Raw genomic sequence first — 55,294 nt, forward strand, 5'->3', positions numbered from 1 at the left:
TTAGCAAGGCTTGGGTTCCTCGCCCCCGCAAAAGCGGGGAGAGGTGGCCGCGAAGCGGTCGGAGAGGGGGCCTGCGACGCTGGTGAATTGTTTACGAGTCCAAGGAAAGTCGCGCCATTCCCCCTCTCCGTCTCGGCTTCGCCGAGCCACCTCTCCCCCACTCGCGTGGGGCGAGGAACCTAGATTCTGAAAGCCTCACATCGCCGTAAAACCATTGTCCACGAACAGATGCGCGCCGTTGACGAAGCTCGACTCGTCGCTGGCCAAATACAGTGCGGCCTTCGCCACCTCCTCCGGCTCACCGATGCGCCCCTGCTGCGCCGCCAGCGCCGCATCCGAAACATCGACGCCGAGCTTGCCGAGGTCGGCGACCTCGCGCAGGCCGTGCGGCGTCCTGATAAAGCCGGGGCAGACGGCATTGCAGCGGATGTTGCGGTCGCGGAACTCCACCGCGATGGCGCGCGCGAACATGTGGCAGGCGCCCTTGGTGGTGTCGTAGAGCACCTCCATCGGTGTGGCCGCTACCGCCGAGATCGACGAGGTGCAGACGATCGAGCCGCCGCCCGCCGCGATCATGCCGGGCAGCACGGCACGCGTCATCAGGAACATCGAACGCACATTGACGGCATGCAGCCAGTCCCATTCCTGCACGGTCGTCTCCAGGAACGGCTTTATCACGATGGTGCCGGCGTGATTGAACAGCACCGTAACCGGCCCGAGTTTTTCGGTCGCGCCCTTCACCGCCGCCTGAACCTGCGCCTCGTCGGACACATCGGCGACAAAATGCTCGGCGACATGGCCGCGCGCACGGATCGCCGCTGCCGTTGCGGCCGCTGCCTCGCCGTTGCGATCGATGATCGCGACCTTGGCGCCTTCGGCCGCGAACAACTCAGAAGCCGCGCCGCCCATTCCCGTCGCGCCGCCCGAAATGATGGCAACCTTGCCGGTTAGTCTTTCGCCCATTTTTTGTTCCCCTGTTCGACCCAGCTCGCATTTGTTTGTCGCGCGATGCTACCGCGCCCGCACAAGGCGGCCAATGGACGAATTGGGTGCAGCGCGAACAAGGCCATAGGTCCATTCGGACGCGTCCAGAGCAAGGCTCATGCCTGCCGATCAATCGCGCCGGCAAGCGATCCCAGCAACTCACAACCAACTTAACCCCTGGGGAGAGAAAAATATTCTGCCTACAGCCCAAAAATAGCAATCGACAAAGTCTACAAGTTTTATAGATTAACCGGCGAGACGGAGGTCGATATGTCCTATATCCAGAACGCTCAGACTGACAGCACCGGCCAGAGGCTGGCCAATGCCCAGACCTTTCGCCCGGCCTATGCCGGAGCTTTCGCCTATCTCGTCTTTGCCCTTGCGTTTGTGTTCACCGGGGCCGTCGTTCTGGGCCTTATTCCCTAGGGCACCGGATCGACAGGGGCCAGCCGCCCCGCTGTATCAGGCAATCGGAGTTGAATGAACCGGATCCCGGTGCGTTTGCGCGCGGCCGCGATTCGAATTTCAGCGCATCCATGATTCCAGCGATGGGGGAGATGACAATGCCGATCGAATTCACCCATGTCCCCGGCAAGGCCGCCGACGCCGCCATTCCGTTTTTCTATGATTTTGCCGAGACGGCGACCAAGCTCGGACTGATCGAGGATGGCGGCTTTCAGAAGATCGTCGTCGACGATTCGGCCGGGCTGCTGACCAATATGGATCTTGCCGCTCAGGTCCTCGACCGCACCGCCTCGCTCGAGGTCGTGCTGACCCACTGGGCAGGTGTCGTCGAGCCGACCGTGGCGGCGCGCCAATTGGCATCGATGGATCGAAAAAGCGGCGGTCGGCTGGCGCTCCGGATGATCAGCGAGCCGTTGAACGATGACGATGCCGAGTCGCGGCCGGCCGGGCATGGCGTCATCTGGCAGCGCATCGACGAATATCTCGTGCTTTTGAAACGGCTGTGGTCGAACGACCGGCCCTTCGATCATGAAGGCGCCTTCTACAGCATCAAGGGCGGCTACGTGCCGCGCAAAGGGCCGCACGGCGCCGACCTGACCATCCGCATGGGCGGGCAATCGGGAACGGCGCTGAAAGTGGCCGGCCGGCATGCCGATGTCTTCGAACTGGCGCCGGGCTCGATCGACGATGTCAGGCAGTTGATGGAGCGGGTGCGTGGCGCTGCCGCCGAACATGGCCGGGTCGGCAAGCTGCGCTTCGCGCTTCCGGTGCGGATCCACCAGGGCGCTTCCGCTACCGGCCACAAGGCGGTCGACCTGTCCGGGCCGCCCGCCCAGGTCGCGTTGTCGCTGCTGGCCTATGCCGGGCTCGGGATCGATGAGTTCATGATCGTCGGCGTCGACACGCCGCGCGAGATCGCGACGGCCGGCCGGGAAACGATCGCGCTGCTGCGCAACTCGCTGGCGCGCCGCGAACATGATGTTTTCCAGCCGGGGGCCTACGCGCCTCGCACGGGGCTGGAGACGCTTGCAGCACGGTGACGTCAATCGTCTGCGTGATGCCTGTTGCCAAGCCGCGACAGGCCATCGATGACGGCGGCTGAATCGGCCAGGACGCCGAACACGCCGTCCTCGACCGTCACCATGTGAAGCGCCGCCTCGTGAGCTCTCTGGTCGCCACTGGCGCAGGCATCGGAGATCGTCAGGCACTGAAGGTTGCGGTCGCAGGCCTCGCGCAGCGTGGTGTGCACGCAGACGTCGGTCGTGCAGCCGGAAAACATCAGGTGCGAGATGCCTTGCGCGCGCAGCACAAGCTCGAAATCCGTATAGGTGAAGGCGCTGTTGCAGGTCTTGTCGACGATGATGTCCTGCGGCGCGACATCGATCTCCGGAACGATCTGGAACCCCGCGCCCGAGCGCAGCAAGACGTCGGTGCCGTCGAGACCGGAGCGCTTGCGGCGCCATTTCTCATAGGGCGTCATGTCGGCCATGTCGGCGCGATAGCCCTGCCTGGTGTGGATGACCGTGACGCCGGCTTTGCGCGCGGCTGATATCAGCCGGTTCACCGTGGGCAGGATCGCCCGCAGCGGCGAAGGGTCATATCCTTTTCTGGCGAAATAGCCCGTGGTCGACAGGAAATCCTGCTGCAGGTCGATGACGACAAGTGCCGTGTTTTTGGCCACCAGCCTGCCGTCATACGGGAAGTCGAAGGGCGTTGCCTTGATCATCCGAGGGTGTCTCCTTGCCTATCGCGAGAGCCATCCTGACTGGCGAAGCTCAAGTCGTCCACTCAGGCCGCGGCTCTGACGCGAAGAAGCAGGATGTTGCGGGCATCGCGCTGCCGCTGGCGAACGTCATAGGCTGTCCCGGCGAATTGTTGACTGTTGCAGTCATCTTCAATGTTGACTTGCATAGTCATGTTTTATAATCAACCCAGACATCGGACTGCCGAGGCCAGAATGGGAAATCGGCGACCGCGTTGGAGAAAGCCAATGGAGCTGAACCTGCCGCACGATCTGTCGCCATGGGGCATGTTCATGGCCGCCGACATCATCGTGAAGGCGGTGATGATCGGATTGGCCTTCGCTTCTTTAGTCACCTGGACGATATGGCTGGCCAAATCGTTGGAGATTCTTGGCGGCAAACTGCGTATCCGCCGCGCCGTCCGCGCGATCGGTGATGCCGCGACGCTGAAGCAGGCGAGCCGCGCGCTCGACCGCAGTGGCGGCCCCGGCACGCTTCTGGTCAAGGCAGCGGAAGAAGAGACCGCGCTCTCGGCCGGCGCGCTCGACCATGCCGGCGGCGACGGGCTGAAGGAAAGGGTCGCCTCGCGCCTGTCGCGCATCGAGGCGGCGGCGTCGCGGCGCATGTCGCGCGGCACAGGCGTGCTGGCGACGATCGGGTCAACGGCGCCCTTCGTCGGCCTGTTCGGCACCGTCTGGGGCATCATGAACGCCTTCATCGGCATTTCGCAGGCGCAGACCACCAATCTGGCAGTGGTCGCGCCGGGCATCGCCGAAGCGCTGCTAGCCACGGCGATGGGCCTCGTCGCGGCAATTCCGGCAGTGGTGATCTACAATGTCTTCGCCCGCTCGATAGCCGGCTACCGGCAGATCCTCGCCGACGCCTCGGCGGGCGTCGAGAGGCTGGTCAGCCGCGACCTGGACTTCCGCACGGTCGCGCCGGCGACGGCGCCGACGGCGGAGTAGCGACGCCATGGGAAGCAGAATCCGCCAGACCCTGGACGACGATCTCGAGGAGAGCCACGAGATCAACGTCACGCCCTTCATCGACGTCATCCTGGTGCTGCTGATCATCTTCATGGTCGCCGCCCCGCTGGCGACGGTGGACGTCAATGTCGACCTGCCGGGCTCGACGGCGATGCCCGCGCCGCGACCCGAAACGCCGTTGTTCCTGACCTTGAAGGATGATCTTACGCTGGCTATCGACAACGACAGCGTGCCGCGCCCGGCCTTCGCGGCCACGTTGGACAGCAGGACCAGGGGCGACAAGCAGACGCGCATCTTCCTGCGCGCCGACAAGGCGGTCGCCTATGGCGACCTGATGGAGACCATGAACCTGCTGCGCGGCGCCGGCTATCTGAGGATCGCCCTGGTCGGCCTGGAGACGGCGCCCGCGACCAATGCGCCGGCACCCGCTCCCGCGGGAACGGCCGCGCCATGACGCAGGCGGCGGCCCCGCCCACGACTTACCTGTCGCGCTTCGGCTGGCGCGATCTTGGCTTGTGGACGGGTGCGGCGGTGCTGGTGCTTGGCGCCCATGTCGCAGTCGCCTATGCGGTGCAGAGCTTCAGTCCGATCGAGACGGATGGCGGGCCGCTGCGGGCTCCGATGATCGAAATGGTGCCGATGACGGTGATGCCGGCCGTGCCCGAACAGGCGGCGATGCTTGAAGCAGCGATGCCCGACCAGGCCGAACCAGTCGAGGAGGCCGAGAGGGTCGCCGAAGCCGAGCCCGAGAAGATGACCGAACAGACCGAGCCGACAGCCGAGCAACCGGAAATGGCGCCGCCCGACGAGACCGAGCTGACCACGACAGCCGAGCCCGAACCGGCCGATCAGCCGCCGTCGGACGAGGTCATTCCCGATGTCGTCGAGGCCGTCACGCCCGAGGTCGTCGTTCCGTTGCCGCAGCCGAAGCCGGTCGAAGAAGCCAAGGAAAAGAAGCTGGTCCAGGCCAAGGCGAAAAACCCGGCTGAGAAACCCAAGCCGCGGCCAAGGAAGGAAAAGGCCGAGCCGGCAAGGACGGTTGCCACCGCAAGCGCGCAGACAAGGCCGGCGGCAAGGGCGGCCGCGCCGAAAGCGGCGGCAGGGTTCTCGGGCATAAGCCCGGCCAAGTGGGAATCCCGGCTGGCGGCATGGATCAATCGGCACAAGCGTTATCCAAGTGCTGCGAAATCCAGGGGAGCGCAGGGCAATGTGAACGTGGCCTTCGCGGTGGACGCATCCGGCAGGGTGGTGTCGGCGCGCGTGGCGCGTTCTTCGGGCGATCCCGACCTCGACCGCGCCGCGCTCGCCGTGCTGCAGGGCGCAACGGTGCCGGCACCGCCGCCGGAGCTCGGTTCCCGCGTCAGCCGCACGGCGCCGTTCGTGTTCAATTTGCGGGATTAGAGCAGAGGCCCGACCCGTGCTGTCCGATCTTTGTGAGGACCGCAGTCAATGGCTCATCGACTGGCACAGCGCTTCGACCTGATCCAGGTAGAAGCGGCATTTCGTGCGCAGTGTCCTGAGGTTCGGATCGTCGGCGCCGTTGATCTCGATGGTCTGCATCATGAAGTCGAAATGGGCGTGGAAGGCGTCCGCCGCGCCCCACAGGCTGTCTGCCTGCCAGGTGTCGGCCATCGCCAGGGAAATCAGTTGCCGGGCCTCGGCGCGTGCGGCATCCGGCGATGCCGGCCGACTGGCGATCAGGGTCTGGAGCCGGCCGAAGATGCTGTTCCTGGCGTCGGCGCTCCTGATGGGTGCGATCATGTTCATTGGCGGGTCCCCCTCGAATCTCTATGCATGAAGTCCATTTGCGGGCCGCGGGCGATCAAGGCGGGGATCGCAGCGCCGGCGCGCACACGGCTGCGTGTTGCATCCGCTACGCTCTCCTTTGCTGAGCGTGGTTGTCCTTCGGCTTGGTATGCATCGGGTTGCCGCTGAGCTGCGCATGCCTTGCCGGCTGCGCGCCGCGCAGGACGTCGAAGGCCTCGGCATAGGCCATGCCGAGCAGGTAGGAGATCATGGGAAAACGGCTTGCTTCGGCCATCTGCACGAGCTCATTGCTCATTGTCGCGATATATTGAAGGCTATCGATCTCTGACTGACGTAGGGACTGATTGGCCACGTGCTTCTCCTGTCATCGGATGGAACTCAGGGAACGCGTATTGGCTACACGGACATACTAAGACGGCTAATTAACGGACTGACCCACCGAATGCGGGTTTGGTTCCGGGGTCGAAAGGGTCAACGCATAGATGGGTGCATCGGTGAGACGGTCGAGGCCGAGAAGACGCTTGATCGCCGAATGGCTGAGCGCTGCCGTGGGGCAGGCCGACAGACCATGCCTGGTCGCCGCCAGCATCATGTTCTGGCCGATATGGCCCGCCTCGATCAGCACGACGCGGTAGGCGTTGGCATCCTCATATTTCCACATGGTGCGGTCGAGCCTGGCGCAAAGCAGGATCAGGCAAGGCATGGCATCAGCCCATTCCTGACCGCCGACCAGTTCGGAAATCTTCGGCAGATGGTTGGCCGAGATCCTGCCGAGGTCGTGATCGGCGGCGGAATAGTGGTAGACGCCGGGCTCCAGGCCCTCGACGCCAAGCGCAACCACATAGGCCTCATAAGGGTTGCGTGCGCCGCCCGAAGGGGTCATGCCCAGCGGCAGGGGGCCGACGCAGTTGCTGGTCTCGCCGGTAATGCCCATGCCCGCGAACAGGCAGTCGGAAAGCTGCCGCGCGGTGATGGTGGGGGCGGCCGCGGTGCGGTTGGTGCGGCGCCGCGCCATCAGGGTCAGGAGTTCGTTGTCGTCGAGTGCGTTCGGCAGCCGAATGGCGCCGGCGGCATTCTTGAGCATGAGGTCGGGCTGTGCGACATGGCCGGCGCGTTCGATCTGGCGGGCCTCGGCATGCTCAATGGTCATGAACTCCGAGTCCTGGACGCAGAAGTGCATCAGCGCGGTCGGGATGCCCCAGTTCCACTGTCCGGAGAATCTTGTTTCCTGTTCGGCCAGCGGTGAGCCGGCGGTGACCAGGGCGGAAAAATCGAGCAATTGCGGGACGACGGCGCTCAGGTCGGACGTCGACCATCCGTGAGCGCGCGAGATTTCCGCGGGAGAGGCCCATTCGTCCCAGGATGCGAGGAGACCGATCACCTCGGGGCTGCATTCGAAGACGCTTCGGGTCAGGAAATTGCAGGCCGTGACCTTGTTGGTCCCGGGATAGAGGACGAGCGTTTTTGAAGAGCGCATTTTCATGATGCTGAATGCCGTTTTGTGAATGCGAGGCGCCGACAGGCGAACCGCCCATCGGCGCCGAACGGCTTCAGCGCTTGTTGTAGTGCATGCCCTGCGAGAAGAAGACGGTCTGCGTGCCCGCGGCGACCGTCAGCTTCGGGGCATTGTTCACTTTCTTGGCCATTTTTGTCCCTTTCCCGACCCCCAATGGGATCTGTTGAAAGACCCCGGCAGCGGGATCCGCGTGAAGAAAGGTAAGGTCGAAAGAGTTAATGGTTTGTTAAAATTGTAGTAAAGGCAGTGTTATCTAAAATATCTTTCTTGGCGATAAAGTCTAAAATATCGATTTTGCTCAGATATGGAGTAGGCAATCGTCACCATACGCTTTTTCGGGATATCCTTATTCTTATTTAGCGTAACCTGGCGACTAAGCCAGTCCGTCCCGGGCGAGGCTGGCGACGAGTTGATCGATGCCGGGATCGTCGAGCCTGACGACATGCGCCATGCGGACCGCATGCCGTGGCCGGATGCCGGACATATCCTGCCGCATGATGACCGATACGAATGCCGGCCCGGCCTCTGTCAGAAGCATGGCCTTGCCCGTCAGCACCGGTTCGGAGATGGGAGCCCACTGCACGGAAATCAGCGACGGTTCGCCGGTCTGGCGACGGTTGACGCCGCTGAAATAGATCCAGTTCAGGCGCGAGATGGCCACGCCATAGTGGTTGCCGCGCGCCCGCGCCCATGTCGAGCCACGGCGCTCCGACCACCCGGTGACCCTGCGGAATGTGACCAGTTCGGCCTCGCGACGCACGAAGGTCACCGACCGCATCAGGAGGTCGGGACGGGCGGGGATGGAAAAGTAGGTGAAATAGGTACCGCCCGCGATCGACGGGGCGGGCGGGCGGATCATCTGGTTGAACAGACTTTCGGAAATCGGCGGCAGACCGGGAGCCCTGTGCTCGGGGGTACCAGGGTCCTGGTAGAGTTCGGCCTCGTCGATGCGGAAGTAGTCGCAGATCAGCTTGGCGGTGGCTTTGTTTGGAACGGTCTGCCCTTGCAGGTATCGCTCAAACTGCGTGCGGTTGATGCCCAACTCACGGCATACCGCGCTAACGGAGGCATGGTCCTTGCAGAGTCGTCGGAGATTTGCAGCGAGGTTCTCGCGAATGGACACGTCTTTGCTTTCGCAGGCGAATTCTTCATTTCAAACTCGGAATCCCTGTAGCGCCTTCGGTCGCCCCCGCCGAAACGCCTTGTCACAACACACAGAAAAAACCGATTTGAGAACGCCACTCTAATGGGGCGGCTTCCAAAAAAAATAGCGGCGATCCGGCAACGGCCATCGCCATAAGTCCAATTGACAATTGCCTAGCCCCGGAGGTCGCGAAATTGCGTGCGGCTTTCTTTGGGGTGGAATTGGCACGCAGCGCCGCATGACGAGGCCTGGGACGACCATTCGCCCTGGCGGCGCGGCGGAAAAAGCAGAAAACCAATTATTCCGCTGGTGGAGCTGAGGAGGATCGAACTCCTGACCTCGTCATTGCGAACGACGCGCTCTCCCAGCTGAGCTACAGCCCCGTCCAACGGATGGCGCATTTATCTGGCACGGCGGATTTCTGTCAAGGCGGGGTTTTGCCGAAAATCCCTGTTGCCTGATGCTTCGGTTGCCGGCCCTTGCCGGTTTGGCGTGCAATGGCTACATGTCGGCAACAATTGGAGACCGGCATGCTCGCCCTCATTCAAACCATCGTCATGGCGCTTGACCTCTACTGGTGGATCATCATCGCCTCGGCGATCTTTTCCTGGCTCTATGCCTTCAACGTCGTCAATTCGCGCAACCAGTTCGTCGGCAGCATCGGCAACATGCTCTACCGGCTGACCGAGCCGGCGCTGCGGCCGATCCGCCGCTTCATGCCGGACCTTGGCGGCATCGACATCTCGCCGATCATCCTGCTCTTGATCCTGTTCTTCGTCAGGCAGTTCATTCTCACCACGGTAGCACCGCTGGTGCTTTGAGCCCGACGATCGCATGAGCGCGCCGTTCCGCATCCGTGAGAACGGCATCGACCTGTTCGTGCGGCTGACACCAAAATCTTCCATGGACAGGTTGGAAGGCGTCGAAACGGCGGCGGACGGGCGAAGCCATTTGAAGGCGCGGGTCCGCGCCGTGCCGGAAAACGGCGCCGCCAATCACGCGCTGGAGAGACTGGTCGCCAAGACGCTGGGCGTGCCGGCATCGGCCGTTTCGGTTGTCGCTGGCGGCACGAGCCGGCTGAAGACTGTGCGCATCGTGGGTGATCCGGAGGCGCTGGCGCAGCGCGTTGAGGCGCTCGGCCTATAGAGCCTAGTTCTGCTAGGCGGTGCCCCCTCATCCGGCCGCTTCGCGGCCACCTTCTCCCCCCAGGGGAGACGAGGAAAGCGCCGGCGGTGGCTACCTCCTCTCCGCTTGGGGAGAGGTCGGATTGCCCCGAATTGTCTTTTGCAATTCGGTTGGCAATCCCGGTGAGGGGCTTCGCCCGGCGCGATCAACCCGGGGACGCCTTCAATCCCCCAATGGCAGCCTTGGATCGTCGACCTTCAGCGTGTTCACGCTCTGCTTGATGCGGCGCAAATTCTCCAGCACTTTCGGACCGCGCGTCTCGGCAACCGATGTCACGATCATGTCGACGATCGCCAGCAGCGCATAGCGTGACGATGTCGGCTTGTAGATGTTGCCGTCCTCGAGCGGCTGCAAATGGATGACCGTGTCGGCGGCCTTGGCCAGCGCCGAATCGGGCGCGGTGATGGCGACCGTGGTGGCGCCATATTGCTGGGCGACCTGCACCGCCTCGATGACCGAGCGCGCATAGCCGGACACCGAAAAAGCGACCAGTGTGGTTTCCGGCGTGGCTACGGCGGCGTACATGCGCTGCAACTGCCCATCGATCTGCGCCAGCACCGGCAGGCCAAGCCGGAACAGCCGATTCTGCATCTCGGTCGCCATCATCGAGGAGATGCCGCCAGAGCCGATGCACAGCACATTGCCTGACGTCGCAAGCCGCTCGGCGACGGCGACCAGCGTCGTCATGTCCAGGTTCTCGCTGGCGCGCTGGATGGCCGAGATCGCCGCTTCGGTGATGGCCGAGGCGATGCGCTGCTCACGCGCGTCGCGGCTCAACGGTTCGGGCGACAGATACTGGCCGCCAATGGCGATGGCCTGCGCCAGGTAGAATTTGAAGTCGCGCAGGCCCTCGCAGCCGAGATTGCGGCAAAAGCGCGTCACCGTCGGTTCGCTGACGCCAACGCGCGCGGCGATCTCGGAGATGGCCGCCTTGGAAGCGAAATCGAGATCGGACAGCACAAGGCCGGCCAGCCGGCGATCCGACTTGGTGCCGTCCTGCGACATCAGCTGCAGCCGCGTGATGATGTCGGCCGGCGTCTTCATGTCTGTTGTTTCGTCTTCATGCCGTTGCCCTCGGGGCAGGCCTTATAGCGGCAGGCCCGTCGCCTTGTCGAACAGATGGATGTTGGCGGGATCGACCGAGACCGGCAGCAGGTCACCCGGCTTGACCGGCACCCTGTCGCGGAACACGGCGCGCACAGTATCGGTGCCGATGGCGCCATAGACATGGGTCTCGGAGCCTGTCGGCTCGACGACATCCACCTTGAGCGCCATGGCATCGGCGGCCTCACCGATGATGAAGTGCTCGGGCCGGATGCCGGCCTCCACCGCATTGCCAGCCGGTGCCGCCTTGCCGGCAAGCGCAAGCCGTCCGCCGCCGGCCGATTCGAACCAGCTTTTCTCGGGCGTCGCCTTGAGGGCGCCGGAGACAAAGCTCATCGACGGCGAGCCAAGAAAGCCGGCGACGAACTTGTTGGCCGGCCGGTCATAGAGTTCGAGCGGGGCGCCGACCTGCTGGATCCGGCCGCGGTCCATCACGACGATGCGGTCGGCCATGGTCATGGCTTCGATCTGGTCGTGGGTGACATAAACGATGGTCGATTTCAGCCGCTGGTGCAGCGCCTTGATCTCGGTGCGCATCTGGACGCGCAACTGCGCGTCGAGATTGCTGAGCGGCTCGTCGAACAGGAACACCGAGGGTTCGCGCACGATGGCGCGGCCCATGGCGACACGCTGACGCTGGCCGCCCGAGAGCTGGCGGGGGTAGCGGTCGAGATAGGAGAAGAGGTTGAGCACCCCGGAGGCCTTCTTGACCTTGTCGTCGATGGCGGCACGGCTCTCGCCACGGATCTTCGGGCCGAAGCCGATATTGTCGGAGGCCTTCAAATGCGGGAACAGCGCATAGGACTGGAACACCATGGCGATGTTGCGCTGCTGCGGCGGCAGATCGTTGGCGCGCGTGCCGCCGATCATGAGGTCGCCGGAACTGATCGTCTCCAGGCCGGCCAGCATGCGCAGCAAGGTCGACTTGCCGCAGCCGGACGGGCCGACCAGCACCACGAACTCGCCGCTCCTGATGTCGAGGTTGATGTCCTCAAGGATCTTGTGCTGGCCAAAGGATTTCGACAGGTTGCGAAACAGGACGTCGGTCATGGTCACGCTCCCAATATGTCGTCGATGAATGGCAGGCAGCCGGCGGTCAGTCCGGCATCCACGGGCATCACCACGCCTGTTACGCCCGATGCGCGGTCCGAGGCAAGGAAAGCCACGGCTTCAGCCACTTCCGCGGCGTTGACGATGCGGCCGAGCGGGTAGAGGCGCTTGAGCTTGCCCAGGATTTCCGGGTCCTTGGCCAGCCGATGGTCCCAGGCGGCGGTGCGGATCGATCCGGGACAGACGACATTGGCGCGCACGCCGCTGCGGCCGAGTTCGACGGCGATCGATTTGGCATAGGCGTTGATGCCGGCCTTGGCCGCGGCGTAGGCCGGATTGCCGAAATGCGCGATGGCGTTGACGGAGGAGATGAAGACGACGCTGCCTGACCTGCGCGCCGCCATTGCCTTGACGATAGGGTCGGCGAAAGTCATCACCCCGGTCAGATTGAGGTCGAGCTCGTGCTCGATCCTGTCGGCATCGAGCGCGGAAATCGTCTCGGCGCGCGTCCAGCCGGCATTGTTGATCAGGATGTCGGGCACGCCGTCAATATCCAGCACGGCGGCGATCCCCGCCTCGATCGAAGCCCGGTCGAGAAGGTTGAAGACATGGCGCGAGGCAAGGTGCGGGCTTGCCAGCGCCTCCTGCGACTGGTCGCAGCCAACCACCCGGGCGCCCCTTCCGGCCAGCAATGCGACGATCGCCGAGCCAAGGCCGCCGCCGGCACCGGTGACGACGACAGTGCGGCCTTCGAATTCGGCTTTCGAAACCACGGCGCTTGCTCCTCCCGCAGGTCAGGCAGATGTCGGCAGGCTACCGAAAGGAATGTAATTAAGCAACATGATAATCCGCTTGCATGCCGTGAATTCCTCGATAATGTAGGAAAGTCACATAAATCTTGTGCCTGGTATCGGCACAAGGAGCGCAAATGCGCGGAACAATGGGAGAGATCAGATGAGCCTTGCCAAATGGACTGTCGGCCTGATGGCCGGAATGAGCATGCTGGCCTTCGCGGCGCAGGCGAATGCGGGTGAAGTACGCGTAACCGTCGCCGAATACAGCGCCAAGACCGGTCCGTATTTCGAAGAGGTCAAGAAGGAGTTCGAGGCCAAGAACCCCGGCATCACCATAAAGTTCGAGGTCGTGCCGTGGGATGTGCTGCTGCAGAAGCTGACCACGGACATCACCGCCGGCACCAATGCGGATCTGTCGATCATCGGCACGCGCTGGCTGATCGACTTCGTCCAGCAGGGCGTCGCCGAACCGCTAGACAGCTACATCACGCCAGACTTCAAGGGCCGCTTCATCGACACCTTCCTGTCGCCCTCGATCATGGACGGCAAGACCTACGGCTTGCCGATCGCCGCTTCGGCGCGCGCGATGTATTACAACAAGGAACTGTTCGAGAAAGCCGGCATCGCCAAGCCGCCGGCGACCTGGACCGAGCTGCAGGACGATGCCCGCAAGATCAAGGCGCTTGGATCCGGCGCCTTCGGGTTCGGCCTGCAGGGCAAGGAGATCGAGACCGACGTCTATTACTACTATGCGATGTGGTCGCAAGGCTCGGAAATCCTCAACAAGGACGGCACGTCGGGCCTCGGCACGCCGGGCGCGCTCGAAGCCGCCAAGCTCTACAAGTCGATGATCGACGAGGGGCTGACCGAACCAGGTGTGACCTCCAACAACCGGGAGGACGTGCAGAACCTGTTCAAGCAGGGCAAGGTCGGCATGATGATCACCGCGCCCTTCCTGTCCAACCAGATCAAGGACGAGGCGCCGAAGCTCAAATACGGCGTCGCCGCCATTCCGGCCGGCCCGACCGGGGCGCGCGGTACCTATGGCGTCACCGATTCCATGATCATGTTCAAGAACTCCAAGAACAAGGATGAGGCCTGGAAGCTGATGGACTTCCTGTTCACCACGGAACAGCGCGCCAAGTTCACGCAAGGCGAAGGCTTCCTGCCGGTGAACAAGGAAGAGGCCAAGATGGATTATTACGTCAACAACGCCGATCTGGCCGCCTTCACCGCGCTGCTGCCCGACGCCCGCTTCGCGCCGGTCATCCCGGGCTGGGAAGAGGTTGCCCAGATCACTTCGGATGCCATGCAGAAGATCTATCTCGGCGGCGACCCGGAGGCAGGTTTGAAGGACGCGGCGGCGAAGGCCAACGCGGTGCTGAAGAAATAGGGCGTATCTCCCTGCGCCCCGTGGCGCGCCCCAGACTCAGGCGGGGCGCGCCACATCTTGCAGATGCGAATTTTGGATTCGCCAGCCAGGCCAGCCGATGCAAAATCGTTTCCTGCCCTATCTCCTGACCTTGCCCAGCCTGTTCCTGGCGGCGGTCGTCATCTTCTGGCCGGTCTGGGACCTGATCCAGATATCGACGCATGACGTCAATCGCTTCGGCCAGTTGCGCGAGTTCAGCGGCCTTGCCAATTTCGCGTCGCTTGCCGCCGATCCCGATTTCGTCGCGGCACTCTGGCGCACCGGTGTGTGGACCGTGCTGGTGGTCGGCGGTGCGCTGCTTTTGTCGGTGCCGGTGGCGATGATCCTCAACACCGATTTCTATGGCCGCGGCCTTGCCCGCGTCATCATCATGCTGCCCTGGGCGGTGTCGCTGACCATGACGGCGGTGGTCTGGCGCTGGGCGCTCAGCGGCGAAAGCGGCATGCTGAATTCGGCGCTGCTTGGCCTTGGCCTGATCGACCACAACATCCAGTGGCTGGCCAGCGCCGAGACGGCGTTCCCGATGCAGGTGCTGATCGGCATATTGGTGACGGTGCCGTTCACCACAACGATCTTCCTCGGCGGCCTGTCGTCGATCCCGGACGATCTCTACGAGGCGGCGGCGCTCGAGGGCGCCACACCGCTGCAGCAGTTCCGCGAGATCACCTTTCCGCTGCTGAAGCCGTTCATCAACATCGCCATCGTGCTCAACACCATCTACGTCTTCAACTCCTTCCCGATCATCTGGGTGATGACACAGGGCGGGCCGGCCAACTCGACCGACATCCTGGTCACCCACCTCTACAAGCTCGCCTTCCGGATCGGCAAACTGGGCGAGGCCTCGGCGGTGTCGCTGGTCATGTTCGCCATATTGCTGGTCTTCACCATGATCTATGTGCGGTTGGCGATGCGGGAGCAGCGCGCATGACAAACAAGCTCATGACGAGCAAGCTCAAACGCACCGTCATCGCCTGGCTGCTTTTGGCGCCGCTGATCGTGGTGACGATCTTTCCCTTCGCGGTGATGTTCCTCACCGCGGTCAAGCCGCGCCAGGAGGTGCTGTCGCCGACATGGTGGCCGAGCGAGTTCCGCTGGTCGAATTTTGCCGACATGTGGGTAGCGACCGGCTTCGGCCAGGCGCTGGCCAATTCGCTCTATGTCTCGGTCATCGCCACGGTCGGCGCCATCCTCATCTCCGTTCCCGCGGCCTACGCGATGTCGCGCTTTCGCTTTGCCGGCTACGGCGCCTTCCGCCAGTTCCTGCTGATCTCGCAGATGATCTCGCCGATCGTGCTGGTGCTCGGCCTGTTCCGGCTGATGGCCGCATGGGGGCTGGTGGAATCGACGACGGCGCTCGGCTTCATCTACATGGCCTTCAACGTCGCCTTCACCGTCTGGATGCTGCAGAGCTATTTCGACACCATTCCGCGCGACCTCGAAGAGGCCGCCTGGATGGAAGGCGCCGGCCGCTGGCTGACCTTGCGCAAAGTGTTCCTGCCGCTCTGCCTGCCGGCCATCGCGGTCACCGCCATCTTCACCTTCATCAATGCCTGGAACGAGTTCGTCGTGGCGCTGACCATGCTGCGCAGCCAGGAGAGCTACACCCTGCCGATCCAGGTCTTTTCTCTCGTCGCCGGTCGCTACACGATCGAGTGGCATCACGTCATGGCGGCGACACTGCTGGCGACATTGCCGGTGGCGATCCTGTTCATCTGGCTGCAGCGCTACCTCGTCCGGGGCCTGGCGCTCGGGGCCGTCAAATAGCCTGATATCGCGGAGCTTACATGCGCATCTTCACCGCCTCGCTGGCGACGGAAACCAACACCTTTTCGCCGGTGCCGACAGACCGGGCCTCGTTCGAGATGGCCTTCTATGCCGGACCGGGCAAGCATCCGGAAACGCCGACGCTGTGCTCTTCGCCGATCGTCGCCTTGCGCCGGCGCGCGGCCAAGGAAGGGCTGACCGTGATCGAAGGCACCGCGACCTGGGCCGAGCCCGGCGGCCTGGTGCAGCGGCAGACCTTCGAGGCGCTGCGCGAAGAGATCCTCGACCAGTTGAAGGCGGCACTGCCGGTCGACGCGGTCATTCTCGGGCTGCACGGCGCCATGGTGGCGCAAGGCTATGACGATTGCGAAGGCGACCTGCTGGAACGTGTGCGCGGGATTGTCGGGCCTGACGTGGTGATCGCCTCGGAATTCGATCCGCACAGCCACCTGACGCCCAAGCGCGTGGCGGCGTCCGATATCATGGCCTATTTCCTCGAATTCCCTCACACCGATTTCTACGAGCGCGGCGAACATGTTGTCGAGCTTGGGCTGGCGGCCGCGCGCGGTGAGATCAAGCCTGTCATCTCGACGTTCGACTGCAGGATGATCCAGGTGCTGCCGACCAGCCGCGAGCCGATGCGCTCCTTCGTCGACCGCATCAAGGCGTTGCACGGCAAGGACGGCGTGCTGTCGGTTTCCGTCATCCACGGCTTCATGGCCGCCGACGTGCCGGAAATGGGCACGCGCATCCTTGTCGTCACGGACAATGACAAGGCCAGGGGCGACGCGCTGGCGGAGAGGCTGGGACGCGAGCTCTACGAACTGCGCGAAAAGACGGCGATGACGATGCTCGATACCGCCGACGGTATCGACCGGGCGCTGGCGGTGCGTGCAGAGAACCCCGGCAAGCCGGTGGTCATCGCCGACATCTGGGACAATCCCGGCGGCGGCGTTCCCGGCGACGGCACCTTCGTGCTGCGCCAGATGCTGGGGCGTGGCCTCGACAAATTCGGCGTGGCGACGATCTGGGACCCGATCGCGGTGACCTTCTGCCTGGCGGCCGGCGAGGGCGCGGTCATCGACCTGCGTTTCGGCGGCAAGGCCGGGCCGCAGGCGGGTGAGCCGATCGACGCCCGCGTCAAGGTGCTGAAGGCCGTCGCCGAGGGCTGGCAGAGTTTCGGGCCGAGCCGGGTGACGCTCGGGCCGACCGCGCTGGTGCGCATCGAAGGCACCGAGGTCGACATCATCCTCAACATCAACCGCACGCAAACTTTCGAGCCGGACATTTTCTCCAATATCGGCGTCGATCCGCTGGCCAAGGATATGCTGCTGATCAAGTCGACCAATCATTTCTACGCCGGCTTCGAGCCGATCGCCGCGGAGATCATCTACGTCACGGCGCCGAGTTCATATCCCAGCAATCCGGCGGTGACGGATTACAAGAAGCTGAGGCGGCCGGTGTGGCCTAGGGTGGCCGATCCGTGGAGGGATGAGGCTCCCCCTTCTCCCTTTGTGGGAGAAGGTGTCGCCGAAGGCGACGGATGAGGGGTGTTCCAGGGAACGCCAACGTCTCACTCCGCTGGAACACCCCTTGTATCTGCACGGAGGAGACTTTGTGCGATGGAAGCGACTGAGCCTCGAACCGGACGGCCATCCGATTCGAGGCTTGGCGAAGTCGCCCGACACCCCTGCGGCTACAACCGTGGATGAGCCTGGGATCTTCGTCTTCGTCACGCACGACCGAATAGTCGCTTGGCTCCAATCGCACGCACAAGGCAGGTTACCGTGAACACGACCCTCTGTGGAATAGATATTTCGAAAGACTGGCTCGACGCTCATATCGAGCCGATGGGAGCGGCAAACCGCTTCGCCAACGATGCGGCAGGCATCGCCGATCTGGCCGCCTGGTGTCAGAACCATGATGTCGAACTCGTCATCATGGAGGCCAGTGGCGGCTACGAACGGCTGGCCTTCCTGCTCTTGTGGGAGATGGGCCAACCCTGCGGCATGGCCAACGCGAGGAGCGTTCGCTACTTCGCCGAGGCAATGGGTTTCCTGGAGAAGACCGACAGAATCGATGCCGCCGTGATTGCCCGTTATGGTGCCGTCAAGCGGCTCAAGCCGACGCCGCCGCCGAGCGCGGCCCAGCAGCGGCTCAAGGCGCTGGTTGCGCGGCTTTCCCAGGTGGGAGGAGATCTCACCATTCAAAAGCAGCGCAAGAGCACCGCCGACGCCGAAACTATCGCCAGCCTCGATGAAGTGATCGCGCTGCTTGCGCGCCAGAGCCGCAGGCTCGAAGGTGAGATCGCCACGCTCATCGATGACGATCCGCTGTGGGCATGCCTCGACCGAGCCTTCCGCTCGCTCAAGGGTGTTGCCTCTCGCACCGTGGCGCGGCTGATGGCGCAGTTGCCGGAGATCGGCATCCTCTCCAACAAGGCCATCGCCAAGTTGGCCGGCCTGGCGCCGATCGCCAATGACAGTGGCAAGCGCAGCGGTCGAAGACCAGTGCGCGGCGGTCGGGCAGGGCCGCGCGGCGTCCTCTTTCTCGTTGCCAGCATCGTTGCCAAATATGATCCGCATCTGGCAGCTTTCAAGCAACGGTTGCAGACTGCCGGAAAGGAGAAAATGGTCATCCGCATTGCGCTCGCCCGCAAGCTGCTCGTCATTCTCAATGCAAAAGCACGCGACGCGCGTAACGAATTCGCAAATGCAACTTGACACCTCAGATAGTCGCTCATCCGTCTCGGCGCTACGCGCCGATCCACCTTCTCCCATAGGGGGAGAAGGAAAAAGCCGGCGCTACACCAGCCCGCGCTTCACCATCATCGCTTCCGGCGAAGGCATCTTGCCGCGAAACGCCGTGTACAGCTCTTCCGGATCCTTCGAGCCGCCGGCGGCGTAGATGTTCTTGCGCAGCCTTTCGGCCAGTGCCGGGTTGAAGGGATCGCCGGTTTCCTCGAAGGCGGCGAAGGCATCGGCGTCCAGCACTTCCGACCACATGTAGGAATAGTAGCCGGCCGAATAGCCGTCGCCCGAGAAGACATGGCCGAAATGCGGGGTGCGGTGGCGCATCGCGATAGTGTCGGGCATGTCGAGTTTTTCCAACGTTTCGGCTTCGAAACGAAGCGGCTCGGCCGGAGCATCGGGCCGAGCGTGATAGGCCATGTCCATCAAGGCGGAAGACGTGAATTCCACCGTGGCGAAGCCGGCGCCGAAGGTTCGTGTGGCCAGCATCTTGTCGAGCAGCGCCTTCGGCATCGGCTTGCCGGTCTTGACGTGCAGGGCGTGCTTTTCAAGCACCGCCGGCACCGTCAGCCAATGCTCGTAGAGCTGCGAAGGCAGTTCGACGAAATCGCGGCTGACCGAAGTGCCCGCAACTGACGGCCAGGTGACGTCGGTCAGCATGCCGTGCAGCGCGTGGCCGAATTCGTGGAACAGCGTCTTCGCCTCGTCGACCGACAGCAGGGCCGGCTCGCCTGCCGGCGGCTTGGCGAAGTTCATGATGTTGTAGATCACCGGCTTCGAGCCGTGGCCGAGGCTATAGCCGGACTTCAGTGCGCTCATCCAGGCGCCGGAACGCTTCGAGGGCCGCGCGAAATAATCGGCGAGGAACAGTGCGCGCTCGCTGCCATCGGCGTTTTTCACCACGAAGACGCGTGCGTCGGGGTGCCAGGCGGCGATGCCCTTTTTCTCCTCGAAGGTGATGCCGAACAGTTTGGTCGCGACGTCGAAGCAGGCGTCGATCACCCGGTCGAGCTGCAGATAGGGTTTCAGCTCCGCCTCATCGAAGGCGAATTTTTCCGCGCGCAGCTTCTCCTGGTAGAAGCGCCAGTCCCAGGCGGCGAATTTCTCGTTGCTGCCGGCTTGCGCCGCCAGGCGCTCCAGTTCCTTCTGGTCGGCGGCGGCCTTTTCCAGCGCCTTTTCCCAGACCGGATCGAGCAGGTCGTGCACCGCCTTCGGCGTCTTGGCCATGGTGTCGTCGAGCTTCAGCGCGGCGAAGGAGGCGTAGCCGAGCAGCCTGGCCTTTTCGGCGCGCAGCTTCAGCATGTCGCGCACCACTTCGGTGTTGTCGCTGGCGCCGCCATTCTGGCCGCGCATGGTGAAGGCTTTGAAGGCGATCTCGCGCAGGTCGCGGCGTTCCGAGAAGGTCGTGAACGGCTCGTAGATCGAGCGCGACAAAGTGACGGCGTAACGCCCCTTCTGGCCGCGCATCTCGGCCGCCTCGGCCATCGAACCTTTCAGGAAATCCGGCAGACCGGCAAGGTCAGCCTCGTCAAGAAACAGCGCCCAGTCGCGCTCGTCGGCCAGCACGTTCTGGCCGAAAGCCGTACCGAGCGAAGACAGCTCCTCATTGATCCTGGCAAGCCGCTTCTTGCCTTCGGCATCGAGCTTGGCGCCGGAGCGGACGAAACCCTTCCAGGTCTTCTCCAGCACCCGCAGGGTCTCGGCGTCGAGGCCGAGGTGCTCGCGGCGCTGGTAGAGGTCGTCGATGCGGGCAAACAGCTTCTCGTTCATCGAGATCGCCGAAAAATGCCTGGACATCTTCGGCGAGATGTCGCGCTCCAGCGCCTGGATCGTCTCGTTGGTGTAGGCGCCGGCGCGGCACCAGAAGATCGACGAGACATGATCGAGTGCCTCGCCGCCAAGTTCCAGCGCGGCAAGCGTGTTCTCGATGGTCGGCGCGTCCTTGTTGCCGGCCATCGCATCGATCTCCGCCTCATGCGCCTTCAACGCCGCGTCGAAGACCGGGGAAAAATCGCCGTCACTGATATGGGCAAAATCGGGCAGGCCGAGCGGCCCCTGCCACGCGGTCAGCGGATGGGCGGCGAGGTCGACGGTTTTCGTGGAGGGCATGAAGGGTCCTTCGCTGGCGTCAAGGAGGAGGGTGTCACCGATGTAGGACGCGGTCCGCGTGCCCGCAATATGGCAGTTGGCCGACCCGCCTCAATAGGCTTCGCAGTTTTCGGCGATGGCCGCCTGCGAGCTGGCGGTGATGCGGTTGTCGGTCACCGCGAAGGTTTCCTGCATCAGCATGTCATTGTCGGGGAAGTCGTAGCAGGCGATCACCGTGGTGATGCCGTCCTCGCTCTTCTCGATGCGGTGGCGGATCGCGGCACCGGCAACCGCGCCTTTCCATTCGTCGAGCGCGGCGATGAATTCCTGCTTGCTCTGGACGACGCCGAGGTCTTCGAGCTTGATGCGGACGTCGTCGGCAAGCAGGTCGGCGAGTTCGGTGCGGTCGGCGACCAGCAGCGCCGAATACCAGCGGCTGATGATGGCGCCGTCATCGGCGCGCGCGGCAACGATCGCTATCAGCAGGGCGGCGGCGGTGAAGACGACCGGCCGGACGTTCCTCACCGGGCGCGCCTTACCGTTCATTCCAGCACCGGCCGCTCGAAATCGCCGGTCTCCTTGTTCATCACCCAGAGCTCACCGGTCGAAATGTCGAACCAAGCCCCGTGCAGCGACAGCCGCCCCTTGCCCTCGAGGATCGAGACACAGGGAAAGGTCCGGAGGTTGGCGATGGAATAGCGGATCGAGATGCGTTCAAGCGCTGTCTGGCGCTCGGCCGCCGTCATGAAGGTGCTGGAAGAGACCGTTTCGGCGGCGGGCGCGATCAGGCTCATCCATTTGCCGATGAAATCGCCGGGTGACAGCGGCGCGGCATTGGGGTCGAGCGCGGCGCGGATGCCGCCGCAGCGGCCATGGCCCATGACGACGATGTTCTTGACCTTGAGGCTCTGCACCGCGAATTCGAGCGCCGCCGAGGTCGAATGGAACTCGCCGTCCGGTTCGTAGGGCGGCACCAGATTGCCGACATTGCGCAGCACGAAGAGTTCGCCCGGCCCCGCGTCGAAGATCGCTTCGGGGGCCGCGCGCGAGTCGCAGCAGGCGACGATCATCGTTTCCGGGGCCTGCCCCTCGCGGGCGAGCTCGCGATAGCGGCCGCTCTCGGTGAGATAGCGGCCATTCATGAAATTGCGATAGCCGGCGAGGAGGTGATCGGGAAGATGAGGCATGGGCGGCTAAGGCCTTTCCGGGGTTGGAGGCGGCAGCTCGTTGCGGTCGAGAAAGCCTCTAACGGTAAAAGCCTGTCACGAGCAATGCAGAATTGTGGGGTCTGGCCATAAACGCCATGCGTATAAGCGGGACGTCCGCCGACATTGTCATGCCCAGATGGCGACCGGTATGCCAAAACCGTCAGCGAGTGGCGGGTTGGGAAATGGCTTCGCGCTGCCGCTGGCGATGCGGCCGGCGATCAGCATCATGACCGCCGCATCGAGGAAATCATCGGCGGCCGCGCCACGCGGCGGCGGCTGGTCGAGGAAGTCCATGGCATAGCCATGCCGGCACAGCAGCGCCTTGCGCTCCGCCATGCCGGCCGGATTGACGCTGCCCTTGATCTTCTTGGGCAGCTGCATGGCCTGGTCGCCATTCAGGCGGCAGAAAGCGACTTCGGGATGCGATTCGAAGACGCGGCCGCGCAGATCGGGCCGCGCGATCAGCAGGGCGTCGATCTCGCGGATCTTCGAAAAGATGCCGAAGGCCTGGATCGAAACGCCGCGCGGCGGGTCGGATGTGGCCCTTGCCACCGCGCTTGCCCTGCGATGCGCGGCATACCAGGCTTCGATTGTGGTGAAATCGCTGGTGTCGGCATAGAGCGCGGCGCGGGACGGGATCGAAAACACGCTGGACTGGCGCGCGCCGAGCAGCGGCCTGACCAGCGCTTCCGGTCCGCGGCCGCCTTTGCTGGAGAATTCGGGCAGGCCGATCGGCATGTCGACGGCGACAACCGCATTGTCGGGAGTTGCCGCGAGCAGCGCCGCGAAACTGGCGAAGATTTCAACCGATGGCGCTGAACCAGGGTTACGAGGTGTCGAACCGGGGTTACGAGGTGTCGAACCGGGGTTACGAGGTGTCGAACCGGGGTTACGACGTATCGAACCGAGTTGGCGCCGCACGGCGATCCAGCCGGCCTTGCAACCGTCGGCGCCGACGAGTACGGCCCCGGCCGAAGTCACGCCCGGCGATCCCGCCCCGGATGCGTGACATGGCGCAGCTGCACCATGGCCATCGGGTGCGACAGGCTCTGCGCATCGGTTTCGAGCTGCAGCTCGTCGCCGCCGCGTTTTGCCGTGCGCGCCAGGATCTCGTAGACCGCCGCGGTGGTCGATTGCAGCGCCTTGATCGGTGGTTGGCCGGAAAGGATGCGGGCGAGGTAGACGGCCGCCGTCAGATCGCCCAGGCCGTTCGGCGGCTTGTCGATCAGGCGATGTTCGGCCAGCAGCGCCTGGGTGCCGTCGAGAAGCAGATTGCCGGTGCCGCCAATCATCATCGATTGTGCCGAGGTGATCAGCATTGTTGACGGCCCGGCGTGGAGTGCTGCCGCGATCACCGATTTGAGGTCTGGCAGCGGCGCGCCGGCCATCCATTCCAACTCATAGCGGTTGGGCGTGGCGATGTCGGCGATCGGCATCAGCCGGTCTCGCATGGCGGCGGCGGTGGGCTCAGGCACGTAGAGCCCGCCGGAATCGCCCATCACCGGATCGCAGATATAGACGGCATCAGGCGTCCTGGCCTTCACCGCGGCGACCAGTGAGGCGACGGCCTCGGCCTGGCCGGCCTCGCCGAGATAGCCCGACAGCACCGCGCCGACCTCGCCCAGCCATGGCGCGCGCTCGAGGTCGGCCATCAGCGCCTTGAACTGGTCGAGCGGCGGCACGATGCGCGTCGCGCGCCCATGACCGGGATGCCAGGGCAGGATGATCGTCGGAACCGCCCAGACTGGAAAGCCAAGTGTTTCGAGCGCAAAGACGGCAGCGCGGTTGCCGACCGAACCACGGGCGACATGGCTGGAAATGACGATGACCGCACGCGGCGCGTCGGGTTTTTCGGCGCTCATTGTCTTTTGATTCCTAGCTGCCCCGGGTGAGGAAAAGCACGAGCCAGACCATCAGGCCCAGCGCCAGAAGCAGGCCGAGTATCCTGCCAATGCGCGTGCCCCAGACCTCGATCGGGTCGGTGCGGTCGGCGTCGGCGGCGGCGACATGGTCGCGCACGCCTTTCGTCGTCCGCGCCACGAAGGAGGCGCCCGCCGGATCGGTCTCCTGCGCGACGCGGTCGAGGATGCGGCGCGATTCCCTGTCGCTGTCGTGGCGTTGCGCCATGATGATGTCCCGTTTTGACCGGACCTTATCGCGTTCGCGCGGCCAATCACAGGGCCTTGCGGCAAGGCGATGGATGCCGTCGCTGGTCCAGAGGCCGAGGCCGTTTTCTTGCGCGCCGATTGTGGTAATGCTTCGCATGCAACTTCTATCGAGGGACCCCATCATGCTTGCCCAGCGCCTTGCTCGCCCATCGCCATTCCGCACGCTGCCCGCCTTCCTGATGATGGCAATCGTCCTGCCGCTGCTTGCCGGCTGCGGCTACAACACGATCCCGACGGCGGAGGAAAACGCCAAGGCGGCCTGGAGCGAGGTGCTGAACCAGTATCAGCGCCGCGCCGACCTCATCCCCAATCTGGTCGAGACGGTCAAAGGCTATGCCTCGCATGAAAAGGACACGCTGGACGCGGTGGTCGAGGCGCGCGCCAAGGCGACGCAGATCACGGTGACGCCGGAAACGCTGAAGGATCCCGAAGCCCTCAAGAAGTTCCAGGATGCCCAGGCCGGGCTGACCAGCGCGCTGTCGCGGCTGATCGCGGTGTCGGAGGCCTATCCCGACCTTAAGGCCAACCAGAATTTTCTGGCGCTGCAGGCGCAGCTCGAGGGCACCGAGAACCGCATCGCGGTGTCGCGGCGCGACTACATCCAGGCGGTCAGGGACTACAATCTAACGCTCAAGACCTTCCCGTCGGTGCTGTGGGCTACCTTCTGGTTCCGCGGCAACGAGCCCTTCGCCAACTTCACCGTCGACGAAGACAAGATGCAGCCGCCGAAGGTCGATTTCGGCACGAAGCAGGGCGGGTGAACGATCAATTAGCGGGTCTGGTCCTTGTTGACCTTGAGTTCCGTCACACCCCCCTCTGTCCTGCCGGACATCTCCCCCGCAAGGGGGGAGATCAGCTGTCGTTTCGGCTTTCGCCAATTTTCGGCGTTTGAAGGTTTGGGCCGACGGCAAAGCTGCCAATCTCCCCGCTTGCGGGGGAGATGGCCGGCAGGCCAGAGGGGGGTGCGAAGGAACGCCGCCCTCAATTTTCTTGGCCCGCTTTTCCTCCTTGTCTTCTTCCTCCCCCTAACTGCCCTCGCCGCCGATCTCCCGGCGCTTACCGGCCGCGTCGTCGACAATGCCGGCATCATCGATGCCGGCACCAAGGCGGCGCTGACACAAAAACTCGCCGACTTCGAGACCAAGGGCTCCGACCAGATCGTCGTGGCGACGATTCCCAGCCTCGACGGCGAGGAGATCGAGCCCTATGCCAACCGGCTGTTCCGCTTCTGGAAACTCGGCCAGGCCGGCGAGAACAACGGCGTGCTTCTGCTGGTCGCCAAGAACGACCACAAGATGCGCATCGAGGTCGGCTATGGGCTGGAAGGCACGCTGACCGACCTGCACACCAAGCTGATCATCGAGAACGACATGGTGCCGGCGTTCCGCGCCGGCGATTTCCCAGGCGGCATCTCCAAGGCCGTCGACGACATGGTCATGGTGCTGGAAGGCAATCCGGAGGAGTTGGAAGCGCGCGGCAAGCGCAACCAGCAGGCGCCGTTCAATTCCGACGACCTGTTCTTCGCCATTTTCATCAGCATCTGGGCGATCATCTTCTTCGGCAGCATCGCCGCCTCCATCCTGCCGCCGATCTTCGGCAAGAAGCTTGGACCCGGCCGCTATCGCTGGCTCGGCATGACGTTCGAGCCCGGCCGGCGCTCCTCAAGCGGCGGCTGGTCCTCCGGCAGTTCCGGCGGCGGCTGGTCTTCGGGCGGCGGTGGCTTTTCCGGCGGCGGCGGTTCGTCCGGCGGCGGCGGCTCCTCGGGAAGCTGGTGACGGCATGACGACACGCCGCCTGCCGAGGCCCGGCTATTTCAACCCGACGATCCACGTTGTCCTGGGTGTTCTGGCGCTGCTGTTGTCCTGTTTCGCGGGTTTTGCCGCCGAATTGCCAGCGCTCACCGGCCGCGTCGTCGACAATGCCGGTATCATCGATGCCGACACCAAGGCGGCGCTGACACAAAAACTCGCCGACTTCGAGACCAAGGGCTCCGACCAGATCGTCGTGGCGACGATTCCCAGCCTCGACGGCGAGGAGATCGAGCCCTATGCCAACCGGCTGTTCCGCTTCTGGAAACTCGGCCAGGCCGGCGAGAACAACGGCGTGCTTCTGCTGGTCGCCAAGAACGACCACAAGATGCGCATCGAGGTCGGCTATGGGCTGGAAGGCACGCTGACCGACCTGCACACCAAGCTGATCATCGAGAACGACATGGTGCCGGCGTTCCGCGCCGGCGATTTCCCAGGCGGCATCTCCAAGGCCGTCGACGACATGGTCATGGTGCTGGAAGGTCATCCCGAGGAACTGGAAGCGCGCGGCAAGCGCAATCCGGCCGACAGAAGCACCCCCATCGATCCGATCGTCGCGGTGTTCCTGATCCTGTGGGCGACGATGTTCTTCGGCGGCCTGGCGATGGCGTTCCTGCCGCCGATGTTCGGCACCAAGCTGTCGCCGGGCGTGTATAGATGGCTGGGCATGACGTTTCGTTACGGCAGGGGGCCGAGCGGATCCTCGGGCCGCAGCGGCTGGACGACGGGTTCGTCGGGTGGCGGCTGGTCGTCGGGGAGTTCCGGCAGCAGCTGGTCGTCGGGATCGAGCAGCAGCGGCGGCGGGTTCTCGGGGGGCGGCGGCTCGTCCGGTGGTGGCGGTTCTTCAGGAAGCTGGTGAGACAATGGCAACACGACCGATCAGCCCGCAGGATCACGAGCGCATCGCCGATGCGATCCGCGCCGCGGAAACCAAAACCGACGGCGAGATCTACTGCGTCGTCGCGCATGCCAGCGACGGCTATTTCGCTCCGGCCGCCATGATGGCGACGCTCGGCATGCTGATCGTCAGCCTCGCCGTCGCCTATGGGCTGGAGGCATGGTGGCTCACCATCCGTCTGCCGCATTTCGTCGTCGCGCAATTGCTGGCGCTGGCCTGCGTGTTTGCCCTGTTGTGGGCTGTTCCCGGGCTGCGCATCCATATGGTGCCAAGGCGACTGCGCTATCAGGCGGCGCACGCCAATGCGATCAAGCAGTTCCTCGCCCGCAACGTCCACCGCACCACGGCGCGCACCGGCGTGCTGGTCTTCGTCTCGATCGCCGAGCGCTATGCCGAGGTGGTCGCCGATTCGGGCATCGACGCCAAGGTCGGCCAGCATGTCTGGGACGGCGTGGTGCGTGACCTGACGGCGCATGCCGGCGACGACCGGCTTGCCGACGGCTTCGTCAAGGCTATCGAGCAGGTGGGGTCGGTGCTGGCCGAGCATTTCCCGGTCACGTCTGGCGATACCAACGAGCTGGACGACCATCTGGTCGAAATCTGAGAGCCTGCTGGTAGACACCACTTTACCGATCCGGCCTGCTTGCTGACGGGCTTTGCGCAATGTCAGCAATGTCAGGATCGGCTGTGAGAAAGCAGCCGGCGGGCCACCCGGACTCTTGCAATCGGCCGATGCGGGTTTATGGTTAACAAATCATGAATACGCTGACGATCGACATCCGGAAAGCCGACCCGCGCGATGCAGGCGCCATTGCCGAAGTGCATCTGGAAGCATGGCGCGGCGCCTATTCCGGCATCATTCCACACCGCACGCTGACGTCGATGATCAACCGCCGCGGCGCCGACTGGTGGGCCAATGCGATTCGCCGCGCCGCCACCGTTCTGGTCGTCGAAATCGGCGGCACCATCGCCGGCTATGCGACGATCGGCAAAAACCGCGCCCGGGAACTCAAGCAGCAGGGCGAGATCTACGAATTGTACCTGCGCCCGGAATATCAGGGCATCGGTCTTGGCCGGCGGCTGTTTTCGGCGGCGAGGGCGCGTCTTGCCGACCATGGCCTGAAGGGCTTGGTGGTGTGGGCGCTGGAAGACAACCAGAACGCGCTGGCTTTCTATGCCGGCGCCGGCGGCCGCGATGTCGCCGAGGGCGTCGAGATCTTCGAGCAGAAAGCGCTGAAGAAGGTTGCCTTCGTCTGGGAATGACCGCCGATCGCGCAAAGCAAGGCCGTACGTGGTGCGTATCCCCGTGAAATCACGACGCTGAAACATCTTGTGGCGATGATTGAACGCATGTGACGCCATCGCGTCCCGCCTGACGTTCACCAGCACCATTCGCCGCATTGCGCCCTTGTGCGCCGCCCGCTATCTCCTCCCAACCGAGAGAGGGACAAATCCATGCGCATTGAAGCCATAGCCACCGGAAAGAATCCGCCCGAAGACGTCAACGTCATCATCGAAGTGCCGATCGGCGGCGAACCGATCAAGTATGAGATGGACAAGGAGGCCGGCACGCTGTTCGTCGACCGCTTCCTGCACACCTCGATGCGGTATCCCGGCAATTACGGCTTCGTGCCGCACACGCTGTCGGGCGACGGCGATCCGATCGACGTGCTGGTCTGCAACACGCGCGCGCTGGTGCCGGGCTGCGTCATCAATGTGCGGCCAATCGGCGTCTTGATCATGGAAGACAATGCCGGCCAGGACGAGAAGGTCATTGCCGTGCCGTCACCCAAACTGACGCTGCGCTACGAGAACGTTACCGAGTATACGCAGCTGCCCGACATCACCCTGCAGCAGGTGCAGCACTTCTTCGAGCACTACAAGGATCTCGAGCCCGGCAAATGGGTCAAGATCGAAGGCTGGCACGATTCCAAATATGCCAAGAAGATGATCGTCGATGCTATCGAACGGGCGAAGAAGATCAAATAGTCCGAGTCCGAACGGTCAGTTATCCACCCGGCCGAAAGCCGGCACATTGCCGATGACGGTGTGCCGGTCCTTGCCGCAGGCGAAGGTTCGCGCCTTCTCATCGGCGAGTTTTCGCGCCTGGTCGTTGGCTTGCGGATTGCCGGTGGCCAGCACAAGGCCGACCGTGCAGCTTTCCCGCGCATCCATCTGGCCGACCTTGGCGACAAGCAGCACGTCTGTCGATTTGTTCTGATCCTCGGCATTGCTGATCGTGCGGCGGTGGATGACCGCGAAGGGCACGGCCTTGTCGCCATTGGTTTCGATGCGCCATTCAACCTTGGCCGCGGACGAATTGAAGCCTGAAAAACTCTCCCAGACGGACGTCATGTCGCCGCCGGGCGGAAAACCGTAGAACAGCGATTCACGGGCGTCGTCATAGGCGATGAGCACGGGATAGCCGCGATAGCCCGAACAGGCGAGATCGGCCCAGTCGCCATCGCCTTCTGCGGCCTGCGCATAGGTCACGCAATCCTTCTTCGAATCGAGGTCGGTATAGGCGCTGGATATGTCACCGGCACGAGCCTCCTGACACAGGCCGGCAAGCGCAAGCGGGATCAGAATGGCACGCATGACGACAATCTCCAGTTAGGCCGGAGCAACGTATCGCCAAACGCTATTTCTTCAAGCTCGCTTCTATCAGCAGATCGGCGTTCGTCGCCACCGACTGAGCGGGGCCGCCGAGACCAAACAGCTGGCCGCTGATATAGGCGCCTTCGATCAAAAGCAGCAGCCCATCACCCAGAGTGTTGGGGTCCTGCGCGCCCATAGCGGCGGCCATGGCGCGCAAGCGGCGGCGCAGCTCCTGCTTGTTGGCCTCGCTAACGACACGCGCCGGATGGCCGCGCTCGGGATATTCCACGGCCGCGTTGGTCATGCCGCAACCGCGGTAGTCGGGCTTTTGCGTGCGCTTGCCGACGCGGGTCAGGAAGGCGCCGATCTGCGCGCGCGGGTCGCCGGGATGAGCGTCGACCGCCTCGTCGAAACGCTCCCAGTATTCGTGGTCATACTGACGCAGATAGGACGCCGCCAGCTCGTCCTTCGACGGGAAACTTCGGTAGAGGCTGGGTTTGGTGACGCCGGCGCGTTTGACGATCTCATCGACGCCGATTGCCCTGATGCCGCGCCGGTAGAAAAGGTCATACGCCACGTCGAGGATCTTCTTGGCCGCCTTCGGCGGCGCCGATGCATGATCGTCGCTGATGGACAGTTCAATATTTTTGTCAGTTGGCATCATGGAACTCGATTGACAATGTTACCGATCGGTACGTATACGTGCTCCCATCTTGCAACGTACCGGTCAGTAACATGATAGCTCAATCCCGTCCGTTTGGCCAGCGCTACGCCTTCGTGGTGGTCGGTGTCATCTTCCTTTGCCTGCTGATCGCCGCCGGGTTGCGCTCGGCGCCCGCCGTCATGATGCTGCCGCTGGAAAACAGCTTCGGCTGGCGGCGCGATGTCATCTCGCTGGCCGCAGGCGTCGGCATCCTGCTCTATGGTCTGACCGGCCCGTTCGCCGCCGCGTTGATGGAGCGGATCGGGCTGCGGCGCACGCTGATCGCATCGCTGCTGGTGATGTCGGGCTCGACCGCTCTCAGCCTGCTGATGACCAAGCCCTGGCATCTCTTCATCACTTGGGGCGTCTTCTCGGGCATCGGCTCCGGTGCTGTTGCCAGCGTGCTTGGCGCCACCATCGTCAACCGGTGGTTCAAGACCAATCGCGGCCTGGTCATGGGGTTGATGTCGGCCTCCAGCGCCACCGGCCTGCTGGTGTTCCTGCCGCTGCTCGCCTCGCTGGCGCAATCGGGCGGCTGGAGGCCGGTCGCCATCGCCGTCGCGGTCGCCACGGCCTTCCTGCTGCCGCTGGTCTGGCTGCTGGTGCCGGAGCGTCCGGCTTCGATCGGCATGGTGCGCTATGGCGCCGAGGCCGACGACGTGCCGCCGGTGCCAGCGGCATCGCAAGGCAATTTCCTGGCGCATACGCTCAATACGCTGCGCCGCGCCGCCGGCACGCGGGTGTTCTGGTACCTGTTCGCCACCTTCTTCGTCTGCGGCTTCACCACCAACGGGCTGGTCGGCACGCATCTCATCGCCTTCTGCGGTGACATGGGCATCGGCGAGGTGCAGGCCGCCGGCCTTTTGTCGATGATGGGCATTTTCGACCTGATCGGCACAACGCTGTCGGGCTGGCTCACCGACCGTTTCGACCCGCGCAAGCTGCTCGGCGTCTACTATGCCATCCGCGGTCTGTCGCTGATCTATCTGCCCTATTCCGGCTTCTCGGCGACCAGCCTGATCATCTTCGCCGTGCTCTACGGCCTCGACTGGATCGCCACCGTGCCGCCGACACTGCGGCTTGCCAATGAAGCGTTCGGCGACCGCAGCGGCCCGATCGTGTTCGGCTGGATCGTCGCCGGCCATCAGGTGGGTGCGGCCACTGCGGCCGCCTTCGGCGGCACGATGCGCGAGCTGCAGGGCAATTACGAGCTCGCTTTCCTCATCGCCGGCATGACGGCCATCGCGGCGGCCTGTATCGCGCTGCTGATCAACACCAGCCGGCCGGCGTTCGACCCGGAACCGCAAGCCGCCTAAGGCGGGATAAGGCTAAATTCAATCAAGGCGATCTGACGGCCGTCACATCGCCATGACTGTTCCAGGGCGTGTCAATGGTTGCCGCTGTCAGGGACGGCAATTATGGGCGGTCAATCCGGGTAGCAGACCATCGGAATGTTCGGCCACACCGCGCTGTCGCAGTTGGCGCTGACTTGCCTCTGTTTGAAGGCGGTGCTGACCGGTCCCGTCACCATCGGGTCAACGCCATCAGGCGCATCGGCAAAGGCCTGTTCGGCGGTCTGGGTGTCTGACTGCGCAACGGCGCGCGCGCCTTTCTGGGTCGCGGCAGCCGACTGCGCGGCGTTGGCCGCCAGCAGCAAGGCAAAGGCCACCGAAGCGATGAGCGGCCAAAATCTGTTGAGTTTATCGGTCATGACGGTCGAACTGCCCGGGCCCTGAAAGGTTCCCGCCTTGGTTAACAAAATCATCTCACACGCAGATGCTTAAGATTTGATGAGTATTTGGTGTCGCGCTTCCCCTTTCGCAACTGCGAAAAACCCTGTATGAGCCGCGCAACCGAAAGAGGCAGCGCCTTTGGCCTGCTGCCTGCAACGCTTCCGAGACCCAGAACATGAAACTCCGTAATATCGCGATCATCGCGCACGTCGACCATGGAAAGACCACCCTTGTCGACCAGCTTTTGAAGCAGTCCGGCTCCTTCCGCGACAATCAGCGCGTCGCCGAGCGCGCCATGGATTCCAACGACCTGGAAAAGGAGCGCGGCATCACCATCCTGGCCAAGGCGACCTCGGTCGACTGGAAGGACACCCGCATCAACATCGTCGACACACCCGGCCACGCCGATTTCGGCGGCGAGGTCGAGCGCATCCTGTCGATGGTGGATTCGGCCATCGTGCTGGTCGACGCCGCCGAGGGCCCGATGCCGCAGACCAAGTTCGTCGTCGGCAAGGCGCTCAAGGTCGGCCTGAAGCCGATCGTCGTCATCAACAAGATCGACCGCCCGGACGCCCGCCATGTCGAGGTGGTCAACGAGGTGTTCGACCTGTTCGCCGCGCTCGACGCCACCGACGAGCAGCTCGACTTCCCGATTCTCTACGGTTCTGGCCGCGATGGCTGGGTTTCGGAAAATCCGGAAGGCCCGAAGGACCAGCAGCTTGGGCCGCTGTTCGATCTCATCATCAAGCATGTGCCGGCACCGACCGTCCATCCCGGTCCGTTCCGGATGATCGGCACCATCCTGGAAGCCAACCCCTTCCTCGGCCGCATCATTACCGGCCGTATCGAATCCGGCACGCTGAAGGCCAACCAGGCGGTCAAGGTGCTGCACCATGACGGCACCCAGATCGAAACCGGCCGCATCTCGAAGATCCTGGCTTTCCGCGGCCTCGAGCGCCAGCCGATCGAGGAAGCCCAGGCGGGCGATATCGTCGCCATCGCCGGCCTGTCCAAGGGTACCGTCGCCGACACGTTCTGCGACCTAGCGGTTACCGAGGCGCTGCATGCGCAGCCGATCGATCCGCCGACCGTGACCATGTCCTTCCTGGTCAATGACAGCCCGCTCGCCGGTACCGAAGGCGACAAGGTGACCAGCCGCGTCATCCGCGACCGCCTGCTGCGCGAGGCCGAAGGCAATGTCGCGCTGAAGATCGAGGAATCGCCCGACAAGGATTCGTTCTTCGTCTCCGGCCGAGGCGAATTGCAGCTCGCCGTGCTGATCGAGACGATGCGCCGCGAAGGCTTTGAAATCGCCGTGTCGCGGCCGCGCGTCGTCATGCAGAAGGGTGAGAACGGCGAATTGCTGGAACCGGTCGAGGAAGTCGTCATCGATGTCGACGAGGAACATGCCGGCGTGGTCGTGCAGAAGATGTCGGAGCGCAAGGCCGAGATGGTCGAACTGCGCCCTTCCGGCGGCAACCGCCAGCGCATCGTCTTCCACGCGCCGACGCGCGGCCTGATCGGCTACCAGTCGGAGCTTCTGACCGACACGCGCGGCACCGCCGTGATGAACCGGCTGTTCCATGCCTACGAGCCCTACAAGGGCGAACTGCCCGGCCGCACCAACGGCGTGCTGATCTCCAACGAGCAGGGCGAATCGGTCGCCTACGCCATGTGGAACCTGGAAGACCGCGGCCCGATGGTCATCGATCCGGGCGTCAAGGTCTATCAGGGCATGATCATCGGCATCCACTCCCGCGACAACGACCTCGAAGTGAACGTGCTGAAGGGCAAGAAGCTGACCAACATCCGCGCCGCCGGCAAGGACGAGGCGGTCAAGCTCACCCCACCGATCCGCATGACGCTGGAACGCGCGCTGGCCTGGATCCAGGACGACGAACTGGTCGAAGTGACGCCGAAGACCATCCGGCTGCGCAAACTCTATCTCGACCCGAACGAGCGCAAGCGTTTCGAGAAGTCGTCCAAGGCGGTCGGCGCGGCGTAATTTCTTCTTCCGACGATTTCCGAGAGGGGCGGGGCACCAGGTGCTCCGCCCCTTTCTCGTTTTACCCGCCGGCTGCGGAGATGATCGCTTCGTGGTCCGGCTCGCCGGCCAGGTCGATCCGGATCGTCATCCCCTGGCGGGCCGGCTTGCGTAGGGCTTTGTCGCCGTCCGGATCGACGATCAGCAGGCGTCGTTCCTCCAGCGCCTGAAGCCGCGAGCGCGAGATGCCAAGTTCGCCGGCGAGCAGACGATCAAGCCGCAGCGATGTCGGCATTTCCAGCCCAAGGCGGAGTTCCAGCGCCGCCGCGCGGTCCCTGGCGCCGCCTAGCAACCGCTTATGCACGGCGACATCGGGAAACTCCTCGACGCGCCCGACCTGGTTGCGCAAGGCGACCATGTCGAAGGCATGGCGCCGCGCCAGTCCCGGGTCGTTGCTTTCGAACGCCTGCAGCAGGGCCGGTTCGATGTCGCGGCGGTTGCAGCGTTCGAAAATGCCGAAATTCCAGGAATTATTGCAGTCGACGCAGCGGTAGATCAGCCACACGTCGATGCGCTTGCCGTTGGCGTTGACGCGGAATTTTCCGCTGCAGCGATAGGCCTTCATGCCGCCGCAGCGATTGCAGTTGATCAGCGGTTGAGGTGCGATTTGGGGCGCGATCGCCCAGTGGATGCGTAAAGTGCCGGACATGCCGGTAAGCCCTTCCCGTCGGGAAGTTCATCAGGTCGGCACGATCGAGATGCCCATGCGGGCGCGGCGTGGCGGTAGGCTGTGGGGATGGTCAGGTGTCGCCGGCGGAAAGCGCGCGACAGCGGTTCAGCAGTGCCAAACCGGTCTCGAACCGCCGCCCAGAAGAACACATGAATATAAGACAGGCACCGCGGATGCGGCGCCATGCGAGTGTGTTGGGGGAGTTGACGAGACCGGCGGTTACTGAGGCAAAGTGAAGCTCAAAATTGTTTCGTGGCAGGTCTTCTAGCCGTAGCCAACGAGGACGGCAAGGCAGGCCAACGAATGATGGCTTCCGACTTTATTCGGGGCATTCGGAGACGTCCGGCGGGAAACTACCGTCGGTTCCATGCACTGGCGATCACCGATCTGATGCCGCTGGTGCCCAGGGGAGGTACGCTTTCTATGTCTTCAATGGTTCGCAAGACGGAATAGTGATCGATCTTTTCGGAGTATCTCCCTGGTTCAACTCGAAATCCGTAGAATAAAGTAAATATATGATTCTCTGTATGGTAGTCGTCTTCATCGAATGTTATGATAAAAAGGCTGTTGTTTTTCTTCGACCAAGCCGCGTAGCCTCCAAGGTAAGTTCTCAACCAGGCATCCGCCGTCTCTATTGTGCCATCATGCATGTCATTTTCGAGATTGGGGATTACGAAGCTAACGGATGGTAGCTTCGCATAGTCGCGAGGGAACTGGGCCAAAGGCTTCTCAAATCCCTTTGAATCCGCAAACGATTCCCAAGGATTGTGTTTTCGCGGCGATTTGGCTTCGACGTAGCCCGTGAACGTCTTGCCGTGAGCTCGAAGACGAGCGGCCAGGTTCGGTGCTGCAAAGCTATGCATGCCATCGTCATGGACGCCTTGTGTCAAGCCGCTGAACAGGGCGAAGTAATTGGGTTGGCTGGGGTGAGCAACCCCGTAGGATCGATCGAACAGAGCGCCGCCTTTTACCAGCCTGTTCAAATAGGGAGCACCTCGCCCCGCCAGAGAAATCTGCTCAAAGGTGTGGTTTTCCATGATCACGACAACGACGTGATCATATTTCGGCGGCTTCCTTGACGATGCTACAGCCTGCGGCGCTCCGGTCAGCGTCATGACGGCTACCAGGACAGCCGGCATGGAGAACCGTCGAAGGACAGCGCGCCAACTTTGCACAGCCACGAGAACTCCTCCTCCCGCCGGCTCGGCAAGATCAACCTGACTGCAAGCCACCAACGTTGCAAGCGGCGATGTCGATCGGATATCGTCCGCCCTTCAACCGCTTGGAAGGCAGTGCCATGCATCTCACCTCGCTCCTGATCTTCGCCGCCGCCTTGTTCGTTGCCGCCGGCTCGCCCGGTCCGTCGATCGCGGCACTGGTCGCACGCGTCATCGCGAAGGGCTTTCGCGACGTGTTCCCGTTCCTTCTCGCCATGTGGATCGGCGAGGGCATCTGGCTGTCGCTGGCGGTGTTCGGACTTGCCGTCGTGGCGCAGACCTTTCACTTTGCCTTTGTTGTCGTGAAATGGGCAGGCGTCGCCTATCTCGCTTACCTTGCCTGGAAGATGTGGACGGCGCCCGTCGACGCGAAAGAAGGCGAGATGCCGCGCGAGGATTCAGCCGTGAAGCTGTTCTTCGCCGGCATGGCCGTGACGCTCGGCAACCCCAAGATCATGATGTTCTACCTGGCGCTGCTGCCGACCATCATCGACCTCGCTTCGGTCAGCATCGTCGGCTGGGTCGAGCTGACGGTGACCATGGCGGTGGTACTGATCGCCATCGATCTCGCCTGGGTGCTTGCCGCCTCGCAGGCGCGCAAGCTCCTCAGAAGCAAGCGCGCCATGAAGATCGCCAACCGCGTCAGCGCCACGACGATGGCTGGCGCTGCCGCTGCCATCGCGGCGCGCTCTTGAGCATGATCCTGAGGCGAGGCGTCAGGCCATCATATTGATGATCGGTGCGATCTCGACGTTGCAGTTCGGCATGGCCAGCATCGGGCAGCCTTTGGCCTTTTCGGCGGCATCGTCGATGTCTTTGGCCTCGATGATCGAGTAGCCGCCGGTCGGGTTGCTGCCGCCGTTGTTTTCTATCTTGCCGCCAGGCAGGACGGTCTTCGACATGCCGACTGGATTGCCTGGATCGACAACGGCCGAGCCAAGCTTTCCGAACCAGCCTGTCCAGGCGTCGGTCATCGCCTTTCGCTCGGCTTCGCTCGTCGGCATCTTCCCGGAGCCGTGATAGACGTAGAGAAACTTCGCCATGTTCTCCTCCCTTGATGAGCGGCATTGAACCGGCATGCGGTCATGCCGCCTGCCGATCATCGGACCAAACCGGCAAACGCGCAACGGAAATGAGGGGTGGCTAATATAAGGCGCGGCTAGGGCCCGCCTCAACGCGCCATGGAGTGGTACTCGTCGTTCGGCCGCATGTCGATTGCCGCCGCCACCCGGTTCGACATATTGAAGAAGGCCGCGGTCGAGGCGATGTCCCAGATGTCGCGGTCGCCGAAGCCGACCTTTCGCAGCGCTGCCCGGTCGGCCTCGACGATCTTGGCCGGCTCCTCGGTCAGCTTGACGGCGAATTCGAGCATCGCTGTCTGCCTGGGGGAAAGCGCGGCGGCACGGAAATTCATCACCATCATCTCGCCGAGCGCCGGGTCGCCCGACAGCTGTCGCACCGCGGCGCCATGCGCGGTCAGGCAGTAGTAGCAATGATTGATGGAGGACACGGCAACGGCGATCATCTCGCGCTCCAGCTTCGACAGGCCGGACTCGCCCAGCATCAGGTCGTTGTACATGTCAGTGAAGGCGCGCAGTTTCTTGTCGTCGAAGGCATAGGCCTTGAGCACGTTGGGAACCAGGCCGAGCTTCTCCTCGCATTTGGCGAAATAGGCCTTTGTCGGCTCGCTCAGCTCTCCCGAGGCCAGATCCAGTGCTGAAATTTTGCCGGTCATGGGTCATTTCTCCTCGTCGGGCGCTCTTTTGTGATCGAATTCCGATAATTCATGGCAAGCCGTCAAACCTTTGTCGCCAAACAGCGGTCATCTGCTACGATAGTCGTAAAAGCATTCGACGGGAGGGAATAGCGTCATGGCCAGCGTGAAATCCGCAGCGAAGCCGAAGAAAAAAGCCACATCGGCGACAAAGACCGAGGAAAGGCCAGCCAGGCTTGCCGATTACCTGCTCGCCCGGGCACCGGCGGAAGACATCGCCGCCTATGAGGAGGCCGATCTCGAACGCGCCGCCGACCTCGCGGGCCAAGCGGTCGCCGGCCACAAGAAGGGCGCGTGCGTGGTTGCCGTCGAGACCGATTCGGGCGTCGTCCGCGAAGGCCGCCCGGTCACGGTCATCACCGTCGTCAACGACAACATGCCGTTCCTGTTCGATTCCATCCTCGGCGAGATTACCGAGACATCCGGCGAGCCGACCCTGGTCACCCACCCGGTCATCACCGTTCGCCATGGCAAACGCGGTGTCGAGGAAATCCTCGGCGACGGCAATTTCGCCAAGGACGATGGCAGCCACGATCGGCTGAGCGTCATCCATGTCCACATACCGCGGCTGACGGTGGAAGCGGCAAACGCCCTGACCGAGCGGCTGCGCAAGATGCTTGGCCAGGTCCATGCCGCCGTCAAGGACTGGAAGCCGATGCTCGCCCGTCTCGACCAGGCGATCTCGGAATTCCGCTATTCGGCGGTACCGCTCGACAAGAACAGCGTCGCCGAGGCGATCGCCTTCCTGGAATGGCTGCGCGACGACAATTTCACCTTCCTCGGCATGCGCGAGTTCAAATACTCCGGCGGCGAGGAAAGCGGCAATCTCGAGCGGGCCGACAAGCCCGGCCTCGGCATTTTGTCCGATCCCGATGTGCTGGTGCTCAGGCGCGGCACCGAAGCGGTGACGACGACCCCTGAGATTCGCGCCTTCCTGCATGGGCCGGAGCCGCTGATCGTCACCAAGGCCAATGCCAAGTCTTCCGTGCACCGGCGCATCTATCTCGACTACATCGGCGTCAAGACCTATACCCCGAAGGGCACGCTTGCCGGCGAACTGCGTATCGTCGGCCTGTTCACCTCGACCGCCTACACGCGCTCGGTGATGAAGATCCCGTATCTCAGGTCCAAGGCCGAAACCATCATCGCCAAGTCCGGCTTCGACCGGCACGACCACTCCGGCAAGGCGCTGATCAACGTGCTGGAAAGCTATCCGCGCGACGAACTGTTCCAGGTGCCGGTGCCGATCCTGCGCAAGCATGCCGCGGCCATTCTCGGCCTGATAGAGCGGCCGCGCGTGCGGGCGCTGGTGCGCGCCGACCAGTTCGACCGATTCGTCTCGATCCTCGTCTTCGTGCCGCGCGACCGTTACGACAGCGTCGTGCGCGAGAAGATCGGCGCCTATCTGAAAAACGTGTTCGAAGGCCGGCTGTCGGCCTATTACCCGGCCTTCCCCGAAGGCGGGCTGGCGCGCGTGCATTTCATCATCGGCCGCTCCGGCGGCAAGACGCCGAAGGTCGAGCAGGCGACGATCGAGGCGGCGATCCGCGACATCGTGCGGACATGGGAGGATGCCCTTTCCGACGCGGCGGATGCGGGTGGCGGCGACCAGGCGTTGAAGGCCATCGCCGCAAGGCTGCCGGAAAGCTACCGGGACACGTTCAGCGCGGCGGTGGCGCTGGCCGATGCCGGGCGCATCGCCAGGATTAGCGCCGATAATCCCATCGCCATCGACTATTATCGCCATGCCGAGCAGAAGCCGCACCAGGCGGCGCTGAAGATCTATCACCATGGCAGCCCGGTGGCGCTGTCGCGGCGCGTGCCGGTGCTGGAAAACATCGGCTTCCGCGTCATCAGCGAGCGCACCTTCGAGGTCGGCGGCGACGCGACCGACATGGTCTTCATCCACGACATGGAACTGGAGAACAGCTACGGCAAGCCGATCGACCTTACCGATGGCGGCGCGCTGTTCGAGGACGCCTTCCTGTCGGTGTGGCGTGGCGACGTCGACAATGACGGCTATAATGGCCTGGCCCAGACCGCCGGCCTGTGGTCCGGTGAAATCACCATCCTGCGCGCCTATGGCCGCTATCTGCAGCAGGTTGGCATTCCGCAAAGCCAGGATTTCATCGCCGCGGCGCTCAACCGCTATCCCGACATCGCGCGCGGCCTGCACGCGCTGTTCATCGCCCGGCTCGGCCCGACGGCGGAAACCGAGGGCGTGGTGGCGGCAAAGCACCTCAAGGCCAAGATCAAGGACGCGCTGGAAGATGTGCCCAACATCGATGACGACACCATCATCCGGCGCTACCTCAATCTGATCGAAGCCTCGCTGCGCACCAATCATTTCGTTGCCGATACGAAGCAGAAGGGCCAGTCGCTGGCGATCAAGCTCGAGTCGCAGGCGGTCGAGGGTCTTCCGGCGCCACGACCGTGGCGCGAGATCTTCGTCTACGGTTCCGAGGTCGAAGGCCTGCATCTGCGCTTCGGCCCGGTGGCGCGTGGCGGCCTGCGCTGGTCGGACCGCGCCCAGGACTACCGCACCGAAGTGCTCGGCCTGGTCAAGGCGCAGCAGGTCAAGAACGCCGTCATCGTGCCGGTCGGCGCCAAGGGCGGCTTCTTCCCCAAGCGCCTGCCGGTGGGCGGCAGCCGCGACGCGATCTTCGAGGCCGGTACCTCGGCCTACAAGAATTTCGTCTCAAGCCTTTTGTCGATCACCGACAATATCGGGCTGGACGGTGTCATTCCGCCGGCCGGGGTCGTGCGCCGCGACCAGGACGATCCCTATTTCGTCGTCGCCGCCGACAAGGGCACGGCGACCTTCTCCGACACCGCCAACGCCATCTCCGAGAAACATGGCTTCTGGCTCGACGATGCCTTCGCCAGCGGCGGCTCGGCCGGCTATGACCACAAGAAGATGGGCATTACCGCCAAGGGCGCCTGGGAAGCGGTCAAGCGGCATTTCCGCGAGATCAACCGCGACATCCAGACCTCGCCCTTCACCGTCGTCGGCGTCGGCGACATGTCGGGCGACGTTTTCGGCAATGGCATGCTGTTGTCGCCGCAGACAAGGCTGATCGCCGCCTTCGATCATCGCGACATCTTCATCGATCCCGATCCCGACATGACGGCCTCGATGGCCGAGCGCGAGCGTATGTTCGCGCTGCCGCGTTCGAGCTGGCAGGACTATGACAAGACCAAGCTGTCGGAAGGCGGCGTTATCGTCTCGCGCAGCCAGAAGTCGATCACCTTGCCGGCGACCGCCGCGGCGGCGATCGGCCTCAGCAAGACCACCGCCACGCCGGCCGAGATCATGACCGCCATCCTCAAGGCGCCGGTCGACCTCCTGTGGTTCGGCGGCATCGGCACTTACTTGAGGGCCTCCACCGAAAGCAATGCCGAGGTCGGCGACCGCGCCAATGACGCCATCCGCATCACCGCGCTCGACGTGTGCGCCAAGGTGATCGGGGAGGGCGCCAATCTCGGCGTCACGCAGCGCGCCCGCATCGAGTTCGGCATGAATGGCGGTCGCTGCAATTCCGACGCCATCGACAATTCGGGCGGCGTCAACTGCTCCGACGTCGAGGTCAACATCAAGATCGCGCTGGCGTCGGCCATGCGCAAGGGATCGCTGACGCGCCCGGCCCGCAACAAGCTGCTGGCCGAGATGACCGGCCAGGTCGGCGGGCTGGTGCTCTCCAACAACTACCAGCAGACGCTGGCGCTTTCGATCGCCCGCAAGCGCGGCCTTGCCGACATCGCGCACCAGGCCCGCTTCATGTCAGCGCTCGAAGCGCGCGGCCTGCTCGACCGCGCCGTGGAGACGCTGCCGTCGCCGGCTGCCCTTGCCGAGCGCGAGGCGCGCGGCGAGCCGCTGACCAGGGCCGAACTCGGCGTGCTGCTCGCCTATGCCAAGATCGTGCTGTTTTCCGACATCGTCGCCAGCGATGTGCCTGACGATGCGCATTTCGACCGTGACCTGATGGGCTATTTCCCTGACCGGATGGCGAAGAAATACGCCGCCGAAATCCACGGCCACAGGCTGCGCCGCGAGATCATCGCCCGCGTCGTCGCCAACGACCTGGTCAATCGCGGCGGCCCGTCCTTCGTGAACCGGCTGCAGGAAGCCACCGGGCGCACCGCCGCCGACGTGGTGCGCACCTTCGCCGTGGTGCGAGACGGCTTTGCGCTGCCGGCGCTCTATAGCGAGATCGATGCGCTCGACAGTCAGATCGACGGCCAGGTGCAGCTCGATCTCTACCAGATGGTCAGCCGGCTGATCTACGTGACCAGCGGCTGGTATCTGAAGAACGATGCCGGCACGGCGCCGCTCGGCCAGCGCATCGCCGAGCTGCAGGACGCGCGCAAGGCGCTGGAGCCGAAGCTCGTTTCGCTGCTGCCGGCTTTCTCGCGCGAGCGGATCGAGGAGAAGCGGCACGGGCTGTTCAAGGCTGGCGCGCCGGAAAAGCTGGCCGAGCAGCTGGCGCTGAGCGAGGTGGCCGAACTCATCCCCGACATCGCGCTGACGGCGCGCACGGCCGGTGCTGACATCGTCGCGGCGGCACGAGCGTTCTTCGCGGTCAGCGATGCCTTCCGCATCCCGCGTGTCGAGGACGCGGCGCGCTCGATCACGCCTTCGGACTACTACGACCAGTTGGCGCTATCGCGCGCCACCGACACGATCGGCGCGGCGCGTCGCGGCATTGCGGTGGCGGCGCTCACCGGCCATGCCAAGGCAGCGGATCCGGTGGCGGCCTGGCTGGAAGCCGGCGGCGAGCGCGTGGCGCGCATCCGCGAGCGTCTGCAGGCGCTCACCGAAGGCGGCGAGATCACCGTGTCGCGGCTGTCCGTGGCGTCTGGGCTGATGAGCGATCTGACCGGGATGTGAGGGTTCTTGCGGAGGTTGGCGCCGCCCCTCATCCGGCTGCCGCCGTTCGTTGTTCGAAAAGCCAAGCAATTGGCTTTTCGTCCGCTACGCGAGCCACTCCTCACCTCCCGTATAGTGACAGGGAGAAGGGAACTGGTCGCAAGGCCGGCCCCATTCTGCGACGTCGACAATTGGCGAAAGCCTTCGCGACAGCGTCTTTCTCTCCGTCACTATACGGGGAGAAATGTCCGGCAGGACAATGAGGGGCGGCGCAGCGCTTGTCATTTGCATGGGCATCAGAAACATGCAGACATGGCGCCCGACGCGGGTGGGGCCGAGGGAATCATCATGGCGGTAGAGACAATGCAGCGGGCGTCCGGGCGCGGCATCTGGGGATGGATGTTCTTCGACTGGGCGGCGCAGCCGTTCTTCACGGTCGTCACCACCTTCATCTTCGGTCCGTATTTCGTCTCGCGCATGGCTGGCGATCCCAACACCGGCCAAGCGGTCTGGGGCTACGGGATCGCCGCGGCAGGGCTGGTCATCGCCGTGCTGTCACCTATCCTCGGTTCGATCGCCGACCAGACCGGGCCGCGCAAGCCGTGGATCGCTTTCTTCGCCGCGATCAAGATCACCAGTCTCGCTCTGCTCTGGTTTGCCGCACCCGGCTCGAACCTGTTCCTGGTCGTTGCGCTGTTTTCGCTGGCTTCGGTGGCGGCGGAATTCTCCACCGTGTTCAACGATTCGATGATGCCGCGGCTGGTGCCGAAGAGCGAGATCGGCCGCATCTCCAACACGGCCTGGGGGCTCGGCTATCTCGGCGGCATGATCGCGCTGATCTTCGTCGTCACCTGCCTCGCCGGCTCGCCCGAGACCGGCAAGACGATCATCGGCATCGACCCGCTGTTCGGCCTCGACCCGAAGCTTGGCGAGGATGCGCGCGCCACCGGGCCGCTGTCGGCCGGCTGGTATTTCCTGTTCATCCTGCCGATGTTCTTCTTCACGCCGGACGCCATCAAGGGCATTCCGATCGGGCCGGCGGTGCGCGAGGGCCTGTTGGAACTGAAATCCACGCTGGCCGAGGTGCGCAGGCGCGGCGGCATCTTCCGCTTCCTCGTCGCCCGCATGATCTACCAGGACGGCGTCAACGCGCTGCTGGCGCTCGGCGGCACGTTCGCGGCTGGCATGTTCCATTGGTCGATCACAGAGATCGGCATGTTCGGCATCATCCTCAATGTCGTCGCCATCTTCGGCTGTTGGATCGCGGCACGCCTCGACACCGCGCTCGGCTCCAAGGCCGTGGTGATGATCGCACTGGTCATGCTGTCGGTCGCCACCATCGGCGTCGTCTCGACCGGCCCAGGCTTCACGTTGCTCGGCCTGATCCAGCTGCCGACCACCGATTCGGGCGGGCTGTTCGGCACGGCGGCCGAAAAGGCCTACATCATGTATGGCCTGCTGATTGGCCTTGCCTTCGGCCCGGTGCAGGCGTCGTCACGCTCCTACATGGCGCGCAGCGTCACGGCAGCGGAATCCGGCCGCTATTTCGGCATCTATGCGCTGGCCGGGCGGGCGACCAGCTTCCTGGCGCCGTTCCTGGTGGCGACCATCACCGCGCTCAGCGATTCGGCGCGGCTCGGCATGGCCGTGATCATCCTGTTCCTCGGCATCGGCATGGCGATCCTGGTCAGGACGCCCTATCCGGCGGATCGGCCGGCGGAATAGCGCCTTACTCTCCCCTTGTGGGGAGGGTGGATCCGCGAAGCGGAGCGGGGTGGGGGTCAGCGCCATCACCCCACCCCGGCGCGCTCGCAAGCGAGCGCACCGACCCTCCCCATCAAGGGGAGGGTAAACGTGCTCAGTGCCGGAAATGCCTCACGCCCGTAAACACCATCGCGATGCCATGTTCATCGGCCGCCGCAATGACGTCCTTGTCGTTCATCGAGCCGCCCGGCTGGATGACGGCGGTGGCTCCGGCGGCGACCGCGGCAAGCAGGCCGTCGGCGAAGGGGAAGAAGGCATCGGAGGCGACGACCGAGCCCTTGGTCAGCGGTTCGACCATGCCGGCGGCCTCGGCCGCGTCCAGCGCCTTGCGGGCGGCGATGCGGGAGGAATCGACGCGGCTCATCTGGCCGGCGCCGATGCCGACCGTGGCGCCGTCTTTTGCATAGACGATGGCGTTCGACTTGACGTGCTTGGCGACGCGGAAGGCGAATTTGAGATCGGCCATCTCCGCCGGCGTCGGCGCGCGCTTGGTCACCACTTTCAGTTCGAGATCGTCGACCACGGCGTTGTCCCGGCTCTGGACGAGCAGGCCGCCGGCAACGGATTTGACGGTCGTGCCGGGCGAGCGCGGGTCGGGCAAGCCACCGGTGACCAGCAGGCGCAGGTTTTTCTTCGCGGCAACGATCGCCGCGGCCTCGTCCGTGGCATCGGGCGCGATGATCACCTCGGTGAAGGTCTTCACGATGTCCTGCGCCGCTTCGGCGTCGAGGGTGCGATTCATTGCGACGATGCCGCCGAAGGCCGAGACCGGATCGCACGCAAGCGCCTTGGCGTAGGCCGATTTCAGCGATGTGCCCTCGGCGACGCCACACGGGTTGGCGTGCTTGATGATGGCGACCGCGGCGGAGCGGCTGGGATCGAACTCGCCGGCCAGTTCGAAGGCGGCGTCGGTGTCGTTGATGTTGTTGTAGGAGAGCTGCTTGCCCTGCAGCTGCCGCGTCGTGGCGACGCCAGGGCGCTTGTCGCCATTGACGTAGAAGCCGGCGCTCTGGTGCGGGTTTTCGCCATAGCGCATCACTTCGGTCAGCCTGCCGCCGAAGGCGCGCCAGGTCGGGTGCTCGATCTCCAGCGCCTCGGCGAACCAGCTGGAAATCGCCGCGTCATAGCTGGCGGTGCGCGCAAAGGCCTTGGCCGCCAGCTTCTTGCGGAAATCCAGCGACAGCGAGCCGATGTTCATTTCCAGTGCGTTCAGCACCGAGGCGTAGTCGCCTGGATCGGTGACGATGGCGACATAGGCGTGGTTCTTGGCCGAGGCGCGGATCATCGCCGGGCCGCCAATGTCGATGTTCTCGACGATTGCTGCATAGTCGGCGCCGGAGCGGCGGACTTCCTCGAACGGATAGAGATTGGAGACGAGGAGGTCGATCGGCTCGATGCCGTATTTGCGCATCGCCGCCGCATGCTCGGGGTCGTCGCGCACGCCAAGCAGCGCCCCATGCACGGAAGGGTGCAAGGTCTTGACGCGGCCATCCATGATCTCGGGAAAGCCGGTGAGTTCGGAGACATCGCGCACCGCCAGGCCGGCCTCGGCGATCGCCTTGGCGGTACCGCCGGTCGAGACCAGTTCGACGCCGGCCGCGGCCAATGCCGTGGCGAAGTCGATGAGGCCGGTCTTGTCGAACACCGAAAGCAAGGCACGGCGTACGGGAACGAGGTCCGGGGCGGGAATGTTCTTGGCGGCGACGGCCATGGGCTGGCGGCCTTTCACGGCTGGAGGGGCAAGCCCGCGCCGTAGCACATGACATCAGGAAATCAAGCGGCAAGCTTGGTGGTGGCCGGCACTCTCAGTTGTTTTCCGGATAGCCGGCAATGCTGGTGCGCGTCAGCTGCCAGTGGACTTCGGACACGTCGGAGGCCTTGAAGGCAAGCACGATCTGCCGGCTGCGGCGCGGGCCGCCGAGACCGGCGAAATAGATCGATTCCTCGACTTCCGGCACCACTTCGCCTGAGGTGAACACCCAGCTGTCGGCCTGGTCGGCGGTCAGCACCAGCCGGTCATGTTCGTCCTGCAGCAAGTTGATGTCGGGATGGACATGGAAGCGCACGGTGATGAAGTCGCGGCCATTGTTGCGGATCGCGGCATTGCCGGGCCGCTGGAACCGGTCCCTGCCGGCCAGGACATTGCCGTTCGACGACAGCTTAAGCTCGCGCTCGTGCAGGAAGCCGAAGCGCGCGACGTAGCCGTCATGGCGGGCGATGAAGCCCTGGATGCCCTTCTGGTCGATGCGCTTGCACTGCACCTGCTGCGGGCCGCCGATCAGCGGCGAGCCCAGCAGGCCGTTGACGCGCAGCGAATGGCTGAAGCGCGCCGACGAGGTGTCGTTGATGGTGGCGGTCGAGTGCGCGGCGGTGGCGCGCGCCAGCGGCCGGAACTCGGCGGCGCCATAGGTGTCGATGCCGGCATTGACGATGTAATGCTGGCGGCCGGACGACAGCTCGAAGGCAAGGCAGCCGGCGTGCGCTGCGTTGGAAACATCGACCGGCGGCGGCAGGCCGGTATCGGCAATGACGGTGACGCCGCCCATCGACAGCCGCTCATAGCCCGAATGCGGCGCGTGCAGCAGCGGCGCGCCGGCGGTGTCGTCATGCCGCAATATGGTGGCGATGCGGTCATGGATGGTGGCGCCCATGCCGTTGAAACGGGCGAGGCTGCCATCCTGGTGGCGGAAGAAGCGCAGCGCCGGCAGCATGCGGTCGATGGCGCCGATCAGCGCCTGCGGCGGGGTTTCCGCCTGGTTGGCGTAGGTCTGGCGCAGCGGCAAAAGGTCGGCGAGGATTTCCAGCACCGACATCGGATTGCGTGAGATATGGCCGCCATCGGCGAGGATCTGGCGGTTGAGTTCCTCGGCGAGGTTGCGGGTGGCGCCGCGCAGCGCCGAAGCCGGCGCCGGCAGGGAAAGGGCGGCGAAGGCAAGTGCTATGCGGGCGCGCAGCCGGTCCTTGCCGTCGGGCATCTCGCGCGCCATCGACCTGAGATAGCGGATCTGGACGGCCAGCGATTTCAGGAAGGCGCGATAGAAGGGGAATTCGGCGCCCTGCAGCACGACGGAGGAATGCTGCAGCCAGGCGATGATGCGCTTGGCCGTCGTCCCGGGCTCCCAGGCGATACCGGCAATGTTGTTTCCGTGCATGGCGATCCAGTCGGACACCAGGGCACGCGCATTGGCGGCGGCAAGTTCGGTGCCGGCGGCGCGCATGTGGCGCAGCCAGCGAAAGCCATGCAGCGTCTTCTGCCAGCCGTGATTGGGCACGTTGATCTGGAAGGGCGACTTGCCGCCGGTCTCTACCAGGTGCCCCGACAGGGGATAGCGGCCGTAATAGATCTCCAGCGCGATCTGCGGGTCGGCCAGCCGCAAGTCCGGCGGTGCAATCAGCACGCGTTCGGGCGTGCGGCCGGAATAGCGCCAGCGATAGACCGGCCCGGCGCGCAAGCGCCGGCGCGTCTTGCGCCAGAACTCCTTCGCGACAAGCGTCCACAGACGCGTCGTGTTGCTGGCAGCCAGTGCCAAAAGCCCTCCTGGTCCGTCCTCTATCCCGGCGCAAGCTTATATGATTCAAGAACTTATGCGAAGGCGGATTTCTTCCAACCGACCCACTTCACGCGGCCATGGCCGGGATCGTCCTTAAAAAAGTCGTCTCTGCCGCGACTTATGTCCTCTTGAGGCGGCGGCGAAACTCGCTGGGCGAACGGTTTTCGCGGTCGTGAAAGATCGCTCTAAAGAGCGCGGCGCATGCGCGCAGCGAAGAAGCCGTCCAGCCCCGAGCGCTCCGGCGTGCCGAGATCAAGGTCGGCGGGCGTGGTGCGCAGCGTGCCTTGCGCCGTCAAGAAAGGGTCGATGCCGGCGACCTCGCCTTGCCGCAGCGGATCGTCGACTGCGGTTGTTTCGTTGAGAAAGGCACGATGCAAATCTTCGCCTTCGAGCGGGTCGAGCGAACAATTGGAAAAGACTATCCGGCCACCGGGCCTGACCAGCGTGACGGCGCGGGTGAGCAACCGCCTTTGCAGGTCGGCGAGCTTTTCGACATCGGCCGCCGTCTTGGTCCATGGCACGTCGGGATGCCGTCGCACCGTGCCCGTCGATGAGCAGGGCGCGTCGAGCAGCACCGCGTCGAACAGCTCCGCCGGCTCGTATTTGAGCAAGTCGGCCTGGACGATCTCGGCTGACAGGCCGAGACGGTCAAGATTCTGCGCCAGCCGGGCCAGCCGGTTCTTCGACGTGTCGACCGCCGTGACCCTGGCACCGGCCAGGATCAGCTGGGCGGTCTTGCCGCCGGGCGCGGCGCAGAGGTCGGCGACACGCAATCCGCTGACATCGCCGAAGAGCCGCGCCGGCAGGCTGGCAGCCGCATCCTGAACCCACCAGGCACCTTCGGCGAAGCCGGGCAGGTCGGTGACGGCTCCGGCAAGATTTTCCACGCGCACCGTGCCGGTCGGCAGCACGATGCCGCCTAGCTTTTCGGCCCAGAGTGCGGGGTCGGCCCTGACCGAGAAGTCGACGGGCGCCTCGTAACGGTGCGCGGCGAGGATCTGCTTCGCCTTGTCGGCGCCATAGGCGGCCTTCAGCCGGTCGGAGAACCATTCTGGCGCTTCGTCGGTGGCGGCAAGGGCGGCGGGCAGTTCCGTCTCCTTGGCACGCGCCAGCGTGCGCAGCACGCCGTTGACCAGGCCGGAAAAGCGCTGGGTGCGCGGATCGGACTTGGCATGGGTGACCGCGAGGTCGACAGCGGCGCTGTCGGGAATGTCGAGGAACAGGATCTGCGCCGCGGCCACATGCAAGATGTGTGACAGCGCCGTAGCGTTGGGCGGCAGCGGCTTTTCCAGGCGTCGCGCCAGCAGCCCGACGATGGTCATGCGGAAGCGCAGCGCGGTGACCAGAATGGCCCGCACCAAGCCACGGTCGCGCAAATCGAGCGCCTTGTATTGCGGGTGGCCGTTCTCGTGGTCGGTCAGTCCGTCGAGCGGCGTCCTGGCATCGATGACGGCGGCAAGCAGCCGCGCCGCGGCCTTGCGGGCGGCGAGACCGGCGACGAATTCGCCGCCGTCTCTATGGTCCTGATCGCGTGAGCCTGTGCGTCGAGGTGCTCCCACGCTCACGACCATCGGCCCTTGGGCCCGGTCGGGTTGCGCCCCCATGGGTTGGCCTTCGGCCTTTCCGGCATCCCCGGCTGTTCCGCTTGAGGGGCCTGGCCCCACGGGCCGGACGGCTGCTCTTCTTCGGCGTGCCGAGGCGTGGGGCGCGGGGCGGCCTGGGTGCCGCCCGCCATCTGCCGCGCCATTTCCTGCAACGCGGCGATGCGGTTCTCAGTGCTGGGGTGGGTGGAGAACAGATTGTCCATACGCTCGCCGTGCAGAGGATTGATGATGAAGAGATGCGCCATCGCCGGATTGCGCTCCGCATCGGGGTTGGGAATGCGTTCGGCGCCGCGGGCGATCTTGTCAAGCGCCGATGCCAGCCACAGCGGGTGTCCACAGATTTCGGCGCCGCGCCGGTCGGCTTCGTATTCGCGGGTGCGGCTGACCGCCATCTGCACGATCATCGCGGCAAAAGGCGCCACGATCATCGCCGCCAGCACGCCGACAAAACCGAACGGGTTGTTGTTGTCGCGGTTGCCGCCGAGGAAGAAGGCGAAATTGCCGAGCATCGAGATGGCACCGGCAAAGGTGGCGACGATGGTCATGGTCAGCGTGTCGCGGTGCTGGACGTGCGCAAGCTCGTGCGCCATCACGGCCGCGACCTCTTCATGGGTCAGCCGTTGCAACAGGCCGGTGGAGGCGGCGACCGCCGCGTTCTGCGGGTTGCGGCCGGTGGCGAAGGCATTGGGCTGCGGATTGTCGATCAGATAGGTCCGGGGCATAGGCAGCCCGGCCTGCTTGGCCAGCGCCTGGACGATGGCGTAATATTCGGGCGCGTTCTTCTCGTCGACCTCGACGGCGCGGTTCATCGACAGCACCATCTTGTCGGCGTTCCAGTAGCTGAACAGATTGGTGCCGGCGGCGATGAGCAGGGCGATCATCATGCCGCCCGAACCGCCGATCAGGAAGCCGACGCCCATGAACAGCGCCGTCATCGCGGCAAGAAGCATGGCGGTGCGAAGTGTGTTCATCGTCTGCTCCTGTCGTGGTGGTGGCAAAAAGGGGTCGATCGTGACAGCGCCGCGCGTCCTTTCGGACGCGCAAAGGACGCTGTAAGGTTTTATTTGCGCATGATCCTTTCCGAAAATCGATTCCGATTTTCGGGGTCATGCGTGGGTTCATGGCTATATGATGGGAAACACCTGACGCTGTTTCAATCCGCGTGGAATATCGCATGACCGACGAAACCAGTAAAACGCCAGCCGGCCCGGATGACGATGTGCCGGCAAGAGACCTGTCGCCCGCCGCGCGGCGCGCACTGGCCGAGGCGGAGGCACGGCGCACCGCGTATCGCGAGAAGGAAGCCGGCCTGCCGAAAGAAATCGGCGGCCGGGGCGGCAAGGAACCCGGCCGTTATGGCGACTGGGAGGTCAAAGGCCTGACCAGCGATTTTTAGGGATTGGTCTCAAGCAGCGTCGCGCTGGGCCTCGAGCGCCAGCCAGCCGCGCTCGTCGATGGTGATGCCGACATTGTCATAGCCCGCGATCGCGGCGTGCTGCGTCGGCAGCGGATGCGAATGTGTGGCGCTGATCACCATGACTGCGGCTTGCGCGGCCTCGGCCGCCGCGATGCCGGCCGGAGCATCCTCGAACACCAGGCAGTCGCGCGCATCGAAGCCGAGCCGTTGTGCGCCAAGCCGGAAACAGTCGGGGGCCGGCTTGCCACGGGAGACGTCTTCAGCCGCTACGATGACCGCGGGGACAGGAATGCCGGCAGCCTCCATGCGCGCTAGCGCGAGGGAGCGCGGCGCCGAGGTGACGATCGCCCAGCTTTCGCCAGGCAGCGCCTTGAGAAACGCCACGGCGCCGGCGATTGGGACAATGCCGTCGAGATCGGCCGCCTCGGCCTTCAGCAGCAGGTCGGCCTCATGCGCCGGGTCGACGCCTGGAAGGGCAAGGTTGGTGATGGTCTCGATCGCCCGCACGCCGTGGATCGTCGGCAGGAAGGCGGCGACGTCGAGGCCATGGCGACGCGCCCAATCGCTCCACACTCGCTCCGCCGAGGCGATGGAATTGATGAGCGTGCCGTCCATGTCGAAAAGGAAGGCCGCGAATTTTCTGCCAGCAAACATGATTTTCCTTGAAGTCCGGGGGAGCGTGTCGAGGGAGGGCGCAACCGTAACGTCAAGGCGCGGGCATGGAAAGGCATGAGGGCGTATTTTGCGGCGGTCCAGGGAACCACTGCCATCTCGCGACGTTTCAACGGCATTCTTTTCCATGACGATCGAAGGGGACCTGTGATGCTGATCCGGCTCGGCTACGAAATCGCCATTGAATGCGCAGAGGCCACCCCGGTGATTTCGCTGCTTGAGATCCACAAGGACAGGCAAGCCGACATCAAGCGGCAGACCCGGGTGCTGACATCGCCTTCGGTGCCGACCAAGCTCTACCATGACCTGCATGGCAATGGCTGCCGCCGCTTCACCGCACCAGCCGGCACCTTTCGCATCCTCTATGACGCAGTGATCGAAGACAGTGGCGAGACGGACGAGGTCAACACGCTGGCCCGGGAAGTGCCAGTGGCCGAATTGCCCGACGAGGTGCTCTTCTATCTCCTGGGCAGCCGCTATTGCGAGACCGATCACCTCAGCAGTCTCGCCTGGCAGCTGTTCGGCCATCTTCCCTCCGGCTGGGCACGGGTGCAGGCGATCGTCGACTATGTCCACAACCGGCTGTCGTTCGGCTATGGCTATGCGCGTTCGACCCGCACGGCGGCGCAGGCGCATGAGGAGCGGGTTGGCGTCTGCCGCGACTTCGCCCATCTGGCGATCACGCTCTGCCGCTGCATGAACATTCCAGCGCGCTATGTGAACGGCTATCTCGGCGATATCGGCGTGCCGATCGATCCGGCGCCGATGGATTTCTCGGCCTGGATGGAAGTGTTCCTCGACGGCAAATGGTACACGTTCGATCCACGCCACAACCGGCCCAGGACCGGTCGTGTCGTCATCGCACGCGGCCGCGACGCCACCGACGTGCCCTTGCTGCACAGTTTTGGTCCACACCGGCTCAGCCTGTTCAAGGTGTGGACCTATGAGCAGGAAGGCAATCTGTTCAATCCGCCCCATCACGGTATCGACAGGACGGTCAGCGCACAAATGCTGGCCTAAGGCATGTTGATATTCAGGTGATGCCGGCCTGCAAATGGCTGATACCTGCGCTTCCGGTGCTCACGTACGAAAAGTACGCTCCGCTCCGGTTCTCGGCATCAACCATTTTCGGCTCGGCCTGACCTGAATCTCAACACACCTTGGTTCCGTTCGCGCCCCAACTTACTCAGCTATCTCGGGACAACTGCTCCTCTTCGGCACAGAAGGCCTGTGCCGCAACAGGACGTCGCGGAGCAGTCCGCGATTGCTTCGATTCCAGCATGGTAAGCAGTCCGTAAACGCGGATGAATCCGTGACTTTCCGTTTACCAGTCATTCACCTTCGAAGCAGCCGAAATTCAACAAAAACAATAGGTTGACGGGTCACAGCGCGTTTCCGGCGCTCGACCGGCGACTTCCGGCCGGAATCCTGCATTGCCATCATTGCGGCGACGAGGCCGAGGCAAGCGGAGGCTGTTGGATGCGAAATTACGGGGGTCTTGTTCACGCGGTCGGCGGGTTCGCCAGACACAGGGGTGGAAATTTCGCAATCCTGTTCAGCTTTGCTGCCTCGGTCTTGGTGCTAGCCGCCGGCTTCTCGGTCAACGTCGCGCAGCTCTATAATGCCAGATCGAGCCTGCAAGGCGTGGTCGACGCCGCGGTGACATCGACGGCGCGCGACCTGACGACCGGGGTCATCAAGGAGGCCGACGCCAACAAGGCGGTGCAGAACTTTCTCGTGGCCAACAGCATGGCCGGCATCCTGACGGCTGACCAAGTCGTGCTGGACAGGCTCACCGTCAACCCGACGGCCAGAACCGTGCAGGCGGATGTCCATGTCGATGTCAGCCTTTATTTTCCGCTGTTCGGCATCAGCGACATGCGGCGCGTCGGCGCTTCCACCACAGCACTCTATTCGGACAAGCAGGTCGAGGTCGCCATGATGCTCGACATCACGGGATCGATGGCGAAAAGAGGCAACGTCGACAAGATCGGCGATCTGAAAGCGGCGGCGAAAAACGCGGTCCAGACGATGCTCCAGAACCAGGACCCGAAGAACCCCCGCATCCGCGTCGCGATTGTGCCTTACGCATCTGGCGTGAACGTCGGCAATCTGGCGGAGAACGTCTACGCCGAGGGGCAGGCGAGTTCTGATCTGCCGCCGGTCGCCGGCAGTTCGCTTCTCGTCGCAAAGACGGGAAAGACGACGTTGCCGTCCTTCGGCGACTACAAATCCATTGTCGGCGCGGCAATGCCAAAGACCGACAATTGCGCGACGGAGAGGAAGGACAAGAACGGCAATGCGGATTTGAGTGATGACGGCCCGGACACGGTTCGCACCGACAAGACCGGCAAGAACTACTATGCCCTGGTCAACAGGGATGATCATCTGGGTGGCGGGAGCATGAACAGATGCCCAGACGCAGAAGTGATCCCGCTGACGGCCGATTCCGGCGCTTTGCTTGATTCGATTGGTGCCTTCCGGGCCGATGGTTATACGGCCGGCGCGATCGCCATCCAGTGGACCTATTATATGCTGTCACCGCAATGGCGGGCTGCGATCAAGAATGCCGGTCTCGGCAACGGCGCCTCGGATGCCAATGCGAAGAAGATTGCCAAAGTCGCGATCCTGATGACCGACGGCCAGTTCAATACGGCCTTCGCCGGAGCCGGGGGGAACTACAACGGCCAGGGCAACCTTGCACGTGGCAACGCCGAAGCCCTGTGCGGCAACATGAAGAATGATGGCATCGAGATTTTCGCGATCGGCTTCGATCTGAATGACAAGGACATGTCACCAACCGAGCGGGACCAGGCAAAGGCGGTGCTGAAGGGCTGTTCGTCGAAAGACGCCTCCGCCGCGGACAGGCATTATTTTGAGGTGTCCACCGGAGTGGAATTGGACGCCGCCTTCCAGGAAATCATCCGCAATACCGAAAAGGTCGCACTGACCCAGTAATCCGCAAAAGGAAAAGGCCGCCGCTTCTTTCGAAGCCGGCGGCCTTCCGTGTTTCCGTCCATGGCGCGGCCTGTGGCGACAACCCTTCGGGTTACCTGCCGCGCATCTCGCGCCTTAACGGGAAGACTGCTTCCCGAAAGTGCAATCCGCTGAGGCCACGTTCTGGAAAACGAAATCACTCGACATCGGATCACCTCCTTTCGATTTGTTGAACACATCCTCATGATGGGGTGCGTCGCAGCAAATGACAAGATGGCGGGCTGAAAAAGGCGTCCCGCCGGAAAATGCGGCGCAGTCGGGCCAGCGTGCTTCGGCTTGCGATCCGCAGCCCAAACAGACAACATGGCGTTATCGGTCACGGGAGGGACCATGGACGCCACCGAGAGAGCCGCGCGCATCGTTCGAACCGTGATCGGGGCGCTGAAGCCGGGTTTTGCCGTCAGGCTGTGGACCGGGGAACGGATCGGCCCAGCCGGCGGCCCGGTGCTTGCCATCAACGACCAGGACATCGTCTGGCAACTGGCCCGCCGGCCGAATTTCTCGACGCTGCTCGAAATGTGGATTTCCAAGACGATCGATGTCGAGGACGGCTCGCTGTTCGATCTCTATGCCCTGCCGTCACAGGGCAAGCTGAGGCTGAAGGCGCTGCCCAAACTGGCGATCCTGCGCGACCTGCCGGCCGTACTGTTTTCGCGGCGGCAGATGACGAAACGGGCCGATCTTGCCGGGCGCAACCCTTTCGTCAGCGGCTCGAACAAGCAGGCGATCGAGCATCACTACGACATTTCGAACGCCTTCTATCGGCTCTTCCTCGACGAGCGCATGGTCTACACCTGCGCCTATTTCACCGATTTCACCAACGGCATCGA

The 55,294-nt window shown here is 63.8% G+C and carries 55 protein-coding genes and 1 tRNA gene (2 of these 56 cut by a window edge); 28 read left to right on the forward strand and 28 right to left on the reverse strand.

From position 1 onward, the window contains the following. Positions 1 to 4 carry the 3' end of an ABC transporter permease gene (locus JG747_RS05455; RefSeq protein WP_019861928.1) on the forward strand. The gene continues 941 nt to the left of window position 1, outside the view, so only the last 4 of its 945 coding nucleotides appear in the window; its start codon lies off the left edge, out of view; its stop codon occupies positions 2 to 4. A 191-nt stretch (positions 5 to 195) separates the two neighbouring features. Here the strand turns inward: JG747_RS05455 and JG747_RS05460 are convergent, their stop codons facing one another. Further along, entirely contained in the window at positions 196 to 963 is a 768-nt protein-coding gene (locus JG747_RS05460) for an SDR family NAD(P)-dependent oxidoreductase (RefSeq protein WP_019861926.1), read from the reverse strand. A gap of 291 nt (positions 964 to 1,254) precedes the next feature. Here JG747_RS05460 and JG747_RS05465 point away from each other — a divergent pair, with 291 nt between their 5' ends. Next, the gene (locus JG747_RS05465; protein WP_019861925.1) at positions 1,255 to 1,410 is read left to right on the forward strand and encodes a hypothetical protein; all 156 of its coding nucleotides are present in this window, start codon (positions 1,255 to 1,257) and stop codon (positions 1,408 to 1,410) included. A gap of 137 nt (positions 1,411 to 1,547) precedes the next feature. After that, complete coding sequence (locus JG747_RS05470) at positions 1,548 to 2,489, forward strand: LLM class flavin-dependent oxidoreductase (RefSeq protein ID WP_202361322.1); 942 nt, start codon at positions 1,548 to 1,550, stop codon at positions 2,487 to 2,489. A gap of 2 nt (positions 2,490 to 2,491) precedes the next feature. On the opposite strand, the gene JG747_RS05475 is transcribed toward JG747_RS05470, so the two are convergent. Next, the gene (locus JG747_RS05475; protein WP_202361323.1) at positions 2,492 to 3,175 is read right to left on the reverse strand and encodes a cysteine hydrolase family protein; all 684 of its coding nucleotides are present in this window, start codon (positions 3,173 to 3,175) and stop codon (positions 2,492 to 2,494) included. Positions 3,176 to 3,406: 231 nt separating this feature from the next. Between JG747_RS05475 and exbB the strand changes: the two genes are divergently transcribed. The 3 genes from exbB to JG747_RS05490 are packed head-to-tail and all read left to right on the forward strand — an operon-like array spanning position 3,407 to position 5,578. Then, complete coding sequence (gene exbB / locus JG747_RS05480; RefSeq protein WP_202361324.1) at positions 3,407 to 4,156, forward strand: tonB-system energizer ExbB; 750 nt, start codon at positions 3,407 to 3,409, stop codon at positions 4,154 to 4,156. Positions 4,157 to 4,163: 7 nt separating this feature from the next. After that, on the forward strand, positions 4,164 to 4,631 hold the full coding sequence (gene exbD, locus JG747_RS05485; protein WP_202361325.1) for a TonB system transport protein ExbD: 468 nt from the start codon (positions 4,164 to 4,166) through the stop codon (positions 4,629 to 4,631). Next, positions 4,628 to 5,578: a TonB family protein gene (locus tag JG747_RS05490; RefSeq protein ID WP_064981383.1), complete on the forward strand. Its 951-nt coding sequence runs from the start codon at positions 4,628 to 4,630 to the stop codon at positions 5,576 to 5,578. The genes exbD and JG747_RS05490 overlap by 4 nt, the downstream gene beginning before the upstream one ends. A gap of 45 nt (positions 5,579 to 5,623) precedes the next feature. Here JG747_RS05490 and JG747_RS05495 read toward each other — a convergent pair whose 3' ends face one another. From JG747_RS05495 to JG747_RS05515, 5 genes are all read right to left on the reverse strand, one after another. After that, a complete protein-coding gene (locus tag JG747_RS05495) occupies positions 5,624 to 5,944 on the reverse strand; it encodes a hypothetical protein (protein WP_202361326.1) in 321 nt (106 codons plus the stop codon). A gap of 106 nt (positions 5,945 to 6,050) precedes the next feature. Further along, a complete protein-coding gene (locus tag JG747_RS05500) occupies positions 6,051 to 6,296 on the reverse strand; it encodes a hypothetical protein (RefSeq protein ID WP_019861913.1) in 246 nt (81 codons plus the stop codon). A gap of 66 nt (positions 6,297 to 6,362) precedes the next feature. Next, on the reverse strand, positions 6,363 to 7,421 hold the full coding sequence (locus JG747_RS05505; RefSeq protein ID WP_244748336.1) for a SagB/ThcOx family dehydrogenase: 1,059 nt from the start codon (positions 7,419 to 7,421) through the stop codon (positions 6,363 to 6,365). A 412-nt stretch (positions 7,422 to 7,833) separates the two neighbouring features. Then, entirely contained in the window at positions 7,834 to 8,583 is a 750-nt protein-coding gene (locus JG747_RS05510) for a helix-turn-helix domain-containing protein (protein WP_202361328.1), read from the reverse strand. Positions 8,584 to 8,911: 328 nt separating this feature from the next. After that, a tRNA-Ala gene (locus JG747_RS05515) sits at positions 8,912 to 8,987 on the reverse strand. Between the two features lie 147 nt (positions 8,988 to 9,134). Here JG747_RS05515 and JG747_RS05520 point away from each other — a divergent pair. Next, on the forward strand, positions 9,135 to 9,425 hold the full coding sequence (locus JG747_RS05520) for a YggT family protein (RefSeq protein WP_027047523.1): 291 nt from the start codon (positions 9,135 to 9,137) through the stop codon (positions 9,423 to 9,425). A 13-nt stretch (positions 9,426 to 9,438) separates the two neighbouring features. Next, a complete protein-coding gene (locus tag JG747_RS05525) occupies positions 9,439 to 9,750 on the forward strand; it encodes a DUF167 domain-containing protein (protein WP_064981375.1) in 312 nt (103 codons plus the stop codon). 201 nt (positions 9,751 to 9,951) lie between these two features. Here JG747_RS05525 and JG747_RS05530 read toward each other — a convergent pair whose 3' ends face one another. Genes JG747_RS05530 through JG747_RS05540 form a run of 3 tightly spaced genes read right to left on the reverse strand, consistent with a single transcriptional unit; the run spans position 9,952 to position 12,716 of the window. Then, positions 9,952 to 10,833, reverse strand: a complete 882-nt coding sequence (locus tag JG747_RS05530) for a MurR/RpiR family transcriptional regulator (RefSeq protein ID WP_019861906.1) — start codon at positions 10,831 to 10,833, stop codon at positions 9,952 to 9,954. 42 nt (positions 10,834 to 10,875) lie between these two features. Then, positions 10,876 to 11,943: an ABC transporter ATP-binding protein gene (locus JG747_RS05535; RefSeq protein WP_202361329.1), complete on the reverse strand. Its 1,068-nt coding sequence runs from the start codon at positions 11,941 to 11,943 to the stop codon at positions 10,876 to 10,878. A 2-nt stretch (positions 11,944 to 11,945) separates the two neighbouring features. Beyond that, a complete protein-coding gene (locus JG747_RS05540; RefSeq protein WP_202361330.1) occupies positions 11,946 to 12,716 on the reverse strand; it encodes an SDR family oxidoreductase in 771 nt (256 codons plus the stop codon). Between the two features lie 181 nt (positions 12,717 to 12,897). Between JG747_RS05540 and JG747_RS05545 the strand changes: the two genes are divergently transcribed. From JG747_RS05545 to JG747_RS05565, 5 genes are all read left to right on the forward strand, one after another. Then, positions 12,898 to 14,130 carry an ABC transporter substrate-binding protein gene (locus JG747_RS05545; protein WP_019861903.1) on the forward strand — a complete coding sequence of 411 codons (1,233 nt, stop codon included), beginning with the start codon at positions 12,898 to 12,900 and terminating at the stop codon, positions 14,128 to 14,130. A gap of 97 nt (positions 14,131 to 14,227) precedes the next feature. After that, on the forward strand, positions 14,228 to 15,097 hold the full coding sequence (locus JG747_RS05550) for a carbohydrate ABC transporter permease (RefSeq protein WP_010912213.1): 870 nt from the start codon (positions 14,228 to 14,230) through the stop codon (positions 15,095 to 15,097). Beyond that, the gene (locus JG747_RS05555) at positions 15,094 to 15,933 is read left to right on the forward strand and encodes a carbohydrate ABC transporter permease (RefSeq protein ID WP_019861901.1); all 840 of its coding nucleotides are present in this window, start codon (positions 15,094 to 15,096) and stop codon (positions 15,931 to 15,933) included. Before JG747_RS05550 ends, JG747_RS05555 begins: the two co-directional genes overlap by 4 nt. Positions 15,934 to 15,953: 20 nt before the next feature. Next, positions 15,954 to 17,480, forward strand: coding sequence for a M81 family metallopeptidase (locus tag JG747_RS05560; RefSeq protein ID WP_202361331.1), 1,527 nt, complete (start codon positions 15,954 to 15,956; stop codon positions 17,478 to 17,480). Positions 17,481 to 17,720: 240 nt separating this feature from the next. Then, the gene (locus tag JG747_RS05565) at positions 17,721 to 18,656 is read left to right on the forward strand and encodes an IS110 family transposase (protein WP_010910050.1); all 936 of its coding nucleotides are present in this window, start codon (positions 17,721 to 17,723) and stop codon (positions 18,654 to 18,656) included. 81 nt (positions 18,657 to 18,737) lie between these two features. Here the strand turns inward: JG747_RS05565 and JG747_RS05570 are convergent, their stop codons facing one another. The 6 genes from JG747_RS05570 to JG747_RS05595 form a co-directional block, all read right to left on the reverse strand. After that, positions 18,738 to 20,792, reverse strand: coding sequence for a M3 family metallopeptidase (locus JG747_RS05570; RefSeq protein ID WP_202361332.1), 2,055 nt, complete (start codon positions 20,790 to 20,792; stop codon positions 18,738 to 18,740). Between the two features lie 90 nt (positions 20,793 to 20,882). After that, the gene (locus JG747_RS05575) at positions 20,883 to 21,317 is read right to left on the reverse strand and encodes a hypothetical protein (protein ID WP_069090448.1); all 435 of its coding nucleotides are present in this window, start codon (positions 21,315 to 21,317) and stop codon (positions 20,883 to 20,885) included. Beyond that, complete coding sequence (locus JG747_RS05580; RefSeq protein ID WP_010912207.1) at positions 21,314 to 21,958, reverse strand: carbonic anhydrase; 645 nt, start codon at positions 21,956 to 21,958, stop codon at positions 21,314 to 21,316. Before JG747_RS05580 ends, JG747_RS05575 begins: the two co-directional genes overlap by 4 nt. A 147-nt stretch (positions 21,959 to 22,105) precedes the next feature. Then, entirely contained in the window at positions 22,106 to 22,960 is an 855-nt protein-coding gene (locus tag JG747_RS05585) for a DUF429 domain-containing protein (protein ID WP_064981363.1), read from the reverse strand. After that, entirely contained in the window at positions 22,957 to 23,841 is an 885-nt protein-coding gene (gene pdxY / locus JG747_RS05590) for a pyridoxal kinase PdxY (protein ID WP_202361333.1), read from the reverse strand. The genes JG747_RS05585 and pdxY overlap by 4 nt, the downstream gene beginning before the upstream one ends. A 13-nt stretch (positions 23,842 to 23,854) precedes the next feature. Continuing rightward, positions 23,855 to 24,106, reverse strand: a complete 252-nt coding sequence (locus JG747_RS05595; RefSeq protein ID WP_202361334.1) for a hypothetical protein — start codon at positions 24,104 to 24,106, stop codon at positions 23,855 to 23,857. A 163-nt stretch (positions 24,107 to 24,269) separates the two neighbouring features. On the opposite strand from JG747_RS05595, the gene JG747_RS05600 reads away from it, so the two are divergent. From JG747_RS05600 to ppa, 6 genes are all read left to right on the forward strand, one after another. After that, positions 24,270 to 24,908, forward strand: a complete 639-nt coding sequence (locus tag JG747_RS05600) for a LemA family protein (RefSeq protein ID WP_019861892.1) — start codon at positions 24,270 to 24,272, stop codon at positions 24,906 to 24,908. A gap of 201 nt (positions 24,909 to 25,109) precedes the next feature. Then, a complete protein-coding gene (locus JG747_RS05605) occupies positions 25,110 to 25,922 on the forward strand; it encodes a TPM domain-containing protein (protein WP_019861891.1) in 813 nt (270 codons plus the stop codon). 4 nt (positions 25,923 to 25,926) lie between these two features. After that, a complete protein-coding gene (locus tag JG747_RS05610) occupies positions 25,927 to 26,814 on the forward strand; it encodes a TPM domain-containing protein (RefSeq protein WP_202361335.1) in 888 nt (295 codons plus the stop codon). 4 nt (positions 26,815 to 26,818) lie between these two features. Continuing rightward, positions 26,819 to 27,457 (forward strand): TPM domain-containing protein, encoded by a 639-nt coding sequence (locus tag JG747_RS05615; protein WP_202361336.1) that lies wholly within the window; start codon positions 26,819 to 26,821, stop codon positions 27,455 to 27,457. Positions 27,458 to 27,609: 152 nt separating this feature from the next. Beyond that, positions 27,610 to 28,116, forward strand: a complete 507-nt coding sequence (locus JG747_RS05620; protein WP_202361337.1) for a GNAT family N-acetyltransferase — start codon at positions 27,610 to 27,612, stop codon at positions 28,114 to 28,116. Positions 28,117 to 28,308: 192 nt separating this feature from the next. Beyond that, positions 28,309 to 28,842 (forward strand): inorganic diphosphatase, encoded by a 534-nt coding sequence (gene ppa / locus JG747_RS05625; RefSeq protein WP_019861887.1) that lies wholly within the window; start codon positions 28,309 to 28,311, stop codon positions 28,840 to 28,842. A gap of 15 nt (positions 28,843 to 28,857) precedes the next feature. Here the strand turns inward: ppa and JG747_RS05630 are convergent, their stop codons facing one another. Continuing rightward, the gene (locus tag JG747_RS05630; protein WP_019861886.1) at positions 28,858 to 29,451 is read right to left on the reverse strand and encodes a hypothetical protein; all 594 of its coding nucleotides are present in this window, start codon (positions 29,449 to 29,451) and stop codon (positions 28,858 to 28,860) included. Positions 29,452 to 29,494: 43 nt separating this feature from the next. Beyond that, positions 29,495 to 30,112 (reverse strand): TetR/AcrR family transcriptional regulator, encoded by a 618-nt coding sequence (locus JG747_RS05635; RefSeq protein WP_202361338.1) that lies wholly within the window; start codon positions 30,110 to 30,112, stop codon positions 29,495 to 29,497. 74 nt (positions 30,113 to 30,186) lie between these two features. Here JG747_RS05635 and JG747_RS05640 point away from each other — a divergent pair, with 74 nt between their 5' ends. Continuing rightward, positions 30,187 to 31,470: an MFS transporter gene (locus JG747_RS05640; protein ID WP_202361339.1), complete on the forward strand. Its 1,284-nt coding sequence runs from the start codon at positions 30,187 to 30,189 to the stop codon at positions 31,468 to 31,470. Positions 31,471 to 31,580: 110 nt separating this feature from the next. On the opposite strand, the gene JG747_RS05645 is transcribed toward JG747_RS05640, so the two are convergent. Beyond that, on the reverse strand, positions 31,581 to 31,865 hold the full coding sequence (locus JG747_RS05645) for a hypothetical protein (protein ID WP_223217841.1): 285 nt from the start codon (positions 31,863 to 31,865) through the stop codon (positions 31,581 to 31,583). A 197-nt stretch (positions 31,866 to 32,062) separates the two neighbouring features. Here JG747_RS05645 and typA point away from each other — a divergent pair, with 197 nt between their 5' ends. Further along, the gene (gene typA, locus JG747_RS05650; RefSeq protein WP_038650385.1) at positions 32,063 to 33,892 is read left to right on the forward strand and encodes a translational GTPase TypA; all 1,830 of its coding nucleotides are present in this window, start codon (positions 32,063 to 32,065) and stop codon (positions 33,890 to 33,892) included. A gap of 61 nt (positions 33,893 to 33,953) precedes the next feature. Here the strand turns inward: typA and JG747_RS05655 are convergent, their stop codons facing one another. Both JG747_RS05655 and JG747_RS05660 read right to left on the reverse strand, forming a co-directional pair. Next, positions 33,954 to 34,580 (reverse strand): DUF1062 domain-containing protein, encoded by a 627-nt coding sequence (locus JG747_RS05655; RefSeq protein ID WP_202361340.1) that lies wholly within the window; start codon positions 34,578 to 34,580, stop codon positions 33,954 to 33,956. 374 nt (positions 34,581 to 34,954) lie between these two features. Further along, complete coding sequence (locus JG747_RS05660; RefSeq protein WP_244748337.1) at positions 34,955 to 35,716, reverse strand: alkaline phosphatase family protein; 762 nt, start codon at positions 35,714 to 35,716, stop codon at positions 34,955 to 34,957. A gap of 182 nt (positions 35,717 to 35,898) precedes the next feature. Here JG747_RS05660 and JG747_RS05665 point away from each other — a divergent pair, with 182 nt between their 5' ends. Next, complete coding sequence (locus tag JG747_RS05665; RefSeq protein WP_027047515.1) at positions 35,899 to 36,513, forward strand: LysE family translocator; 615 nt, start codon at positions 35,899 to 35,901, stop codon at positions 36,511 to 36,513. 21 nt (positions 36,514 to 36,534) lie between these two features. Here the strand turns inward: JG747_RS05665 and JG747_RS05670 are convergent, their stop codons facing one another. After that, positions 36,535 to 36,861, reverse strand: coding sequence for a hypothetical protein (locus tag JG747_RS05670; RefSeq protein WP_027047514.1), 327 nt, complete (start codon positions 36,859 to 36,861; stop codon positions 36,535 to 36,537). A 128-nt stretch (positions 36,862 to 36,989) separates the two neighbouring features. Continuing rightward, positions 36,990 to 37,553 (reverse strand): peroxidase-related enzyme, encoded by a 564-nt coding sequence (locus JG747_RS05675; RefSeq protein ID WP_202361341.1) that lies wholly within the window; start codon positions 37,551 to 37,553, stop codon positions 36,990 to 36,992. 136 nt (positions 37,554 to 37,689) lie between these two features. Between JG747_RS05675 and JG747_RS05680 the strand changes: the two genes are divergently transcribed. Both JG747_RS05680 and JG747_RS05685 read left to right on the forward strand, forming a co-directional pair. Next, the gene (locus JG747_RS05680; RefSeq protein ID WP_202361342.1) at positions 37,690 to 42,480 is read left to right on the forward strand and encodes an NAD-glutamate dehydrogenase; all 4,791 of its coding nucleotides are present in this window, start codon (positions 37,690 to 37,692) and stop codon (positions 42,478 to 42,480) included. A 327-nt stretch (positions 42,481 to 42,807) separates the two neighbouring features. Next, positions 42,808 to 44,184 carry an MFS transporter gene (locus JG747_RS05685; protein WP_027047513.1) on the forward strand — a complete coding sequence of 459 codons (1,377 nt, stop codon included), beginning with the start codon at positions 42,808 to 42,810 and terminating at the stop codon, positions 44,182 to 44,184. 133 nt (positions 44,185 to 44,317) lie between these two features. Here the strand turns inward: JG747_RS05685 and purH are convergent, their stop codons facing one another. The 4 genes from purH to htpX form a co-directional block, all read right to left on the reverse strand. Then, on the reverse strand, positions 44,318 to 45,934 hold the full coding sequence (gene purH, locus JG747_RS05690; RefSeq protein WP_202361343.1) for a bifunctional phosphoribosylaminoimidazolecarboxamide formyltransferase/IMP cyclohydrolase: 1,617 nt from the start codon (positions 45,932 to 45,934) through the stop codon (positions 44,318 to 44,320). A 94-nt stretch (positions 45,935 to 46,028) separates the two neighbouring features. Then, entirely contained in the window at positions 46,029 to 47,753 is a 1,725-nt protein-coding gene (locus JG747_RS05695; protein WP_019861872.1) for a heparinase II/III family protein, read from the reverse strand. A 206-nt stretch (positions 47,754 to 47,959) separates the two neighbouring features. After that, a complete protein-coding gene (locus JG747_RS05700; RefSeq protein ID WP_202362233.1) occupies positions 47,960 to 49,345 on the reverse strand; it encodes an RsmB/NOP family class I SAM-dependent RNA methyltransferase in 1,386 nt (461 codons plus the stop codon). Beyond that, positions 49,336 to 50,349 carry a zinc metalloprotease HtpX gene (gene htpX / locus JG747_RS05705; protein WP_202361344.1) on the reverse strand — a complete coding sequence of 338 codons (1,014 nt, stop codon included), beginning with the start codon at positions 50,347 to 50,349 and terminating at the stop codon, positions 49,336 to 49,338. Before htpX ends, JG747_RS05700 begins: the two co-directional genes overlap by 10 nt. A 203-nt stretch (positions 50,350 to 50,552) precedes the next feature. Between htpX and JG747_RS05710 the strand changes: the two genes are divergently transcribed. Continuing rightward, positions 50,553 to 50,774 carry a DUF1674 domain-containing protein gene (locus JG747_RS05710; RefSeq protein WP_027047512.1) on the forward strand — a complete coding sequence of 74 codons (222 nt, stop codon included), beginning with the start codon at positions 50,553 to 50,555 and terminating at the stop codon, positions 50,772 to 50,774. Positions 50,775 to 50,783: 9 nt separating this feature from the next. Here JG747_RS05710 and JG747_RS05715 read toward each other — a convergent pair whose 3' ends face one another. Continuing rightward, positions 50,784 to 51,449 carry an HAD-IA family hydrolase gene (locus JG747_RS05715; protein WP_202361345.1) on the reverse strand — a complete coding sequence of 222 codons (666 nt, stop codon included), beginning with the start codon at positions 51,447 to 51,449 and terminating at the stop codon, positions 50,784 to 50,786. A 168-nt stretch (positions 51,450 to 51,617) separates the two neighbouring features. Here JG747_RS05715 and JG747_RS05720 point away from each other — a divergent pair, with 168 nt between their 5' ends. The 3 genes from JG747_RS05720 to JG747_RS05730 form a co-directional block, all read left to right on the forward strand. Beyond that, entirely contained in the window at positions 51,618 to 52,487 is an 870-nt protein-coding gene (locus JG747_RS05720; RefSeq protein WP_019861867.1) for a transglutaminase-like domain-containing protein, read from the forward strand. 459 nt (positions 52,488 to 52,946) lie between these two features. Continuing rightward, the gene (locus JG747_RS05725; protein WP_064981734.1) at positions 52,947 to 54,425 is read left to right on the forward strand and encodes a pilus assembly protein TadG-related protein; all 1,479 of its coding nucleotides are present in this window, start codon (positions 52,947 to 52,949) and stop codon (positions 54,423 to 54,425) included. A 369-nt stretch (positions 54,426 to 54,794) separates the two neighbouring features. After that, positions 54,795 to 55,294 carry the 5' end (the start) of an SAM-dependent methyltransferase gene (locus JG747_RS05730; protein WP_202361346.1) on the forward strand. It continues 763 nt past the right edge of the window, so only the first 500 of its 1,263 coding nucleotides appear in the window; it begins with the start codon at positions 54,795 to 54,797; the stop codon falls past the right edge of the window.

Source organism: Mesorhizobium sp. 131-3-5, assembly GCF_016756575.1.
Classification (GTDB): Bacteria; Pseudomonadota; Alphaproteobacteria; order Rhizobiales; family Rhizobiaceae; genus Mesorhizobium; species Mesorhizobium jarvisii.

Excerpts from the sequence above, each read along its gene's own strand:
- JG747_RS05520 (WP_027047523.1), top strand. The coding sequence starts at position 9,135 with ATGCTCGCCCTCATTCAAACCATCGTCATGGCGCTTGACCTCTACTGG.
- JG747_RS05665 (WP_027047515.1), top strand. The coding sequence starts at position 35,899 with ATGCATCTCACCTCGCTCCTGATCTTCGCCGCCGCCTTGTTCGTTGCC.
- JG747_RS05685 (WP_027047513.1), top strand. The coding sequence starts at position 42,808 with ATGGCGGTAGAGACAATGCAGCGGGCGTCCGGGCGCGGCATCTGGGGA.
- JG747_RS05475 (WP_202361323.1), bottom strand. The coding sequence starts at position 3,175 with ATGATCAAGGCAACGCCCTTCGACTTCCCGTATGACGGCAGGCTGGTG.
- pdxY (WP_202361333.1), bottom strand. The coding sequence starts at position 23,841 with ATGAGCGCCGAAAAACCCGACGCGCCGCGTGCGGTCATCGTCATTTCC.
- JG747_RS05655 (WP_202361340.1), bottom strand. The coding sequence starts at position 34,580 with ATGTCCGGCACTTTACGCATCCACTGGGCGATCGCGCCCCAAATCGCA.
- JG747_RS05645 (WP_223217841.1), bottom strand. The coding sequence starts at position 31,865 with ATGACCGATAAACTCAACAGATTTTGGCCGCTCATCGCTTCGGTGGCC.
- JG747_RS05545 (WP_019861903.1), top strand. The coding sequence starts at position 12,898 with ATGAGCCTTGCCAAATGGACTGTCGGCCTGATGGCCGGAATGAGCATG.
- typA (WP_038650385.1), top strand. The coding sequence starts at position 32,063 with ATGAAACTCCGTAATATCGCGATCATCGCGCACGTCGACCATGGAAAG.
- JG747_RS05725 (WP_064981734.1), top strand. The coding sequence starts at position 52,947 with ATGCGAAATTACGGGGGTCTTGTTCACGCGGTCGGCGGGTTCGCCAGA.
- JG747_RS05575 (WP_069090448.1), bottom strand. The coding sequence starts at position 21,317 with ATGAACGGTAAGGCGCGCCCGGTGAGGAACGTCCGGCCGGTCGTCTTC.
- htpX (WP_202361344.1), bottom strand. The coding sequence starts at position 50,349 with ATGAACACACTTCGCACCGCCATGCTTCTTGCCGCGATGACGGCGCTG.
- JG747_RS05490 (WP_064981383.1), top strand. The coding sequence starts at position 4,628 with ATGACGCAGGCGGCGGCCCCGCCCACGACTTACCTGTCGCGCTTCGGC.
- JG747_RS05710 (WP_027047512.1), top strand. The coding sequence starts at position 50,553 with ATGACCGACGAAACCAGTAAAACGCCAGCCGGCCCGGATGACGATGTG.
- JG747_RS05640 (WP_202361339.1), top strand. The coding sequence starts at position 30,187 with ATGATAGCTCAATCCCGTCCGTTTGGCCAGCGCTACGCCTTCGTGGTG.
- JG747_RS05530 (WP_019861906.1), bottom strand. The coding sequence starts at position 10,833 with ATGAAGACGCCGGCCGACATCATCACGCGGCTGCAGCTGATGTCGCAG.
- ppa (WP_019861887.1), top strand. The coding sequence starts at position 28,309 with ATGCGCATTGAAGCCATAGCCACCGGAAAGAATCCGCCCGAAGACGTC.
- JG747_RS05580 (WP_010912207.1), bottom strand. The coding sequence starts at position 21,958 with ATGCCTCATCTTCCCGATCACCTCCTCGCCGGCTATCGCAATTTCATG.
- JG747_RS05595 (WP_202361334.1), bottom strand. The coding sequence starts at position 24,106 with ATGGCGCAACGCCACGACAGCGACAGGGAATCGCGCCGCATCCTCGAC.
- JG747_RS05680 (WP_202361342.1), top strand. The coding sequence starts at position 37,690 with ATGGCCAGCGTGAAATCCGCAGCGAAGCCGAAGAAAAAAGCCACATCG.
- JG747_RS05635 (WP_202361338.1), bottom strand. The coding sequence starts at position 30,112 with ATGCCAACTGACAAAAATATTGAACTGTCCATCAGCGACGATCATGCA.
- JG747_RS05460 (WP_019861926.1), bottom strand. The coding sequence starts at position 963 with ATGGGCGAAAGACTAACCGGCAAGGTTGCCATCATTTCGGGCGGCGCG.
- JG747_RS05535 (WP_202361329.1), bottom strand. The coding sequence starts at position 11,943 with ATGACCGACGTCCTGTTTCGCAACCTGTCGAAATCCTTTGGCCAGCAC.
- JG747_RS05495 (WP_202361326.1), bottom strand. The coding sequence starts at position 5,944 with ATGAACATGATCGCACCCATCAGGAGCGCCGACGCCAGGAACAGCATC.
- JG747_RS05660 (WP_244748337.1), bottom strand. The coding sequence starts at position 35,716 with ATGACGCTGACCGGAGCGCCGCAGGCTGTAGCATCGTCAAGGAAGCCG.
- JG747_RS05700 (WP_202362233.1), bottom strand. The coding sequence starts at position 49,345 with ATGGTCGTGAGCGTGGGAGCACCTCGACGCACAGGCTCACGCGATCAG.
- JG747_RS05560 (WP_202361331.1), top strand. The coding sequence starts at position 15,954 with ATGCGCATCTTCACCGCCTCGCTGGCGACGGAAACCAACACCTTTTCG.
- JG747_RS05630 (WP_019861886.1), bottom strand. The coding sequence starts at position 29,451 with ATGCGTGCCATTCTGATCCCGCTTGCGCTTGCCGGCCTGTGTCAGGAG.
- JG747_RS05675 (WP_202361341.1), bottom strand. The coding sequence starts at position 37,553 with ATGACCGGCAAAATTTCAGCACTGGATCTGGCCTCGGGAGAGCTGAGC.
- JG747_RS05470 (WP_202361322.1), top strand. The coding sequence starts at position 1,548 with ATGCCGATCGAATTCACCCATGTCCCCGGCAAGGCCGCCGACGCCGCC.
- JG747_RS05555 (WP_019861901.1), top strand. The coding sequence starts at position 15,094 with ATGACAAACAAGCTCATGACGAGCAAGCTCAAACGCACCGTCATCGCC.
- JG747_RS05620 (WP_202361337.1), top strand. The coding sequence starts at position 27,610 with ATGAATACGCTGACGATCGACATCCGGAAAGCCGACCCGCGCGATGCA.
- JG747_RS05615 (WP_202361336.1), top strand. The coding sequence starts at position 26,819 with ATGGCAACACGACCGATCAGCCCGCAGGATCACGAGCGCATCGCCGAT.
- JG747_RS05550 (WP_010912213.1), top strand. The coding sequence starts at position 14,228 with ATGCAAAATCGTTTCCTGCCCTATCTCCTGACCTTGCCCAGCCTGTTC.
- exbB (WP_202361324.1), top strand. The coding sequence starts at position 3,407 with ATGGGAAATCGGCGACCGCGTTGGAGAAAGCCAATGGAGCTGAACCTG.
- JG747_RS05670 (WP_027047514.1), bottom strand. The coding sequence starts at position 36,861 with ATGGCGAAGTTTCTCTACGTCTATCACGGCTCCGGGAAGATGCCGACG.
- JG747_RS05720 (WP_019861867.1), top strand. The coding sequence starts at position 51,618 with ATGCTGATCCGGCTCGGCTACGAAATCGCCATTGAATGCGCAGAGGCC.
- exbD (WP_202361325.1), top strand. The coding sequence starts at position 4,164 with ATGGGAAGCAGAATCCGCCAGACCCTGGACGACGATCTCGAGGAGAGC.
- JG747_RS05465 (WP_019861925.1), top strand. The coding sequence starts at position 1,255 with ATGTCCTATATCCAGAACGCTCAGACTGACAGCACCGGCCAGAGGCTG.
- JG747_RS05525 (WP_064981375.1), top strand. The coding sequence starts at position 9,439 with ATGAGCGCGCCGTTCCGCATCCGTGAGAACGGCATCGACCTGTTCGTG.
- purH (WP_202361343.1), bottom strand. The coding sequence starts at position 45,934 with ATGGCCGTCGCCGCCAAGAACATTCCCGCCCCGGACCTCGTTCCCGTA.
- JG747_RS05570 (WP_202361332.1), bottom strand. The coding sequence starts at position 20,792 with ATGCCCTCCACGAAAACCGTCGACCTCGCCGCCCATCCGCTGACCGCG.
- JG747_RS05600 (WP_019861892.1), top strand. The coding sequence starts at position 24,270 with ATGCTTGCCCAGCGCCTTGCTCGCCCATCGCCATTCCGCACGCTGCCC.
- JG747_RS05610 (WP_202361335.1), top strand. The coding sequence starts at position 25,927 with ATGACGACACGCCGCCTGCCGAGGCCCGGCTATTTCAACCCGACGATC.
- JG747_RS05715 (WP_202361345.1), bottom strand. The coding sequence starts at position 51,449 with ATGTTTGCTGGCAGAAAATTCGCGGCCTTCCTTTTCGACATGGACGGC.
- JG747_RS05505 (WP_244748336.1), bottom strand. The coding sequence starts at position 7,421 with ATGCGCTCTTCAAAAACGCTCGTCCTCTATCCCGGGACCAACAAGGTC.